The 57,671-nt window shown below is 72.3% G+C and carries 49 protein-coding genes and 1 riboswitch; of the genes, 31 read left to right on the top strand and 18 right to left on the bottom strand.

What is annotated here, in order from left to right; all coding sequences use genetic code 11:
- Window positions 1-767: maltotransferase domain-containing protein (locus tag AB0K92_RS14585; RefSeq protein WP_365922724.1), on the bottom strand; the 767-nt coding region annotated here is incomplete at its 3' end.
- 770 nt (window positions 768-1,537) lie between these two features.
- On the opposite strand from AB0K92_RS14585, the gene AB0K92_RS14590 reads away from it, so the two are divergent.
- Window positions 1,538-1,918, top strand: a complete 381-nt coding sequence (locus AB0K92_RS14590; RefSeq protein WP_365922726.1) for a hypothetical protein — start codon at window positions 1,538-1,540, stop codon at window positions 1,916-1,918.
- The gene (locus AB0K92_RS14595; RefSeq protein WP_365922728.1) at window positions 1,915-4,533 is read left to right on the top strand and encodes a glycosyltransferase family 1 protein; all 2,619 of its coding nucleotides are present in this window, start codon (window positions 1,915-1,917) and stop codon (window positions 4,531-4,533) included. The genes AB0K92_RS14590 and AB0K92_RS14595 overlap by 4 nt, the downstream gene beginning before the upstream one ends.
- Before the next feature lie 34 nt (window positions 4,534-4,567).
- Here AB0K92_RS14595 and AB0K92_RS14600 read toward each other — a convergent pair whose 3' ends face one another.
- The 7 genes from AB0K92_RS14600 to glgX form a co-directional block, all read right to left on the bottom strand.
- Entirely contained in the window at window positions 4,568-5,086 is a 519-nt protein-coding gene (locus tag AB0K92_RS14600; RefSeq protein WP_365922730.1) for a DUF1990 domain-containing protein, read from the bottom strand.
- Window positions 5,087-5,154: 68 nt separating this feature from the next.
- The gene (locus tag AB0K92_RS14605; protein WP_365922732.1) at window positions 5,155-6,798 is read right to left on the bottom strand and encodes a M4 family metallopeptidase; all 1,644 of its coding nucleotides are present in this window, start codon (window positions 6,796-6,798) and stop codon (window positions 5,155-5,157) included.
- Window positions 6,799-7,008: 210 nt separating this feature from the next.
- A complete protein-coding gene (locus tag AB0K92_RS14610) occupies window positions 7,009-9,054 on the bottom strand; it encodes a M4 family metallopeptidase (RefSeq protein WP_365922734.1) in 2,046 nt (681 codons plus the stop codon).
- Between the two features lie 497 nt (window positions 9,055-9,551).
- Complete coding sequence (locus AB0K92_RS14615) at window positions 9,552-11,405, bottom strand: ABC transporter ATP-binding protein (RefSeq protein ID WP_365922736.1); 1,854 nt, start codon at window positions 11,403-11,405, stop codon at window positions 9,552-9,554.
- Window positions 11,402-13,219, bottom strand: a complete 1,818-nt coding sequence (locus AB0K92_RS14620; RefSeq protein WP_365922738.1) for an ABC transporter ATP-binding protein — start codon at window positions 13,217-13,219, stop codon at window positions 11,402-11,404. Before AB0K92_RS14620 ends, AB0K92_RS14615 begins: the two co-directional genes overlap by 4 nt.
- Window positions 13,220-13,294: 75 nt before the next feature.
- On the bottom strand, window positions 13,295-14,695 hold the full coding sequence (locus tag AB0K92_RS14625) for a sulfatase-like hydrolase/transferase (protein ID WP_365922740.1): 1,401 nt from the start codon (window positions 14,693-14,695) through the stop codon (window positions 13,295-13,297).
- A 176-nt stretch (window positions 14,696-14,871) separates the two neighbouring features.
- Complete coding sequence (gene glgX / locus AB0K92_RS14630; protein WP_365922742.1) at window positions 14,872-17,103, bottom strand: glycogen debranching protein GlgX; 2,232 nt, start codon at window positions 17,101-17,103, stop codon at window positions 14,872-14,874.
- A 156-nt stretch (window positions 17,104-17,259) separates the two neighbouring features.
- Here glgX and AB0K92_RS14635 point away from each other — a divergent pair, with 156 nt between their 5' ends.
- From AB0K92_RS14635 to AB0K92_RS14660, 6 genes are all read left to right on the top strand, one after another.
- Complete coding sequence (locus AB0K92_RS14635; protein WP_365922894.1) at window positions 17,260-18,507, top strand: Ig-like domain-containing protein; 1,248 nt, start codon at window positions 17,260-17,262, stop codon at window positions 18,505-18,507.
- Between the two features lie 187 nt (window positions 18,508-18,694).
- On the top strand, window positions 18,695-19,951 hold the full coding sequence (locus tag AB0K92_RS14640) for an Ig-like domain-containing protein (protein ID WP_365922744.1): 1,257 nt from the start codon (window positions 18,695-18,697) through the stop codon (window positions 19,949-19,951).
- Between the two features lie 76 nt (window positions 19,952-20,027).
- Window positions 20,028-20,795 carry an enoyl-CoA hydratase/isomerase family protein gene (locus AB0K92_RS14645; RefSeq protein ID WP_365922746.1) on the top strand — a complete coding sequence of 256 codons (768 nt, stop codon included), beginning with the start codon at window positions 20,028-20,030 and terminating at the stop codon, window positions 20,793-20,795.
- A 277-nt stretch (window positions 20,796-21,072) separates the two neighbouring features.
- The gene (locus AB0K92_RS14650) at window positions 21,073-21,576 is read left to right on the top strand and encodes an ATP-binding protein (protein ID WP_365922748.1); all 504 of its coding nucleotides are present in this window, start codon (window positions 21,073-21,075) and stop codon (window positions 21,574-21,576) included.
- Window positions 21,577-21,663: 87 nt separating this feature from the next.
- Complete coding sequence (locus tag AB0K92_RS14655) at window positions 21,664-22,470, top strand: polysaccharide deacetylase family protein (RefSeq protein WP_365922750.1); 807 nt, start codon at window positions 21,664-21,666, stop codon at window positions 22,468-22,470.
- On the top strand, window positions 22,470-23,648 hold the full coding sequence (locus AB0K92_RS14660; RefSeq protein WP_365922752.1) for a YncE family protein: 1,179 nt from the start codon (window positions 22,470-22,472) through the stop codon (window positions 23,646-23,648). Before AB0K92_RS14655 ends, AB0K92_RS14660 begins: the two co-directional genes overlap by 1 nt.
- A gap of 3 nt (window positions 23,649-23,651) precedes the next feature.
- Here the strand turns inward: AB0K92_RS14660 and AB0K92_RS14665 are convergent, their stop codons facing one another.
- Entirely contained in the window at window positions 23,652-24,293 is a 642-nt protein-coding gene (locus AB0K92_RS14665; protein WP_365922754.1) for a GNAT family N-acetyltransferase, read from the bottom strand.
- A gap of 47 nt (window positions 24,294-24,340) precedes the next feature.
- On the opposite strand from AB0K92_RS14665, the gene AB0K92_RS14670 reads away from it, so the two are divergent.
- Genes AB0K92_RS14670 through AB0K92_RS14680 form a run of 3 tightly spaced genes read left to right on the top strand, consistent with a single transcriptional unit; the run spans window position 24,341 to window position 26,325 of the window.
- Complete coding sequence (locus tag AB0K92_RS14670) at window positions 24,341-25,252, top strand: MerR family transcriptional regulator (protein ID WP_365922756.1); 912 nt, start codon at window positions 24,341-24,343, stop codon at window positions 25,250-25,252.
- A 60-nt stretch (window positions 25,253-25,312) separates the two neighbouring features.
- Window positions 25,313-25,525, top strand: coding sequence for an EF-hand domain-containing protein (locus AB0K92_RS14675; protein WP_043504252.1), 213 nt, complete (start codon window positions 25,313-25,315; stop codon window positions 25,523-25,525).
- Window positions 25,522-26,325: an NAD(P)-binding domain-containing protein gene (locus tag AB0K92_RS14680; protein WP_365922758.1), complete on the top strand. Its 804-nt coding sequence runs from the start codon at window positions 25,522-25,524 to the stop codon at window positions 26,323-26,325. Before AB0K92_RS14675 ends, AB0K92_RS14680 begins: the two co-directional genes overlap by 4 nt.
- A 1-nt stretch (window position 26,326) precedes the next feature.
- Here the strand turns inward: AB0K92_RS14680 and AB0K92_RS14685 are convergent, their stop codons facing one another.
- The 5 genes from AB0K92_RS14685 to gcvT form a co-directional block, all read right to left on the bottom strand.
- A complete protein-coding gene (locus tag AB0K92_RS14685; protein ID WP_365922760.1) occupies window positions 26,327-26,872 on the bottom strand; it encodes an MOSC domain-containing protein in 546 nt (181 codons plus the stop codon).
- An 897-nt stretch (window positions 26,873-27,769) separates the two neighbouring features.
- On the bottom strand, window positions 27,770-29,137 hold the full coding sequence (locus AB0K92_RS14690; RefSeq protein ID WP_166002394.1) for an L-serine ammonia-lyase: 1,368 nt from the start codon (window positions 29,135-29,137) through the stop codon (window positions 27,770-27,772).
- A 65-nt stretch (window positions 29,138-29,202) separates the two neighbouring features.
- Window positions 29,203-30,468 carry a serine hydroxymethyltransferase gene (glyA, locus tag AB0K92_RS14695; protein ID WP_166002395.1) on the bottom strand — a complete coding sequence of 422 codons (1,266 nt, stop codon included), beginning with the start codon at window positions 30,466-30,468 and terminating at the stop codon, window positions 29,203-29,205.
- A 14-nt stretch (window positions 30,469-30,482) separates the two neighbouring features.
- Entirely contained in the window at window positions 30,483-30,860 is a 378-nt protein-coding gene (gene gcvH / locus AB0K92_RS14700) for a glycine cleavage system protein GcvH (protein ID WP_166002396.1), read from the bottom strand.
- Between the two features lie 110 nt (window positions 30,861-30,970).
- Window positions 30,971-32,098 (bottom strand): glycine cleavage system aminomethyltransferase GcvT, encoded by a 1,128-nt coding sequence (gcvT, locus tag AB0K92_RS14705; protein ID WP_365922764.1) that lies wholly within the window; start codon window positions 32,096-32,098, stop codon window positions 30,971-30,973.
- A gap of 173 nt (window positions 32,099-32,271) precedes the next feature.
- A riboswitch (glycine riboswitch) is annotated at window positions 32,272-32,371 on the bottom strand.
- Between the two features lie 178 nt (window positions 32,372-32,549).
- Between gcvT and AB0K92_RS14710 the strand changes: the two genes are divergently transcribed.
- The 11 genes from AB0K92_RS14710 to AB0K92_RS14760 all read left to right on the top strand — a co-directional run bounded on the left by AB0K92_RS14710 (window position 32,550) and on the right by AB0K92_RS14760 (window position 44,517).
- Window positions 32,550-33,221 (top strand): AAA family ATPase, encoded by a 672-nt coding sequence (locus AB0K92_RS14710; RefSeq protein ID WP_365922766.1) that lies wholly within the window; start codon window positions 32,550-32,552, stop codon window positions 33,219-33,221.
- A 95-nt stretch (window positions 33,222-33,316) separates the two neighbouring features.
- Window positions 33,317-34,108, top strand: a complete 792-nt coding sequence (locus AB0K92_RS14715) for an enhanced serine sensitivity protein SseB (protein WP_365922768.1) — start codon at window positions 33,317-33,319, stop codon at window positions 34,106-34,108.
- 216 nt (window positions 34,109-34,324) lie between these two features.
- A complete protein-coding gene (locus AB0K92_RS14720) occupies window positions 34,325-35,101 on the top strand; it encodes an enhanced serine sensitivity protein SseB C-terminal domain-containing protein (RefSeq protein ID WP_166005259.1) in 777 nt (258 codons plus the stop codon).
- Between the two features lie 337 nt (window positions 35,102-35,438).
- Window positions 35,439-36,446: an ABC transporter permease gene (locus AB0K92_RS14725; RefSeq protein ID WP_166002400.1), complete on the top strand. Its 1,008-nt coding sequence runs from the start codon at window positions 35,439-35,441 to the stop codon at window positions 36,444-36,446.
- A gap of 70 nt (window positions 36,447-36,516) precedes the next feature.
- Window positions 36,517-38,316, top strand: a complete 1,800-nt coding sequence (locus AB0K92_RS14730) for an ABC transporter substrate-binding protein (RefSeq protein ID WP_365922770.1) — start codon at window positions 36,517-36,519, stop codon at window positions 38,314-38,316.
- A gap of 107 nt (window positions 38,317-38,423) precedes the next feature.
- Entirely contained in the window at window positions 38,424-39,422 is a 999-nt protein-coding gene (locus tag AB0K92_RS14735) for an ABC transporter permease (RefSeq protein WP_166002402.1), read from the top strand.
- Entirely contained in the window at window positions 39,419-40,519 is a 1,101-nt protein-coding gene (locus AB0K92_RS14740) for an ABC transporter ATP-binding protein (protein ID WP_166002403.1), read from the top strand. The genes AB0K92_RS14735 and AB0K92_RS14740 overlap by 4 nt, the downstream gene beginning before the upstream one ends.
- A complete protein-coding gene (locus AB0K92_RS14745) occupies window positions 40,516-41,763 on the top strand; it encodes a dipeptide ABC transporter ATP-binding protein (RefSeq protein ID WP_365922773.1) in 1,248 nt (415 codons plus the stop codon). The genes AB0K92_RS14740 and AB0K92_RS14745 overlap by 4 nt, the downstream gene beginning before the upstream one ends.
- 64 nt (window positions 41,764-41,827) lie before the next feature.
- Window positions 41,828-42,505 (top strand): trimeric intracellular cation channel family protein, encoded by a 678-nt coding sequence (locus AB0K92_RS14750; RefSeq protein ID WP_166002405.1) that lies wholly within the window; start codon window positions 41,828-41,830, stop codon window positions 42,503-42,505.
- Window positions 42,506-42,530: 25 nt separating this feature from the next.
- Complete coding sequence (locus AB0K92_RS14755; RefSeq protein ID WP_365922776.1) at window positions 42,531-43,373, top strand: thioesterase family protein; 843 nt, start codon at window positions 42,531-42,533, stop codon at window positions 43,371-43,373.
- Between the two features lie 166 nt (window positions 43,374-43,539).
- Window positions 43,540-44,517: a YafY family protein gene (locus AB0K92_RS14760; protein ID WP_365922778.1), complete on the top strand. Its 978-nt coding sequence runs from the start codon at window positions 43,540-43,542 to the stop codon at window positions 44,515-44,517.
- Between the two features lie 11 nt (window positions 44,518-44,528).
- On the opposite strand, the gene AB0K92_RS14765 is transcribed toward AB0K92_RS14760, so the two are convergent.
- Window positions 44,529-45,167 (bottom strand): TetR family transcriptional regulator, encoded by a 639-nt coding sequence (locus tag AB0K92_RS14765; protein WP_365922780.1) that lies wholly within the window; start codon window positions 45,165-45,167, stop codon window positions 44,529-44,531.
- 113 nt (window positions 45,168-45,280) lie between these two features.
- On the opposite strand from AB0K92_RS14765, the gene AB0K92_RS14770 reads away from it, so the two are divergent.
- The 3 genes from AB0K92_RS14770 to AB0K92_RS14780 all read left to right on the top strand — a co-directional run bounded on the left by AB0K92_RS14770 (window position 45,281) and on the right by AB0K92_RS14780 (window position 47,008).
- Window positions 45,281-45,448, top strand: a complete 168-nt coding sequence (locus AB0K92_RS14770; RefSeq protein ID WP_166002409.1) for a hypothetical protein — start codon at window positions 45,281-45,283, stop codon at window positions 45,446-45,448.
- Between the two features lie 32 nt (window positions 45,449-45,480).
- Window positions 45,481-45,747, top strand: a complete 267-nt coding sequence (locus AB0K92_RS14775; RefSeq protein ID WP_365922782.1) for a DUF4190 domain-containing protein — start codon at window positions 45,481-45,483, stop codon at window positions 45,745-45,747.
- 97 nt (window positions 45,748-45,844) lie between these two features.
- A complete protein-coding gene (locus AB0K92_RS14780; RefSeq protein WP_365922784.1) occupies window positions 45,845-47,008 on the top strand; it encodes a cysteine desulfurase family protein in 1,164 nt (387 codons plus the stop codon).
- A 306-nt stretch (window positions 47,009-47,314) separates the two neighbouring features.
- Here the strand turns inward: AB0K92_RS14780 and AB0K92_RS14785 are convergent, their stop codons facing one another.
- The gene (locus AB0K92_RS14785; RefSeq protein WP_365922786.1) at window positions 47,315-47,992 is read right to left on the bottom strand and encodes an N-acetylmuramoyl-L-alanine amidase; all 678 of its coding nucleotides are present in this window, start codon (window positions 47,990-47,992) and stop codon (window positions 47,315-47,317) included.
- A gap of 60 nt (window positions 47,993-48,052) precedes the next feature.
- Between AB0K92_RS14785 and mnmA the strand changes: the two genes are divergently transcribed.
- Window positions 48,053-49,189 (top strand): tRNA 2-thiouridine(34) synthase MnmA, encoded by a 1,137-nt coding sequence (gene mnmA / locus AB0K92_RS14790; protein ID WP_365922788.1) that lies wholly within the window; start codon window positions 48,053-48,055, stop codon window positions 49,187-49,189.
- Between the two features lie 78 nt (window positions 49,190-49,267).
- Here mnmA and AB0K92_RS14795 read toward each other — a convergent pair whose 3' ends face one another.
- Window positions 49,268-50,053, bottom strand: a complete 786-nt coding sequence (locus AB0K92_RS14795; protein ID WP_365922897.1) for an alpha/beta hydrolase — start codon at window positions 50,051-50,053, stop codon at window positions 49,268-49,270.
- 38 nt (window positions 50,054-50,091) lie between these two features.
- Complete coding sequence (locus AB0K92_RS14800; RefSeq protein ID WP_365922790.1) at window positions 50,092-50,415, bottom strand: DUF427 domain-containing protein; 324 nt, start codon at window positions 50,413-50,415, stop codon at window positions 50,092-50,094.
- A 51-nt stretch (window positions 50,416-50,466) separates the two neighbouring features.
- Between AB0K92_RS14800 and AB0K92_RS14805 the strand changes: the two genes are divergently transcribed.
- The 5 genes from AB0K92_RS14805 (at window position 50,467) to AB0K92_RS14825 (ending at window position 57,495) form a co-directional block, all read left to right on the top strand.
- The gene (locus AB0K92_RS14805) at window positions 50,467-51,006 is read left to right on the top strand and encodes a TIGR00730 family Rossman fold protein (protein WP_365922792.1); all 540 of its coding nucleotides are present in this window, start codon (window positions 50,467-50,469) and stop codon (window positions 51,004-51,006) included.
- A gap of 18 nt (window positions 51,007-51,024) precedes the next feature.
- A complete protein-coding gene (locus tag AB0K92_RS14810) occupies window positions 51,025-51,723 on the top strand; it encodes an SDR family oxidoreductase (RefSeq protein ID WP_365922794.1) in 699 nt (232 codons plus the stop codon).
- Between the two features lie 30 nt (window positions 51,724-51,753).
- Window positions 51,754-52,761 carry a methionine synthase gene (locus tag AB0K92_RS14815; protein WP_365922797.1) on the top strand — a complete coding sequence of 336 codons (1,008 nt, stop codon included), beginning with the start codon at window positions 51,754-51,756 and terminating at the stop codon, window positions 52,759-52,761.
- Between the two features lie 15 nt (window positions 52,762-52,776).
- On the top strand, window positions 52,777-54,969 hold the full coding sequence (gene ligA / locus AB0K92_RS14820; protein WP_365922799.1) for an NAD-dependent DNA ligase LigA: 2,193 nt from the start codon (window positions 52,777-52,779) through the stop codon (window positions 54,967-54,969).
- 270 nt (window positions 54,970-55,239) lie between these two features.
- Window positions 55,240-57,495: a bifunctional diguanylate cyclase/phosphodiesterase gene (locus tag AB0K92_RS14825; protein WP_365922801.1), complete on the top strand. Its 2,256-nt coding sequence runs from the start codon at window positions 55,240-55,242 to the stop codon at window positions 57,493-57,495.
- The last annotated feature ends 176 nt before the right edge of the window (window positions 57,496-57,671 follow it).

Consider the following 57,671-nt stretch of genomic DNA (forward strand, 5'->3'; position numbering starts at 1 on the left):
CGGAACGTGCCGTGCGGACGCTCCGGCGTGCCCTCCGAACGGGGAAAGAACTCGTACCACGAGCCGTACAACGCCCGCTCCCGCTCCACCAGCAGCGGCAGCGGATCGGACGCGGTGACCAACTCCCGCAAGGGGTGGCGGGCGAGCGCCGCCTCCACCTCCGGGGTGAGCGCCGCCGCCAGGCGGGCCGCGGCCGGGCGGGACTCGTCGCGCAGGGCGTCGACGGCGGCGAGCACCGGGCCGCGCTCCCCGGCGGGCATTCCCTCGGCAGCCCGTTCGTACAGTCGTGCGCCCTCCTCCAGGACGAGCCCGGTGTCGATCCCGGCCGGGATCTTGATGCGGGCGTGGTGGTGCCAGGTGGTGACCGGGTCGGCCCACGCCTCGACCGTGTAGGTCCAGCGGCCGGGCGCGCCCGCGGTCACGGTGGCGCCCCAGCGGTCGGTGCCGGGGGCGAGTTCGCGCATCGGTGTCCACGGGCCGGGCCGGCCGTCCGGGTCCCGCAGGACGACATTGGCGGCGACCGCGTCATGGCCCTCCCGGAACACGGTGGCCGAGATCTCGAAGCTCTCGCCCGTCACCGCCTTCGCGGGCCGGCGGCCCTGCTGGACCAGGGGACGGACGTCGAGGACCGGTATGCGTCCGACGGCGGTGGCCTCGCCGCCCGCGGAAGGCGGCTCCGCGGTCGTCGGGCTCGTGTCGGCGCGGTGCGCGAGGGGTGTACCGGTACGGGGGGTCGGGGGTGCTGACGAGTGGTGCTTGGCGGGCATCACCGCTCCTGTCCGCGTCAACGTGGGTGGGCGGATTGCTTGTGGGGAGGTGGGTTCTGCGTGAGGTGCCTGTGAGGTGTACCGCAGGAGCCTTCCCACACTGTTCGGGTGGGCAATCCGGCACTTTGTTAACTACTCACGCGTATGTCTGCGCACAAGACCGGCCCCGTCCGGGAGTGGCGGGACCGGTGTCCGGACCGTGGTGCCCGGAACGCGGCGCCCGGCGCGGCCGGTTCGGCGGACCGGGCCCGCGCGCGCTCACCGCACCGGTCACCCGGCTCGCTGCCGCAACCCGCGCGACCTGCGCCGGACCGGTCTTCCGGCACTCGGCGGGGTGCGGTGGCGCGACGCTCGCGACGGGTGCGCAGGAGAAGGACACATGAGTGCCGGGGCGGCCGGCGGCGGCGACCGTGAGGGCCTGTCCCGGACCCACGGGGGAGAAAAGTCTGGCTGGAAACGCCCCGTTGCCGAGGACGACCGGATACGGCACAACGGCGGCACGAAGTCGTCCACGCGGCGACCCGGTCGGGCGCCGCCACCGCCGGAGTACCAGCCCCGCGCCGTCCAGAGCCGTGCCGCGGGCGCGGCTGACGCGCGCCCCGTCTTCTCGGCGACCTGCCCTCGTGCCGTCGGCGCAGCGCATGTTCCCCTTTTCGGCGTCACCGGGGACCTGCCGCTGACGCAGGCCGGGTCACGCGCTTCCGGTATCCGTCCTTCCGCCGGCGCCCGCGTCCGCACGGTTGCCCGAAGCCCCCCAAGGTGGCCCAGGGGTGCGGAACCGGCCATACCGGTCAGGGCGGAGTGAGGGTGACGGTTCGACGGGCCGGGCGCGGCACTCGCGGAGTCGGCCACGGCGCGGCCGGGTAGCCACTACCGTCGACAGAGACAACTCCGTCGAGAAGGACAACACCATCCAGAACGGCAGCACACTGAAGAACGGCCGCACCCACACGTACGGCAGCACCCACACGTACGGCAGCACCCACGAGGACCGCAGCACCCACAAGTACCGCAGCACCCACAAGTACCGCAGCACCCACAAGTACCGCAGCACCCACAAGTACGGCAGCACCCACAAGTACGGCAGCACCCCGAAGAACGGCAACAACGCACACCGCGTCCGTCAGCGCACCGACAAGGTGGAACCGTGAAGGCGATCCGTCGATTCACCGTCCGTCCCGTTCTCCCCGCACCCCTCCGGCCGCTGAGCGACCTGGCGCGCAATCTGCGCTGGTCCTGGCACGCGGAGACGCGCGACCTGTTCCAGTCCGTCGACCCCGACCGCTGGGCCGCCTCGGGCGGCGACCCGGTCCGGCTGCTGGGCAGCGTGCCGCCCGCCCGGCTCGCCGAGCTGGCCGAGGACCGCCGCTTCCTGCGCCGGCTGACCACGGTCGCCGACGAGCTGCACGACTACGTCACCGGCGACCGCTGGTACCAGACCCAGCCCGGCGAACTCCCCGCCGCCATCGCCTATTTCTCCCCCGAGTTCGGCATCACCGCCGCCCTGCCGCAGTACTCCGGCGGCCTCGGCATCCTCGCCGGCGACCACCTCAAGGCGGCCAGCGACCTCGGCGTCCCGCTCATCGGCGTCGGCCTGCTCTACCGCCACGGCTACTTCCGCCAGACCCTCTCCCGCGACGGCTGGCAGCAGGAGCACTACCCCGTCCTCGACCCCAACGAGCTGCCGCTGGCCCTGCTGAAGGAGCCCGACGGCACCCCCGCCCAGGTGACCCTCGCCCTGCCCGGCGGCCGCTCGCTGCGCGCCCGGATCTGGCTCGCCCAGGTCGGCAGGGTGCCGCTGCTGCTGCTCGACTCGGACGTCGAGGAGAACGACCACGGCGAACGCGGCGTCACCGACCGGCTCTACGGCGGCGGCAGCGAACACCGGCTGCTCCAGGAGATGCTGCTCGGCATAGGAGGGGTTCGGGCGGTGCGCACGTACTGCCGGCTCACCGGCCACCCCGCGCCCGAGGTGTTCCACACCAACGAGGGACACGCGGGCTTCCTGGGCCTGGAGCGGATCGCCGAACTGTGCGCGGACGGCCTCGACTTCGACTCGGCGCTGGAGGCCGTGCGGGCCGGCACCGTCTTCACCACGCACACGCCCGTCCCCGCCGGCATCGACCGCTTCGACCGGGAGCTGGTCGCCCGCCACTTCGGCCCCGACGCCGAACTGCCCGCCATCGACGTGCACCGCGTCCTCCAGCTGGGCGGGGAGAGCTACCCCGGCGGCGAGCCCGGCCTGTTCAACATGGCCGTGATGGGCCTGCGGCTGGCCCAGCGCGCCAACGGCGTCTCGCTGCTGCACGGCAGGGTCAGCCGGGAGATGTTCTCCGGGCTGTGGCCGGGGTTCGACCCGGAGGAGGTGCCGATCACCTCCGTCACCAACGGGGTGCACGCCCCCACCTGGGTCGCCCCGGAGGTGCTCCGGCTCGGCGCCCGGCAGATCGGCCCCCAGCGCACCGAGGACGCCCTGACGATCGGCGGCTCGGAGCGCTGGGACGCCGTCGCCGACATCCCCGACCAGGACATCTGGGACCTGCGCCGGTCGCTGCGCGAACAGCTGGTGCAGGAGGTCCGCGAGCGGCTGCGCACGGCGTGGCGGCAGCGCGGCGCCGGCACGGCGGAGCTGGGCTGGATCGACGGGGTGCTCGACCCGGAGGTCCTGACCATCGGCTTCGCCCGCCGCGTGCCGTCGTACAAGCGCCTGACGCTGATGCTGCGCGACCGCGACCGGCTCATGGAACTGCTGCTGCACCCCGAGCGGCCGGTCCAGATCGTCGTCGCCGGCAAGGCGCACCCGGCGGACGACGGCGGCAAGCGCCTCATCCAGGAGCTGGTCCGGTTCGCCGACGACCCGCGCGTGCGCCACCGGATCGTCTTCCTGCCCGACTACGGCATGGCGATGGCGCAGAAGCTCTACCCCGGCTGCGACATCTGGCTGAACAACCCGCTGCGCCCGCTGGAGGCCTGTGGCACGAGCGGCATGAAGGCGGCGCTCAACGGCTGCCTGAACCTGTCGGTGCTGGACGGCTGGTGGGACGAGTGGTTCCAGCCGGACTTCGGCTGGGCCATCCCCACCGCCGACGGCCACGGCACCGACCCCGACCGCCGGGACGACATCGAGGCCGCCGCGCTGTACGACCTGCTGGAGCAGCGGATCACCCCGCGCTTCTACGAGCGCGGCCAGGGCGGGCTGCCGGACCGCTGGATCGAGATGGTCCGCCAGACGCTCACCCTGCTCGGCCCCAAGGTGCTGGCGGGCCGGATGGTGCGGGAGTACGTGGAACGCCTCTACGCCCCCGCGGCCCTCGCCCACCGCTCCATGGACCCGGACGCGGCGCGGGAGCTGGCCGAGTGGAAGGCCCGCGTCCGCGCGGCCTGGCACCGGGTGACGGTCGACCACGTCGAGACCTCCGCCACGGCGGCCACCGCCGAGCTCGGCACCACCCTCACCCTGCGGGTCCGCGTCGGACTCGGCGACCTCGCCCCCGAGGACGTCGAGGTGCAGGCGGTCTCCGGCCGCGTCGACTCCGAGGACCGCATCGCCGACGCCTCCGCCGTCCCCCTCAAGGCGGCCGGCGGACCCGACATGGAGGGCCGCTGGGTCTACGAGGGTCCCCTCTCCCTGGACCGCACCGGCCCCTTCGGCTACACGGTCCGCATCCTCCCCGCCCACCGCCTGCTGGCCTCGGGCGCGGAACTCGGCCTGCTGACGGTCCCGGCGGACGAGGTGCGGGAGGCGGCGGGGGTGCTGATGAGGTAGCCGGAGCAGGGGCGAGGCGGGGCCGCGGCCGGGGTCAGCTCTCCGGGCCCCGGTCGCACAGGGCCCGCAGCGCCTTCCCGCACCGCTTGGCGTAGGCGTGCTGGAAGCCGCGGGTGGCCGGGCCGCCGGCCCTGGCGTACCAGCGGGCCGCGCGGCTGAAGGCGGAGACGGTCAGCCAGACCGTGCCGTCGCCGGTGCGGTTCACGACGAAGGACTCCTCGCCGCACTCGGGGTGGCCGGGCAGGGTGCCGTAGGCCCAGCCGGCGCGGCGGGGCTCGTCGACGGTCCAGACGATCCGGCAGGGCGCCTTGACCAGTCCGGCGAGGATGACGGTGACCGTCACGTCGGGGGCGGCGCGGTCGGCGCTCGCGTCGATGCCGACGCCCATCGCGCGGTGCATCTCCCAGGTGCACACCGCCTCGGCGGCCCGCCGGAAGACCTCGTGGCCCTCGCCGATCCGGGTGCGGACGTCCATGCGGTGGAAGCCGGGCGGGCAGAAACCCGGCTCACGGGTGCCGCCGACGTCCGCGTACGTGAATTCCCCAGGAGACATGTGCCCCAGCGTAGGGCGGCACCCGGCGTCGCCTTCCCGCCGGGTGCCGCCCCTCGGTCGTGCCGGGGTCAGTTGACGTTGACGGCCGCCCAGGCCGCCGCCACCGCCTTGTACTCGGTGCTCGACGCGCCGTACAGCGCCGACGCCGCGTTCAGGGTCGCCGTACGGGCGCCCTTGTAGTTGGTCGTCGAGGTCATGTACGTGGTGAGCGCCTTGTACCAGATCGCCGCGGCCTTGGTCCGGCCGATCCCGGTGACCGCGGTGCCGTTGTAGGTCGGCGAGTTGTAGGCGACGCCGTTGATCGTCTTGGCGCCGCTGCCCTCGCTGAGCAGGTAGAAGAAGTGGTTCGCCGGGCCGGAGGAGTAGTGGACGTCCAGGCCGCCCAGCGAGGACGACCAGTAGTCCGCGGACGCGCCGTCCTTGCTCGGCTTGTCCATGTACCGCAGCGGGGTGCCGTCGCCGTTGATGTCGATCTTCTCGCCGATGAGGTAGTCACCGGGGTCGGCGGGGTTGTTGGCGTAGAACTCGACCGCCGCGCCGAAGATGTCGGACGTGGCCTCGTTCAGGCCGCCGGACTCGCCGGAGTAGTTGAGCCCGGCCGTGTTCGAGGTGACGCCGTGGGTCATCTCGTGGGCCGCCACGTCGAGCGAGGTGAGCGGCTTGGTGTTGCCCTCGCCGTCACCGTACGTCATGCAGAAGCAGCTGTCGGACCAGAAGGCGTTGACGTAGGCGTTGCCGTAGTGGACGCGGGAGTACGCGGCCTTGCCGTCGTTCTTGATGCCGTTGCGGCCGAAGGTGTTCTTGTAGTAGTCCCAGGTCGTCTGCGCGCCGTACGCGGCGTCGACGGCGGCGGTCTGGTCGGTGGAGGAACCGGACGCGGTGCCGGTGCCCCAGACGTCGTCGGCGTCGGTGAACAGGGTGCCGGCCGAGCCGCTGGTGGAGCGGGCCTTGTTGTACGTCTTGTGGCCGCCGCGGGCGGTGTCGTACAGCTGGTACGACGACCCCGACAGGTAGGTGCCGAGGGTGACCGTGCCGTTGTAGAGGCCCTTGCCGGTGCCGGTCTCGATGCCCTGGTACTCGTAGAGCTTCTTTCCGGTGGCGGCGTCGGTGATGACGTGCAGCTCGTTGGGGGTGCCGTCGTCCTGGAAGCCGCCGACGACGGTCTCGTAGGCGAGGACGGGCTTGCCGCCGGCCGCCCAGATCACCTTGCGGGGGGCCTTCGCCGCGTCGGACTTCGTCCCGCCGAGGGCCTTGGCGCGCTTGACGGCCTGGGTCTCGGCGGCGGCCGCGGTCACCTCCGGGGTGAGGTCGGCGACCGCGATTCTCGCCTTGGTCGCCTTGGTGACGCCCTCGGTCTTCCCGGCCGGGCTCTCGTGCACGACGAGGTCGCCGCCGAGGACGGGCAGACCGGCGTAGGTGCGCTCGTAACGGGTGTGCAGGCTGCCGTCGGCGTCCTTGACGACGTCGCGGACGACCAGCTTCTCCTTGGCGCCGAGGCCTATCTCACCGGCGGTCCGCTCGGTGGCCGCGTCGGCCTCGCGGATCAGGGCGGTGCGGGTGGCGGGGGAGAGGGCGAGGGGGGTGGCGGCGCGGGCGGCCGGACCCTCGGCGGGGGTCTGGGCGGTGGCCGGGCCGGTGGTGAGGCCGGTGGTCAGGAGAGCGCCGGCGGCGATGGCGGTGGCCAGCGCGAGAGTGGTGCGCGTGGGGGACACACAAGCTCCTTGGGTGGGGCTGCTGGGACGTCGTGCGGCGGGTGAGGGAAGAGTGACACCCGTGGTGCGTACATGTCAGGAGCCCCAAGTGATGTTGGCCGAAAACCAACTCCCAAGAAAACGTTTCCGAAAGGTAAAGCGGGGCAGCGAAAAGGGGCGCCGCCCCGGGGGAGTTGCCCCGGAGCGGCGCCCCGCGCCGCGCGACCCGGTCTACGGGAAGGTCAGCTTCCAGCTGTTGATGTAGCCGGTGTCCTGCGCCGCCTGGTCCTGCACCCGCAGCTTCCAGGTGCCGTCGGCGGTCTCGGAGGAGGCGTTGACCGTGTACGTGGTCTGCACGTTGTCCGCCGAGTCGGACGAGCTGAAGTTCTTCAGCCGGTACGCCGTCCCGTCGGGCGCCACCAGGTCGATCACCAGGTCACCGCGCCAGGTGTGGATGATGTCCACGCCCACCTGGAGGTTGGACGGCGCGTTGCCGGCCCGCCCGGTCACGTTCACCGACGAGGTCACCGCGGCGCCGTTGTCCGGGATGGACACGTCGGTGGTGTTCTCGAACGACGTGCCGCCGCCGCCCCCGCCCGAGCGGGACCCGACCGCCACACCGGCCCACGCGTCCTGCACCGCCTTGTACTCGGCGCTGGTGGTGCCGTACAGCTCACCGGCGACCGCCAGCGTGCCGGTGCGGGCGCCCGCGTAGTTGGTGGTGGAGGTGAACTTGGTGGTGAGCGCCTTGAACCAGATCTGCTCCGCCTTGGCCCGGCCGATGCCGGTGACCGGCAGCCCGTCCGCGGTGGGTGAGTTGTAGCTGACGCCGTTGATGGTCTTGGCGCCGCTGCCCTCGCTCAGCAGGTAGAAGAAGTGGTTCGCGGGGCCGGAGGAGTAGTGCACGTCGATGGAGCCGATACCGGAGTACCAGTTGTCCTTCGACGAGCCGTCCTTGCTCGGCTGGTCCATGTAGCGCAGCGGCGTGCCGTCGCCGTTGATATTGATCTCCTCGCCGATGAGGTAGTCACCGACGTCGGAGGAGTTGTTCGCGGCGAACTCCACGGCCGCGCCGAGGATGTCGGACGTCGCCTCGTTCAGGCCGCCGGACTCGCCGCTGTAGACGAGCTTCGCGGTCACCGACGTCAGACCGTGCGTCATCTCGTGCGCGGCCACGTCGATCGACGTCAGCGGGTTGGCGTTCCCCGAGCCGTCGCCGTACGTCATGCAGAAGCAGCTGTCCGACCAGAACGCGTTGACGTAGTTGTTGCCGTAGTGGACCCGCGAGTAGGCGCCGACGCCGTCGCCGCGGATGCCGTTGCGGCCGTGCACGTTCTTGTAGTAGTCCCAGGTCAGCGCGGCCCCGTAGTGGGCGTCGGCGGCGGCCGACTCCAGGTTGGACGGGCTGCCGTTGCCCCACACGTCGTCCGGGCCGGAGAACAGCGTGCCGGTGCCGGAGGTGCCGCGGTTGAGGTTGTACGTCTTGTGGCCGCCGCGGGCGCCGTCGGTGAGGTTGTACGCCGAGCCCGACTGGGTGGTGGTCAGCGGGACGGTGCCGCTGTACACGGTGTGGCCGGTCCCGGTGTGGACGGCCTCCCACTCGAACAGCTTCTTCCCGGTCGCGGCGTCGGTGACGACGTGCAGCTCCTGCGGGGTGCCGTCGTGCTGGAGGCCGTCGACGACGGTCTCCCAGGCCAGGGTCGGGGTGCCGTTCGCCGCCCAGATCACCTTGCGCGGGGCGCGGTCCACGTCCGGGTTCTTCGCCTTCTCCGCCTTCGCGGCGGCCAGCGCCTGCCGCTCGGCGCGCTCGGCGGTGATCGCCGGCTTGAGGGTGGCGGGCTTGACGGCGGCCCGGGTGGCCCGCACGACTCCCTCGGTCTCACCGTCCTTCGCCGCCTTCACGACCAGGTCGCCGCCGAGCACGGGCAGACCGTCGTAGGTGCGCTCGTAGCGGGTGTGCGTCGTGCCGTCACGGTCCTGGACGACGTCCCGGACGACCAGCTTCTCCTTGGCGCCGAGGCCGAGTTCGCGGGCCGTCGCCGCCGTGTCCGCCTGGGCCTCGCGTATCAGCTCGGCACGCTGGGCGGGGGTGAGCTTCTTGGGCAGGGCGCCCGGGTCCGCCTGGGCCGACGCCGACGGTGCCTTCTCCGGGGCGGCGGTCGCGGCACCGGACTGCACGGCCGCGGCGACGAGGGCGGCGACGCCGACCAGCGCGACGGCCGCCGCCCGGCGACGGGGGGTGTGGGAGGTGCGTCTGTGAGAGGGACTGCTGCTCAACACTGACTCCTTCTGCGCGGCCGCGGATCACGCGGCCAGGGGAGACCGGACGGCGGGTGGGCCGTCCGGGCGTGCGTGGAGCTGGGCCGCGCCACAGCGGCGAAGGTCTGTGGGGTTGCTGTGAGGTGGCCGTGGGAAGAGTGGCAGCACCGCGCCCTTTCTGTCAGGGGCGCGTCAGGAACTTGGCCGGAAATCGTTCGTTGTCCGGGAGTTCACGTTCGATATACGGACTCGCCAGATCCGGCGCGCGGCTTTCGCGGCGGCCCGCCGCCGGCCCGCGCCTGTCGCGGCAGCCTGCCGCCAGCCCGCGGCGAGGGCCGTGGCGAGGTCCGCCGCCACCGCGGCCCGCGGGATCACCGCCGCCTCGTCCCCGGCGAGCCGGCCCGTGCCGCCCTCCGTGCCGGTCGCGAGGGGACTGTGCCTCTCGCGCGCGGTTCGGCCCGCCGCCGGCCTGCGGCTGTCGCGGCAGCCTGCCGCCGGCCCGCGGCGAGGGCCGTTCAGGCCAGGCTGTCCCGCCAGGCGCGGTGCAGGTCCGCGAACCGGCCCGTGCCCGCGACGAGTTCCGCCGGGCTGCCGTCCTCCACGATCCGGCCCCGCTCCATCACCAGCACCCGGTCCGCGATCTCCACGGTGGACAGCCGGTGCGCGATCACCACCGCCGTACGGCCGTTCAGTACCGTCGCCATCGCTCGCTGCACCGCCCGCTCGCCGGGGATGTCCAGCGAACTGGTCGCCTCGTCGAGGATCAGCACCCCGGGGTCGGCGAGCAGCGCCCGCGCGAACGCCACGAGCTGGCGCTGACCGGCCGAGATACGGCCGCCCCGCTTGCGGACGTCCGTGTCGTAGCCGTCGGGCAGCGCGCTGATGAAGTCGTGCGCGCCGATCGCCTTCGCCGCCCGCTCGATCTCCTCGCGGCTCGCGTCCGGGCGGCCGATGGCGATGTTCTCGGCGACCGTGCCGGAGAACAGGAACGCCTCCTGCGTCACCATCACCACACCGCGCCGCAGCTCCGCCGTGGACAGCTCGCGCAGGTCCACCCCGTCCAGCAGCACCCGGCCCTCCGTCGGGTCGTAGAACCGGGCGACCAGCTTGGCCAGCGTGGACTTGCCCGCGCCGGTGGAACCGACCACCGCGACGGTCTGCCCGGCCGGCAGGGTCAGATCGAAGCGGGGCAGCACCTCGCCGCCCGTGCGGTAGGCGAACCGGACGCCGTCGAAGACGACCTCGCGGCCGGGACGGTCCGCGTCCTTCAGCGGCGGCAGCGGCCTCGGCGCGGACGGCTCGGGCACGGACGGTGTCTGCGCCAGCAGCCCGGCGATCTTCTCCAGGGAGGCCGCCGCCGACTGGTACGAGTTGAGGAACATCCCGAACCGGTCGATCGGGTCGTACATCCGCCGCAGATACAGCACCGCCGCCGCCAGCACGCCCAGCGCCAAGGTGCCCTCCGCCACCCGCCAGGCGCCCCACAGCACGAGCAGCGCGACCGCCGTGTTGCCCACGACCCGCGAGCCGACGACATAGCGGGCCATCTCCAGCAGCGCGTCGCCGTTGGTGCGCTCGTGGCGCCGGTTCAGCTCCCGGAACTCGGCGTCGTTCGCGGCCTCCCGGCGGAACGCGCGCACCGGCCGGATGCCGTTCATCGTCTCCACGAACTTCACGATCACCGCGGCGATGGCGCTCGACCGCCGCAGGAACACCCGCTGCACCCGGCGCCGGTACATCCGCACCAGCCACCACAGCGGCACGAACGACGCCACCGCCAGCCCGCCCAGGCCCAGATCCAGCCACAGCAGCAGCACCGCCGTGTACACACAGGACAGGATCACCATCACCAGCTCCTGGAGGCCGTCCTCCAGCAGCTCGCGCAGCGACTCCACATCGCTCGTGGAGCGGGAGATCAGCCGGCCCGAGGTGTAGCGCTCGTGGAAGTCGATGCTGAGGGCCTGGGCGTGGCGGAAGATCCGGCCGCGCAGGTCCAGCAGCACGTCCTGGCTGACCCGGGCGGAGGCCCGCACGAACCCGTACTGCAGCGCCCCGGCCGCCAGCGCGCACACCAGATAGCCCGCCGCCACCGCGATCAGCGGCCCGCGGTCGTCCGCGCGCAGCGCCGGCACGGCGTGGTCGATGGCGTACGCCACCAGCAGCGGGCCCGCCTGCACCGCCGCCTGCTGGAGCAGCAGCAACAGCGTGGTGAGCGCGACGCGGGCCTTCATCGGGGCGAGCAGGGACCGCAGCAGGGCGGCGGTGGCGCCGGGAGGGGTGGGCAGCACGTCCTGGTCGAAGGGGTCACCGCCGGGCGCGCGCCGTTCCTCCGGCTCGTCCTTGGCCGGGGCCGTGGTGGTGGCCGTCATCGGCCTTCCTCCTCTTCGCCAGACATCAGGTGGGCGTACTCGGCGTGGGAGCGCAGCAGTTCGTGATGCGTGCCCACGGCGGTGATCCGGCCGCCGGAGAGGAGGGCTGCCCGGTCGGCGAGCAGCACCGTGGAGGGGCGGTGCGCCACGATCAGCGCCGTGGTGTCGGCGAGCACCCGGCGCAGCGCGGCCTCCACCGCGGCCTCCGTGTGCACGTCCAGCGCGGACAGCGGGTCGTCCAGGACCAGGAAGTCCGGCCGGCCCACCACCGCGCGGGCCAGCGCGAGCCGCTGCCGCTGCCCGCCGGACAGGCTCAGCCCCTGCTCGCCGACCTGAGTGTCCACGCCCTGCGGCAGCGCGTGCACGAAGTCGGCCTGCGCGACCGCCAGCGCGCGCTCCACCGCGTCCGCGTCCGCGTCCGCGCCGCCGCCCGCGCCCATCCGGACGTTCTCGGCGACGGTGGCCGAGAACAGCGTCGGCTCCTCGAAGGCGACGGCGACCCGTGTCCGCAGCTGCTCGCGGGACATGGCGGTGATGTCCACCCCGTCGAGGGTGATCCGCCCCTGCGTCACCTCGTACAACCGCGGCACCAGCGCGGTCAGCGTCGTCTTCCCGCTCCCGGTCGCCCCCACCAGCGCCATCGACTCCCCCGGCCGGATCCACAGATCGATCCGCTCCAGCACGGGCGGGGACCCGGGCGGCGCGTCCGGATACCGGAAGCCGACGCCGTGGAAGCGCAGCCCCCGCTCGCCGTCACCGCTCACCGCCGCCGCGGTGCCGGACGACTCCGGCTGTGCGTCCATGACCTCGAAGTAGCGCTCCGTGGCCGTCGCGGCCTCCTGGCTGAGGGCGAGGAGGAAGCCGATGGAGTCGACCGGCCAGCGCAGGGCGAGGGCGGTGGAGAGGAAGGCGACGAGGGTGCCGGCGGACAGGTCGCCGTCGGCGACGCGCACCGCGCCGAGCACGAGGGCCGCCCCGATCGCCACCTCGGGCAGCGTCATCATCGCGACCCAGATGCTGGCCAGCAGCCGCGCCTTGTGCAGCTCGGTGCCGCGCAGGGTGCGCGACAGCTCGCGGAAGGCGCGCGCCTGGCTGCGGTGGCGGCCGAACCCCTTGACGATCCGGATGCCGAGCACGCTCTCCTCGACGACCGTGGTCAGATCGCCGACCTGGTCCTGCGCCCGCCGCGCGGCATGGGCGTACCGCTTCTCGAAGACGGCGCAGACCACCATCACCGGCACGGCCGGCCCCAGGAGCACCAGCCCCAGCGTCCAGTCCTGGACCAGCATGATGACCACACCGACGAGGATCGTCACCCCGTTGACCAGCAGGAAGGTCAGCGGGAAGGCGAGGAACATGCGCAGCAGCGCCAGATCGGCGGTCCCCCGGGACAGCAGCTGCCCCGAGGGCCACCGGTCGTGGAACGCCACCGGCAGCCGCTGGAGATGCCGGTACAGATCCGCCCGCATCGCCGCCTCGACCCCGGCCAGCGGCCGGGCCACCAGCCACCGCCGCAGCCCGAACAGCAGCGCTTCGGCGAGCCCGAGCAGCAGCAGGTACAGCGCCCCCAGCCACACCCCCGCCGGGTCCCGCTCGGCGACCGGCCCGTCCACCAGCCACTTCAGGACCAGCGGAATGACCAGCCCGGCACACGAGGCGACGATCGCGACGAGCGCGGCGGCGGACAACCGCGCCCGCACCGGCCGCACGTACGGCCACAGGCGCAGCAGGGTCCGTACGGCGGAGCGCGGGGCGGGCGGTTCGGCGGGCTGGTCGGGACCGGCCTCTTCGGTGGTGGCACGTGTCGTCGGCATCACGTCGAGATTACGGACAGCGACGGACGACGCCCACCGAGTTTTCCGGCCCCGGCGGCTCGGCCGGGAGCGTGCTCAGGCGCGCGGGTAGGGCAGCAGCCCCCGCGCGACCGCCTCCCACGCCCCCTTCAGTTCGGCCAGCAGCTCCGGCCGCTCGGCGGCGAGGTCGGCCTGTTCGCGGACGTCCTCGGCGAGGTGGTAGAGGTGGTCCCGGCCGGCCGCGTCCTGGTAGTACTTGAAGTCCCCGCGCCGCAGCGCCCGGTTCCCCCGCACCCGCCAGAACAGGTCCCGCTCGGGCAGGGCCTCGCCGCGCAGCAGGTATCCGGCCAGGCTGTGGCCGTCCAGCGGATAGGCCGGGTCGGGGCGCGCGCCCCCCAGCTCCAGCAGCGTCGCCGTCCAGTCCGGGGAGTACACGGGCTCGTGGCTGACCTGGCGGCCGTCGATCCGGGCCGGCCAGCGCAGGATGGTCGGCACCCGGATGCCGCCCTCCAGCAGCTGGGACTTCTCCCCGCTCAGCGGCCACTGGTAGGAGAACCGCTCACCGCCGTTGTCGCTGGCGAACACGACGACCGTGTCCCGCTCCTGCCCGGAGCGGCGCAGCGCGGCCAGCACCCGGCCGACCGCCGCGTCCAGGCTCTCCACCAGCTGCGCGTACTTCGCCACCGAGCCGCCGTCGTCGTGCCGCAGCGCCGGCAGCACCTGCCCCGCCCGGATCCGCGCCGCGATCTCGGCTCCGGTCTCCTCGTCGCCCTCCGCGAGCCACGGCCAGTGCGGGGTGGTGAAGTTGAGGTTGAGCAGCCAGGGCCGCTCGTGGTCCCGGCCGACGTACTCGACGGCGCGCTCGGTCAGCACGGTCGTGTAGTAGCGCAGGTCCTGGTAGGTCGCGTCACCCTCGTAGAGGTCGTACTCGCCGAGCTGGCCCAGCTTGGAGAAGTACTCCAGCGCACCGCCGAAGTTGCCGAAGAACTCGTCCCAGCTGGAGCGCGTGGGGCTGTAGTCGGGCAGGAAGCCGCAGTGCCACTTGCCGATCAGCGCGGTGGCGTAGCCCGCCTCCTTCAGCAGGGACGCGAGGGTGGGGTGGTCCGGGTCGAGGCCCTGGGTGCGGTTGCCGATGGGTTCCGCGAGACCGCCCGGCGTACGGCCGGGGAAGCGCCCGGTGTAGAGGCTGAACCGGGTGGGGGAGCAGGTCGCCGAGCCCGCGTAGCCGTCGGTGAAGCGCACGCCCTGCGCGGCGAGCCGGTCCAGGTTCGGCGTCCTGATGTGCGGGGCGCCGTACACCGACAGGTCCGCCCAGCCGAGGTCGTCGGCGAGGATGAACAGGACGTTCGGCCTGCGGTGGCCGCCCGTGGCGGGGCGGGCGCGGAACGGGCGTTCGGCGGGAGCGACGGCCTCGGCGGTGGTGGCCGTCGCCGCGAGCGCGGTCGCGGCACCACCGCCGACGAGGCCGCCGAAGGCGCGGCGGGATATCTGGGGCATGCCCACGGACGCTGTCAGCGGGCGCCGGACAGGGTCAACGATTCACCGCGGGACTTCACGCACCGGCAACACCTTCACGCTCCCGCAACACGCACGTCAGCCGCCGACACACACCGCACGCGATCCGGCCACCGTCACGGCACACCGGCCGGGCCGACCGGCCGCCTCACGCCACCTCAGCCGGCCACCCTCAGCAGCAGCACCGACCGCTCCGGCACCGTGATCACCGTCCCCGCGCGGTGGACCCGGCCCGGTGCCGCCGCCTGTTCCTCCTGTGCCGTGTCGACGACCACCTCGTACCGCTGCGCCCACGGCGGCCCCGGCAGCGTGAACCGCACCGGCCGCTCCCCGGCGTGCAGGACGGCGAGGAAGCTGTCGTCGAGGATCGGCGCGCCCCGCTCGTCGCGGCCCGGGATGTCCCGCCCGGACAGGTACATGCCGAGCGTGGCGGCGGGCGCGTACCAGTCCCGCTCGGTCATCTCGGTGCCCCGCGCGGTGAACCACGCCAGGTCCCTGAGGCCGTCCGCCGAGTGCGCCCGCCCCGAGAAGAACGCCCGGCGGCGCAGCACGGGATGCCGGTGGCGCAGCGCGATCAGCCGCGCGGTGAGGTCGAAGAGCGCCTGCCAGCCGGGCTCCTCCCGCAGCCCCCAGTCCATCCAGCTGGTCTCGTTGTCCTGGCAGTACGCGTTGTTGTTGCCGCCCTGGGTGCGCCCCAGCTCGTCGCCCGCGACCAGCATGGGCACGCCCGTCGACAGCAGCAGGGTGGTGAGCAGGTTGCGCAGCTGGCGCCGGCGCAGCGCGCGCACCGCCTCGTCGTCGGTCTCGCCCTCGGCGCCGCAGTTCCAGGACCGGTTGTCGTTCGAGCCGTCCCGGTTGCCCTCGCCGTTGGCCTCGTTGTGCTTGCGCTCGTACGACACGAGGTCGCGCAGCGTGAAGCCGTCGTGCGCGGTGATGAAGTTGACGGACGCGTACGGCCTGCGCCCGCCCCAGGCGTACAGGTCGCTGGAGCCCGACAGCCGGTAGCCCATCTCGCGTACGTCGGGCAGCGCGTGGCGCCAGAAGTCGCGCACGGCGTCGCGGTACCGGTCGTTCCACTCCGTCCACAGCGGCGGGAACGCGCCCACCTGGTAGCCCCCGGAGCCCACGTCCCACGGTTCGGCGATCAGCTTCACCCGCCGCAGCACCGGGTCCTGCGCGATGACCGCGAGGAACGGGGAGAGCATGTCGACGTCGTGCATGGAGCGGGCCAGCGCCGCCGCCAGGTCGAAGCGGAAGCCGTCGACGCCCATCTCGGTCACCCAGTACCGCAGCGAGTCCGTGATCAGGCGCAGCACGTGCGGCTGGACGACGTGCAGGGTGTTGCCGCAGCCGGTGTAGTCGGCGTACCGGCGGGCGTCCGGCTGCAACCGGTAGTAGCCCCGGTTGTCGATGCCCTTCAGGGACAGCGTGGGGCCCAGCTCGCCGGCCTCCGCGGTGTGGTTGTAGACCACGTCCAGGATGACCTCGATGCCGGCCGCGTGCAGGGCGCGCACCATCCGCTTGAACTCGCCGACCTGCCCGCCGCGGCTGCCGGAGGCGGCGTAGGCGGCGTGGGGGGCGAAGTAGCCGATGGAGTTGTAGCCCCAGTAGTTCTTCAGGCCGCGCCTGAGCAGGTGGTCCTCGTGGGCGAACTGGTGGACGGGCAGCAGCTCGACGGCCGTGACCCCGAGCTTGGTCAGGTGTTCGATCGCCGCCGGGTGGGCGAGCCCGGCGTAGGTGCCGCGCAGCTCCTCGGGGATGTCCGGGTGCAGCTTGGTGAAGCCCTTGACGTGCAGCTCGTAGATCACCGAGTCGGCCCAGGGCGTCTTCGGGCGGCGGTCGTCGGCCCAGTCGTCGTCATCGTGGACGACGACGCCCTTGGGGACGAACGGCGCCGAGTCCCGGTCGTCGCGCACGGTGTCCGCGACGTGCTGCTGCGGCCAGTCCCGCACGTGCCCGTACACCTCGGGCGGCAGCGCGAACTCGCCGTCCACCGCCCGCGCGTACGGGTCGAGCAGCAGTTTCGCCGGGTTCCACCGGCCGCCGGTCCACGGGTCCCAGCGGCCGTGCACCCGGTAGCCGTACCGCTGGCCGGGCAGCACGCCCGGCACGAAGCCGTGCCAGATCCCGTGCGTCAGCTCGGTCAGCCGCACCCGCCGCTCGCCGCCCGCCTCGTCGAACAGGCACAGCTCCACGGCCTCCGCCCCACCCGCCCACAACGCGAAGTTGGTGCCCGCGACCCCGTCCGGCCCGACCCGGAAGCGCGCGCCCAGCGGCGTCGGCGCCCCCGGCCACACGGGTATCGCCGGCGCCTCGCGCGCGGCGCCGTTCACCGCGGAGGCGGGACGCCCTTCCCCGGCACGCGTCTCCTGCTCGGCAGTGCTGGACACCAGTACGCCTCCCACGGCTCATGGAACGACGCGCACAACAAGGCCTGTGGCGTCCCGGCCCGGGGCTCCCCGCCGCGTCGTCCTCCCCACTGTTCTGCCCAGAGCTTGGGTCGCACTCACGTTTCCCCAGGGCGGGCGCCGTCGTTGGACGTGTTTGTGAGGCACGTACAAGGGCGCGCGCGGCGCGCGAGGGCCGCACTGGCCGCCGTAATGACATGGGCAGGACTACTGGCCGGGGCCGCCGGCTGCACCGGGGACTCCACCGGCGGGATCGGCTTGTCCGGGCCCGGCAAACCCCGGCCCCCCGAGGACGTCATCCGGGTCTTCCCGGCCGACGGCAGCAAGAACGTCCGGCCGGACACCGACCTGGCCGTCCGGGTGCCCGTCGGGCGCCTGGAGACGGTGAAGGTGACGAAGTCCCAGGACGCGCAGGAGACCCGGGTGCCGGGCCGGATCTCCGCGGACGGACGGCGGTGGGAACCCCACGACGATCGCCTGGCGCTCGCCGCCAAGTACACGGTCGACGTGGTCGCCGTCGACGGCGACGGCCGCCGCTCCGCCCGGCACACCACCTTCACCACGCACGTCCCCGGGGAACGCTTCATCGGCTACGTCAGCCCCGAGAACCGCGCCACGGTCGGCACCGGGATGATCGTCTCGATGGTGTTCAACCGGGAGATCGAGCACCGCGCGGCCGTCGAACGCGCCATCCGCGTGACCGCGAAACCCGCCGTCGAGATCCGCCCCCACTGGTTCGGCGACGACCGCCTGGACTTCCGCCCGCGCTCCTACTGGAAGCCCGGCACCGAGGTCACCGTCGACCTGCGGCTGCGGGACGTCGAGGGCGCGCCCGGCGTCTACGGCCTGCAGCACAAGACCTTCACCTTCACCGTCGGCCGCAGCCAGGTCTCGCGCGTCGACGCCGCCCGGCACACCATGGAGGTGCGGCGCGACGGCGACCTGGTCGCCACCGTCCCCATCACCGCGGGCGCCCCCAAGACGACCACGTACAACGGCAAGATGGTGGTCACCGAGATGTACGAGGTGACCCGGATGAACGGCGCCACGGTCGGCTTCAAGAAGAAGAACGGCAAGGGCGAGTACGACATCCCGGACGTCCCGCACGCCATGCGGCTCACCGACTCCGGCACCTTCCTGCACGGCAACTACTGGGCGGACCCCAGCGTCTTCGGCCGGGCCAACGTCAGCCACGGCTGTGTCGGCCTGCGCGACGACAAGGGCGGCGGCGCCGACACCCCGGCCGGCTGGTTCTTCGACCGCAGCCTCATCGGGGACGTCATCGAGGTCGTCAACAGCAACGACAGAACGGTCGATCCGGCCAACGGGCTCGGAGGCTGGAACATGAGCTGGAACCAGTGGAAAGCGGGCAGCGCGGTGAGCTGACCGGACAGGGGGGAACGGTTGGGACCGAACAGTGACATTTCCCGGGCGCTCGCCGCGCTGACCTTGTGGTTAATATGCGCCGAGCGCGCGGGACGCGCTGGGGAGCGGGCCCCGGGGAGTCCGCTGAGGGTCCGGTCGCGGGCCCGGTGAGGGTCCCGGCTTCCGGGCCCATGGAGGGGAGAACAAGGTGAACGTGCGACCGATATCGGGGGCGTCGGTTGACGCGCGCGGGGGGCGCGGACGCGGCAGGGGGCCGCTCGCGCTGATAGTCGGAGCGTTGCTGCTGACGGTCACCGCGTGCGGCGGCGGCTCGGAGGCCGGGTCCTCCGGCCCGGGCGAGGGCAAGGGCAAGGGCAAGGACTCGGCCACGGCCGTGAGCGGGCAGTCGGAGGCGGTCGTCTCCATCGCCCCGAAGGACGGCGCGAAGTCCGTCGACACCAGCGGCGCGCTCAAGGTGACCGCCGCGAAGGGCAAGCTCACCGAGGTCGTCGTCAAGGACGCCAAGGGCGGGAAGGTCGACGGGAAGATATCCGGGGACGGCGCCACCTGGACGCCGTCCACCCATCTGGCCGCCGCCACCACGTACTCGGTGCACGCGGTCGCCAAGGACTCCGCGGGGCGCACCGCCGCCGAGGACTCCCGCTTCACCACGCTGACGCCGCAGAACACGTTCATCGGGCACTTCACCCCCGAGGACGGCTCCACGGTCGGCGTCGGAATGCCGTTCTCGCTCCGCTTCACCCGGGGGATCACCAACCCGGAGGACGTCGAGAAGGCCATCAGGATCAAGACCGAGCCGGCCGTCGAGGTCGAGGGCCACTGGTTCGGCAACGACCGCCTCGACTTCCGGCCCGAGAAGTACTGGAAGGCCGGCACCAAGGTCACCGTCGACCTCAACCTGGACGGCGTCGAGGGCCGCGACGGCGTCTACGGCGAGCAGGACAAGACCATCTCCTTCACCATCGGCCGCGAGCAGGTCTCCGTCGTCGACGCGAAGAAGCTGACGATGAAGGTCATGCGGGACGGCAAGGTCCTCAAGACCATCCCCGTCACCACCGGCGCCCCGGGCTACGAGACCTGGAACGGCCAGATGGTCATCAGCGAGAAGCTGACGGTCACCCGGATGAACGGCGAGACGGTCGGCTACGGCGGCGAGTACGACATCAAGGACGTCCCGCACGCCATGCGGCTGTCCACCTCCGGCACCTTCATCCACGGCAACTACTGGGGCGGCGACGCCTTCGGCAACCGCAACGTCAGCCACGGCTGCGTGGGCCTGCGCGACGTGCGCGGCGGCTGGGACAAGGACGCGCCCGCCGCCTGGTTCTTCGACAACTCGATGATCGGCGACGTGGTCGTCGTGAAGAACAGCAACGACCGGATCATCGACCCGGACAACGGCCTCAACGGCTGGAACATGTCGTGGGAGAAGTGGAAGGCGTGACGCGCTGAGCGCGTCCGGGCCCGGTGTGAGCTACGGCACCGGGCCCGTTGTCGTTAGTCCCCGTTAACCTGCCTGCATGACCGTACATCTGGAAGTCGCGGACGGGGTCGGCACGCTGCGCCTGGACCGTCCGCCGATGAACGCGCTGGACGTGGCCACCCAGGACCGCCTCAAGGAACTCGCCGAGGAGGCCACGCGCCGCGACGACGTGCGCGCCGTGGTGATCTACGGCGGGGAGAAGGTGTTCGCGGCCGGCGCGGACATCAAGGAGATGCAGGAGATGGACCACACCGCGATGGTCCTGCGCGCCCGCGCCCTCCAGGACTCCTTCACGGCGGTGGCCCGCATCCCCAAGCCGGTGGTCGCCGCGGTGACCGGGTACGCGCTGGGCGGCGGCTGCGAGCTGGCGCTGTGCGCGGACTACCGGATCGCCGGGGAGAACGCCAAGCTCGGCCAGCCGGAGATCCTGCTCGGCCTGATCCCCGGCGCGGGCGGCACCCAGCGGCTGGCGCGGCTGATCGGCCCCTCCAAGGCCAAGGACCTCATCTTCACCGGCCGTCAGGTCAAGGCCGACGAGGCGCTGGCGCTCGGCCTGGTGGACCGGGTGGTGCCGGCCGCCGAGGTGTACGAGGCGGCTCGTGCCTGGGCGGCGAAGCTGGCCCAGGGGCCGGCGATCGCGCTGCGCGCGGCCAAGGAGTCGATCGACACCGGCCTGGAGACCGACATCGACACCGGCCTGGCCGTGGAGCGCAACTGGTTCGCGGGGCTGTTCGCCACCGAGGACCGGGCGATCGGCATGCGCAGCTTCGTGGAAGAGGGCCCCGGCAAGGCGAAGTTCCGCTGAAGCGTCTGCGCGGCTGAGCCTCGCCGTTGACCCGGTGTCCGGTCCGGGTCCCCCGAAGGGGCGGTTCGCGGACGCCCTGGGGCGACCGTGAGCCGCTCCCGTTGAGGGAACCCGTACGGTGTGCCCGATCGAGCGGTCTTCGCAGGTCGGCGGGGTCGTGTTCGGATTTCCTCTGCCTGTGGCATATGCCGGACGGATGGCCGGGAGCGAAGGTGCACCGGGGGCGTATTCCCGCGGAACGGCCCCGGAGGGCGCGCCGGGCGGCCATGATGGGGGCATGGCGGGGCTGGAGGGCATCGAACAGCCGCAAGGACGCGGCCGTGCCACCGCGGCGCGCTGGTCGCCCGCGGTCGAGGACGAACTGGCGCTCAGGGCACTGGAGTTGTTCGGCAACCCCACCGAGGGCGAGGTCGCGCTGCCGTCCCGCGCGGAGTCCGCGGCGACGGCCCGCCGGCTGGCCCAGGTGGTGGTCCTCCGCCAGTGGGGGCTGACCCCGAAGCTGACCGAGGACGCGGTCCTGCTCGTCTCCGAGCTGGTGGGCAACGCCGTCCGCCACACCGGGGCGCGGATCTTCGGACTCCGGATGCGCCGTCTGCGCGGCCGCATCCGCATCGAGGTCCGCGACCCGTCCCGCGGCCTGCCCTGCCTGATGCCGGTGCAGGAGATGGACGTCAGCGGGCGGGGCCTCTTCCTCGTCGACAAGCTCTCCGACCGCTGGGGCGTCGACCTGCTCCCGCGCGGCAAGACGACCTGGTTCGAGATGCGGGTGGCGGACCGCTGAACCGCGTCGCGCGGGCGGCCGCGGGCACCGCACCGCCAGGTGGGTCAATCGCCCGATTTCGCCCGTGACCCCCCTATAAATGGCCGCGTGACCACGACCGACCGTCGCGCGGCGCTGCGTACCGGCGCGGGCCTCGTCGCCGCGGGTGCCCTGACCGCCGCCTGCACCTCCGGCGGCGCCGTCGCCCACCCCGAGCCCGCCCCCGCGCCCTCCGGGACCACGCCCGCCCCCGCGACCTCCGGGCGCGCCCCCGCGCTCCCCGAACCCGCCTCGCCCCCGCACCGCTTCCCCGGCCGTCCCGGGCAGATCGCACACGGACCGCGCGGTCACCCGCGGGTGGCCCTCACCTTCCACGGCGGCGGCGACCCCGCCACCGCCCACGCGCTCCTCACCCAGGCGGAACGCCACGGCGCCCGGGTCACCGTGCTCGCCGTCGGCAGCTGGCTCGACGCGCACCCGCGGCTGGCCCGCCGCATCCTCGACGGCGGCCACGAGCTCGGCAACCACACCCAGCATCACCTGGACGTCAACGCCCTGCCGGAGGCGCGGGCGCACGCCGAGATCGCCGACTGCGCCCACCGCCTGAAACGGCTCACCGGCTCGATCGGCAGCTGGTTCCGCCCCTCCCGCGCCGCCCGCGCCTCCCCCTTGGTCGAACGCCTCGCCCACCGCGCGGGCTATCCGCACCTGCTGTCGTACGACGTCGACTCGCTCGACTTCACCGGGCCCGGTGCCCCCGCCGTCACCCGCACGGTGCTCGACCAGGTCCGCCCCGGATCGATCGTGAGCCTGCACTTCGGTTACGCGGACACGGTCGCCGCCCTCCCCGCCGTACTGGAAGAACTCGACCGCCGCGGGCTCACCGCGGTGACCGCAACGGAGCTGATCCGCTGATGCCACGCACCCTCGCCACCCGCGCCCTCGTCGCCGGCGCCGCACTCGTCGCCCTCGCCGCCTGCGGCACCGACACCCGCACCGAGACCCACCCGCCCCGCAGCCCACAGGCCGCGGTGCCCGCCCCGCCGAAGAAACCGGAGATCAACGGCCTGCCGGGGATGCCGCCCGTGCTCGACCCGAAGGACGTCTACGCCGCCGACCGCCCCAACAAGCTCTCCCCGGTGGTCAAGGACTTCCCGTCGCGGGTCTACGTCCCCAACACCGAGTCCGACACGGTCTCCGTCATCGACCCGAAGACGTACGAGATCATCGACACCATCCCCGTCGGACGGCAGCCGCAGCACGTCGTGCCGTCCTGGGACATGAAGACGCTGTGGGTCAACAACAACCGCGGCCACACCCTCACCCCGATCGACCCGAGGACCGGCAAGGCGGGCAAGCCCGTCGAGGTGCACGACCCGTACAACCTGTACTTCACCCCCAACGGCAAGTACGCCGTCGTGATGGCCTCCCTCGACCGCGAACTCGTCTTCCGCGACCCGCACACCATGAAGCGGGTCAAGACCGAGCCGGTCACCTGCTACGGCGTCAACCACGCCGACTTCTCGCTGGACGGCCGCTACTTCATCGTCTCCTGCGAGTTCAGCGGCGAACTGCTGAAGGTCGACACCGAGAAGATGGAGGTGGTCGGCCAGCAGAAACTGCCGTTCGAGGGCGCCATGCCGCAGGACGTGAAGATCTCCCCGGACGGCAAGCGGTTCTACATCGCCGACATGATGGCCGACGGCATGTGGGTCCTGGACGGCGACGCCTTCGACCAGCCGAAGCTGCTGCCCACCGGCAAGGGCTGCCACGGCCTGTACGTCAGCCGCGACTCCCGCGAGATGTACGTCTCCAACCGCGGCGAGGGCTCGGTCTCCGTCTTCGACTTCACCCAGAACAAGGTGACCAAGAAGTGGCACCTGCCCGGCGGCGGCAGCCCCGACATGGGCGGCGTCTCCGCCGACGGCAAGGTGCTGTGGCTGTCCGGGCGTTACGACGCCGAGGTGTACGCCATCGACACCCGCACCGGCACCCAGCTCGCCCGCATCCCCGTCGGCAGCGGCCCGCACGGCCTCGCCGTCTACCCGCAGCCGGGCCGCTACTCGCTCGGCCACACCGGCATCTTCCGCTGACCCCTACCGCAGGTGGGCGCGGCGCAGCAGCACCTCCGCGCCCACCTGCCGGTAGCCCGCCGCCTGGAACGCCCGGATGCTGCGGGCGTTGCCCGGCGCGACCTGCGCCCACAGCGGCTCCTCGGCGAGCCGGCGGGCCGCCGACACCAGCGCCCGCCCCAGCCCCCGGTGCCGTACGCCCTCGTCCACCTCCACGGACACCTCCAGCCGCCCGGCGACCCCGCGCCCCATCACCAGCACCGCGCCCTCGGCCGCCCAGGCGCGCACGTCGTCGCGGCGGGCGCGGGCGTAGGCGACGCGCGGATGGCGGGAGTCGACCTCCTCCAGCGCGAGCGACGGCTCACCCGGCAGGGGAGTGGCCACCAGGACCGCGTCGACGGTGTCCGTCGTCCGGCCGGTGCGCTCCAGGAAGGCCGTCAGGAAGCGCGGGTTCAGCGTCGCGGCGAGCGCGTCGCAGTCCAGGGCGGCCAGTGTGCCGTACACCCACCGCGGGTCCTCGTCCGTGAAGACCACCGAGTGCGCGGTGAACGACAGGACACCCGCGTCCCGGTCGCAGGGCTGCGGCACCACGGTCGTCCCGCCGTCCGCCGGAGGGAAGACGCCCCGCGCCGCCGCGTCCAGAATGTCCCCCAGGGTCTGCCCCACGTCGGCTCCTTGAGTCTCCACCCACTGGAAGGCCCAGACTCCCAGACATGAGCGATCACGGCACCGGACTCCTCACCATCGGCGAGCTGGCCCGGGCCACCGGACTGACCGTGCGCACCATCCGCTACTGGTCCGACGAGGGCATCCTGACCCCGGTGACCCGGTCGGCGGGCGGCTACCGGCTCTACGACGCCGCGTCCGCCGCCCGCCTGGACCTGATCCGCACCCTGCGCGAACTCGGCCTCGGCCTGGACGACGTACGCCGGGTGCTGGCCGGGGAGCGGACGGTCGCGGAGGTCGCGGCGGCCCACGTGGCGGCCCTGGACGCGCAGATCAGGTCGCTGAAGGTGATCCGTGCGGTGCTGTCGAGCGTGGCGCGACGTGGTTCCACAGCGGAGGAGACGACCCTGATGAACAGACTGGCACGGCTGTCGGCGGCGGAACGGCAGCGGATCATGCGGGAGTTCGTGGAGGAGGCGCTGCACGGGCTCGACAACGTCGACCCGGACATCCGGGAGCGGATCCGGCAGACCTCCGTCGACCTCACCGACGATCCCACCCCCGAGCAGGTCGACGCCTGGGTGGAACTGGCCGAAATGCTCCAGGACCCCGACTTCCGGGCGCAGATGCGGCGGGCCGTGGAGTTCAACGCGGCCGACCGGGACCCCGACGCGCCGCCCGGCCGGTCCCTGTGGTTCGCCAAGCGCCTGGTGGAGCTGGTGGGGCCGGTCCGGCGCCGCGGGGTCGCTCCCGAGGCGCCCGAGGCGGAGGAGGTGCTGCGGGAACTGTTCGGTGACGCCGACCGCGGCGCCGTCCTCGCCCGCATGACGGCCGGCTTCGACGATCGGGTCGCCCGCTACCGGGAACTGCTGGCCGTCGTCAACCGGCAGCCCGCGCCACCGCACACCGAGGACTTCGCCTGGGTGGTCGCCGCACTGCGCGCGGGCGCGGGCAGCTAATCTGACCTGCGTCAGTGCGACAGCATCACAGAACAGAGCAGGACGAAGAGGGGCGGGCCGGTGGCCGACATAGAGGAAGCACGCAAGCAGTTCGAGCGGATCGACACGGACGGGGACGGCCAGATCACCGCTGCCGAGTTCAAGGCCGCCCTGGCCCAGGGCGGCGACTGGAACGTCACGGAGGCGGTCGCCGAGGCGATCATCGCCAGCCGCGACCTCAACGGCGACAAGCTGCTGTCGTTCGACGAGTTCTGGGCCCACCTGAACAAGTGACGCGTGCCGCACAGGGGCGCCCGTATCCCGCCCGGGATGCGGGCGCCCTCGCTCGTGCCCGGAATAGCGACGGCCGGCGCGGGGTTGTCGCCCCTCGCAACGGCACGTCAGCAACCACGACTTGGGAAGGGCCGGCCATGAAGATCGGCATCATCGGCGCGGGCAACATCGGCGGCAACCTCACCCGGCGGCTCACCGCGCTCGGGCACGACGTCTCGGTGGCCAACTCGCGCGGACCGCACACGCTCACGGCACTCGCCGAGGAGACCGGGGCGACGCCCGTGCGGGTGGAGGAGGCGGCGCGCGGCGCCGAGATCGTCGTCGTCACCATCCCGGTGAAGGCGGTGCCGGACCTGCCGTCCGGCCTGTTCGACGAGGCGGCCGACGGGGTCGCCGTCATCGACACCGGCAACTACTACCCGCGCGAGCGCGACGGGCGGATCGCGGGCATCGAGGACGAGGGGCTGACCGAGAGCCGCTGGACCGAACGCCACCTCGGGCACCCGGTGATCAAGGCGTTCAACGGCACCTACGCCCAGGACATCCTCGACCGCCCGCGCCCGGCCGGCGACCCCGACCGGCTGGCCGTGCCGGTGGCGGGCGACGACGAGGCCGCCAAGCGGAAGGTGCGGGCGCTGATCGACGAACTCGGCTTCGACGCCGTCGACGCGGGCGGCCTCGACGACTCCTGGCGCCAGCAGCCCGGCACGCCGGTCTACGGTCTGCGGGGCGGCGTGGAGGAGGTGCGCAAGGCGCTGGCGGAGGCGTCGCCGCAGCGGGCGCCGGAGTTCCGGGGCTGACTCAGACGACCGACAGGGGCGTGTGCGGTCCGTCCGGCAGCTCGACGCGCACCGCGTCGCCGGGCCGCACCACGCCCCCGGTGAGCACGACGCTCATGACCCCGGACCTGAACCGCGCCGCGCCGTCGGCGTCCCGCCCGACGACCTGCTTCAGCAGGCCCTTGCGGAACCGGTCGATCTGCGCGCACGGGTTGCGCAGCCCGGTCACCTCGACCACGGCCGCGTCCCCGAGGTGCAGCCGGGTGCCCGTCGGCAGGCCGAGCAGGTCGACACCGCGGGTGGTCACGTTCTCCCCGAGCTGCCCGGCGGCGACCTCGAAACCGGCGGCGCGGACCTCGTCGAACAGCTCCTCGTGTATGAGGTGGACCTGCCGCAGATTCGGCTGCGCCGGGTCCTTCGCCATCCGGAACCGGTGCTTCACCGTCGCGCCGGCGTGCACGTCGCCCTCGACGCCGAGCCCAGCGACGAGCGTGACGCTCGCGCGGTTCGGCTTGCTGAAGGAGTAGGTGCCGCTGCTGCTCACCGCGCTGATCGTCATCTCGCTCATGACCGCAGCGTATCCACCGGCCGGGGCCACCACGGACGGGTCTTCCCCTCGTCCCCGACGATGACGACGAGCCGGCCGTCGGCGCTGAAGGCGAGGGCCGTGAGACGGCCGTCGTACGCGTCGACGGGGCGGCCGAGGTATCCGGCCCAGACGGGTCGGTACGTCCCACAGCCGTACGGAACCGTTGTCCGCGGTCACGGTGGCCCCGTCGGTCGCCGCCGGTCCGCCCGGCACCGGCCGCCACCGCTCCGGCCGCGCCGCGGGCGGCGCGTCGTGCGTCTGATGCGGCCCCGGCCGCGGCAGCGCCCCCGTCACCACCGCACCGCCCACCGAGGTGGCCGCCACGACGCACGCCGTGGCGAGGCCGCGGTCCAGGGGCGGGCCCGGGTGCGGCGGCGGGGCGGCGGGGGGAGCAGCGCGAGGGCCGCGGTCAGGCGGGAACGGGGCGCTCCGGGCCGGCTCGGGGCCGCCGCGAGGGCCCGGGCGAGGCGGGTCCACCAGGTGTCCGCGCGCGGCATCCGACCTCCCCGGACGGTCCAGCTCGCCGGGCGCGGGCTCGTGCACCGGTACCGCCTGGGACATCCGGGCCACCAGCAGCGGCGCCGCCAGCCCGGCCACGAACGCCGTCAGCGGCTTGGGCAGCTGCTCCGACGCCGCCATCGCGCGGTCGGCGCGAACCCCGCGAACAGCCGCGGCCCGATCGCGATCAGCCCCATGGGCCGGTCGTCCCGGCTCACCCACGGGCGGCGCCGGCGGCGGTCCGGCCCGGCCGGGCGCAACGACGCGGAGAGGTTCAGCGCTTCGGCGGAGCCGCTGCCGGGCAGCCCCCACAGCGCGGCTTCCAAGCTGTCACGCCACCGACGGTAGCGGACCACTCCAGTGACGCCGAGTGGCGCATCAGCACTCGATGATGTTGACCGCCAGCCCGCCGCGGGCCGTCTCCTTGTACTTCACCGACATGTCCGCACCGGTGTCCTTCATCGTCTTGATGACCTTGTCCAGCGACACCTTGTGGGAGCCGTCGCCGCGCATCGCCATCCGCGCCGCCGTGACGGCCTTCACCGCGGCCATGCCGTTGCGCTCGATGCACGGGATCTGCACCAGGCCGCCGACCGGGTCGCAGGTGAGGCCCAGGTTGTGTTCCATGCCGATCTCGGCGGCGTTCTCCACCTGCTCGGGGGAGCCGCCCAGGACCTCCGCGAGGGCGCCCGCGGCCATGGAGCAGGCCGAGCCCACCTCGCCCTGGCAGCCGACCTCGGCACCGGAGATGGAGGCGTTCTCCTTGAAGAGCATGCCGATGGCGCCGGCGGCGAGCAGGAAGCGGACCACGCCCTCCTCGTCGGCGCCGGGCACGAAGTTGATGTAGTAGTGCAGGACCGCGGGGATGATCCCGGCCGCGCCGTTGGTCGGGGCGGTCACCACGCGCCCGCCGGCCGCGTTCTCCTCGTTGACCGCCATGGCGTAGAGGGTGATCCACTCCATCGCCAGGGCCTGCGGATCGCCCTCGGAGCGCAGCTTGCGCGCGGTCGTCGCCGCCCGGCGCTTGACCCGCAGCCCGCCCGGCAGGATGCCCTCGCGGGACATGCCGCGCTCCACGCACTCGCGCATCACCCGCCAGATCTCCAGCAGGCCCGCGCGGATCTCCTCCTCGGTGCGCCAGGCCCGCTCGTTCTCCAGCATCAGCGCGGAGATCGACAGGCCGGTCTCCTTGGTCAGGCGCAGCAGCTCGTCACCGGTGCGGAAGGGGTACTTCAGCACCGTGTCGTCGAGCTTGATGCGGTCCGCGCCGACCGCGTCCTCGTCGACGACGAAACCGCCGCCCACCGAGTAGTACGTCTTGGTCAGCAGCTCGGCGCCGTCGGCGTCGTACGCCCACAGCGTCATGCCGTTGGCGTGGTACGGCAGCGTCTTGCGGCGGTGCAGGACCAGGTCCGCGTCGAAGTCGAAGGCGATCTCGCGCTCGCCGAGCAGCCGCAGCCGGCGCTCGGCCTTGATCGTCTCCACCCGCTCGTCGGCGGTCTCCACGTCGACCGTGCGCGGCGAGTCGCCCTCCAGGCCGAGCAGCACCGCCTTGGGGGTGCCGTGGCCGTGCCCGGTGGCGCCCAGCGAGCCGTACAGCTCGGTGCGGACGGTGGTGACCGAGTCCAGCAGGCCCTCGTTGCGCAGCCGGCGCGCGAACATGCGGGCCGCGCGCATCGGGCCGACCGTGTGGGAACTGGACGGGCCGATGCCGATCGAGAACAGGTCGAAGACCGAGATGGCCACGTCAGACTCCTCGCAATACGGGTGGTGGCGGGGCACCCGGTGGGGTGCCCCGCACGGGGTGGTGCTTACTTGCCGACGCTCGGGTAGAGCGGGTGCTTGTCCGCCAGGGCGGTGACCCTGGACTTCAGTGCCTCGATGTCGCAGGCGGGCTTGAGCGCCTGCGCGATCACGTCCGCGACCTCGCGGAAGTCCTCGGCCGTGAAACCGCGGGTGGCGAGCGCGGGCGTGCCGATCCGCAGGCCGGACGTCACCATCGGCGGACGCGGGTCGTTGGGGACCGCGTTGCGGTTGACGGTGATGCCGACCTCGTGGAGCCGGTCCTCGGCCTGCTGCCCGTCCAGCTCCGACTCACGCAGGTCGACCAGGACGAGGTGGACGTCGGTGCCGCCGGTGAGGACGTTGATCCCGGCCTCGCGCGCGTCCGGGGCGGTCAGCCGCTCGGCGAGGATCCGCGCGCCTTCCACTGTACGGCGCTGGCGCTCCTTGAACTCCTCCGAGGCGGCGATCTTGAAGGAGACCGCCTTGGCCGCGATCACGTGCTCCAGGGGGCCGCCCTGGAAACCGGGGAAGACGGCGGAGTTCAGCTTCTTCGCGAACTCCTTGCCGCGGGCGAGGATGATGCCGCCGCGCGGGCCGCCCAGCGTCTTGTGCGTGGTGGACGTCACGACGTCGGCGTACGGCACCGGGTTCTCGTGCAGCCCCGCGGCGACCAGGCCGGCGAAGTGCGCCATGTCGACCCACAGGTACGCCTCGACCTCGTCGGCGATCCGGCGGAACTCGGCGAAGTCGAGCCGGCGCGGGTACGCCGACCAGCCCGCGATGATCACCTTGGGGCGGTGCTCCTTGGCGAGCCGCTCGACCTCGGCCATGTCGACCAGGCCGTTGTCGTCCACGTGGTACGCGACCACGTCGAACTGCTTGCCGGAGAAGTTCAGCCGCATCCCGTGGGTGAGGTGACCGCCGTGCGCCAGGTCCAGGCCCAGGATGGTGTCGCCGGGCTGGGCCAGGGCGAACAGCGCGGCCTGGTTGGCGGAGGCGCCCGAGTGCGGCTGCACGTTGGCGTACTCGGCGCCGAACAGCTCCTTGACCCGGTCGATGGCGAGCTGCTCGGTGACGTCGACGTGCTCGCAGCCGCCGTAGTAGCGGCGGCCCGGGTAGCCCTCGGCGTACTTGTTGGTCAGGACCGAGCCCTGGGCCTCCATGACCGCCAGCGGGGCGAAGTTCTCGGAGGCGATCATCTCCAGGGTGGACTGCTGGCGGCGCAGCTCCGCGTCGACGGCGGCCGCGACCTCCGGGTCCAGCTCGTGCAGGGGCGTGTTCAGGACAGTCATCGGTGGCGGGCTCCTCAGCCGGCGGAAAAGGCGGTGTACTCGTCGGCGGAGAGCAGGTCGGACGGCTCCTCCGTGACGCGTACCTTGAACAGCCAGCCGCCCTCGAAGGGGGCGGAGTTCACCAGCGACGGGTCGTTGACGACGTCCTCGTTGACCTCGGTGACCTCGCCGGACACCGGGGAGTACAGGTCGCTGACCGACTTGGTCGACTCCAGCTCGCCGCAGGTCTCGCCCGCGGACACGGTGTCACCGACCTCCGGGAGCTGCACGAAGACGACATCGCCGAGCGCGTTGGCCGCGTGCTCCGTGATGCCGACCGTCGCGACGCCGTCCTCGGCGGCCGACAGCCACTCGTGCTCCTTGCTGTAGCGCAGCTGCTGGGGGTTGCTCATGGCCTGAATTCTCCTGTACGCGGGGGAGTGCTGATGAATGGGGGACTGCCGGAACCGTGCGTGAGCAGCGCGAATGTGCGCGGTGTCACGTACGGGACCGCGCTCGGTGGCTACTTCTGGCGCTTGTAGAAGGGGAGCGCGACGACCTCGTACGGCTCGTGACTGCCCCGGATGTCCACGCCCACGCCCGGCGTGCCCGGAGCGGCGTGCGCGGCGTCCACGTAGGCCATGGCGATCGGCTTGCCCAGCGTCGGGGAGGGCGCGCCGGAGGTGACCTCGCCGATGACCTCGCCGTCCGCGACGACCGCGTACCCGGCGCGCGGGACCCGGCGGCCCTCGGCGACCAGCCCGACGAGGACGCGGGGCGGGTTCTGCCCGGCGCGCGCGGCGGCCTCGGCGAGCGCCTCGCGGCCCACGAAGTCGCCCTCCTTGTCGAACTTGACCACCCGGCCGAGCCCGGCGTCGAACGGGGTCAGCGAGGTCGACAGCTCGTGCCCGTACAGCGGCATGCCCGCCTCCAGGCGCAGGGTGTCCCGGCAGGACAGGCCGCACGGCACCAGACCCGCGCCCTCTCCGGCCTTGGTCAGCGCCTGCCACAGCTCCACGGCGTGCTCCGGCCTCACGAACAGCTCGAAGCCGTCCTCGCCGGTGTAGCCGGTGCGGGCGATCAGCGCGGGGACGCCGGCGACGGTGCCGGGCAGCCCGGCGTAGTACTTCAGGCCGTCGAGGTCGGCGTCGGTGACGCTCGCCAGGATCTGCGGGGACGCCGGGCCCTGGACGGCGATCAGCGCGTACGCGTCCCGGTCGTCGCGCACCTCGGCGTCGAAGCCGGCGGAGCGCTCGGTGAGCGCGTCGAGCACGACCTGGGCGTTGGAGGCGTTGGCCACGACCATGTACTCGGTCTCGGCCAGGCGGTAGACGATCAGGTCGTCGAGGATGCCGCCGTCCTCCCGGCAGATCATGGTGTAGCGGGCGCGGCCCACGCCGACGGAGGCGATGTTGCCGACCAGGGCGTAGTTCAGCAGCGCGGCGGCCTGGGGACCGGTCACGGTGATCTCACCCATGTGGGAGAGGTCGAAGAGGCCGGCCCTGGTGCGCACGGCGTGGTGCTCGTCGCGCTCCGAGCCGTAGCGCAGCGGCATGTCCCAGCCGGCGAAGTCGGTCATCGTCGCGCCCAGCGAGCGATGCACGGCATCGAGCGCGGTGTGACGCTTCTGCGAGGGTTCGGTACTGCTCATCGGTCGGTCGTCTCCCAGGGCATGAACGCATGCGGGCGAGGGCAGGTCCTCCCCATCTGTCATCGGAACCTGAGAGGTTCGCCACGACCGCCAGTGGGACGATCACGGCTTGCACCTTGGGTGGGGCCGGATCTCCTCGCCGAGGACGGGAGCGGCCCGCTTTTCAGATGTGCCTCGCCCGCGCGGTAACGGGGCCTGAGAGATTCAAGGGAGGGACTTGCTCCTTCGGCGCCCCGGCGACACGGTGGCCGGGGACTCTCCCGCGCGGATTCAAACGGCCGGTATGCAGTTGGCGCGCACATCATTGCACGCCGCGCCGGATCGTGGCAGACCACATCTGTAACCGGGCTGTGGCGGTACGAGAACGAAAACACGAGACATCGCGGATTACCTTCTCTTTACACTCGATGGGCATGGGAACACGTGAACCGCCCCAGGGAGGACGATCACGGTGAACAGGACCAGGGCGTACGCGACCACCACCGGCATCGCGATGCCCGGCCGGCCGGGCGTTCCGGTGAAGGAGGCCTGCCCCTCGCTGCCCGCACCCGTCGTCCGCGACCTGCGCGAGCGCGGCGGCCGCAGCCCGCACGCGCTGCTCTTCGGACCCCGGGACCTCGCGGTCGTCACCGGACTGCCCGGCAGCGGCAAGTCGACCCTGATGCGCCGCACGGTGCGCGGCGCCCGGCGCGTCGACTCCCAGGACACCCGCGACCGCTTCGACCGCCGGACGCCGCCCTGGCTGCCGTACGCGGTCTACCGCCCCCTGGTCCGCCTCGCCCACTACGCCGGTCTGCGCCGCGCCCTGCGCACCGGCGAGGGCGTCGTCGTCCACGACTGCGGCACCCAGGCCTGGGTGCGCCGCTGGCTGGCCCGCGAGGCCCGCCGCCGCGGCGGCACCCTCCACCTGCTGCTCCTCGACGTCACCCCCGCACAGGCGCTGGCCGGCCAGCGCGCCCGCGGCCGCGGCGTCTCGCGGTACGCCTTCCTCCGCCACCGCGCCGCCGCCACCCGTCTCCTGCACGCCATCGAACACGGCCGGCTCCCGCGGGGCTGCACCTCCGCCGTCCTCCTCGACCGCGACGCCGCGAACACCCTCCGCCGCATCGGCTTCACGGGCTGAGCAAACGGGGCCGCGCGGGCGGCACGGGGCCCGGACGCACCCGTTAGCCTGGGCGGGCACAGGCAGTGCAGTGTTCTTGAGCAGGCGGTAGGCAGATGGACTTCCCGGCGGGTTTTTCCGCGGACTTCCCGGCGCAGACGCACCCGCAGCCGCACGGCGGCTGGCCCGGCAACGAGTTGGAGGAGGTGCTGTCCGCGTCCCTCGGGGCGGGCCCGTCGGCCGGCGGGCGCATCGTCGAGGTGCTCGGCCGCAGCTTCGTGTGGGTGCCGCTGCCGCAGGGCGGCGGGCCGGACAGCGGCTCGCTCGACCTGCCGGCCATGGAGATCGAGGGCCAGGCCTACGTCCCGGTGTTCAGCTCCGAGGAGCAACTGCGCCAGGTCGCCGGCGCCCACATGGCGTACACGATCGCCCCGGCCGTGGAGTTCGCGCGCGGGCTGCCGCCGCAGGCCGGCATCGCCCTGAACCCCGGCGGTGTGGTCGGCGTCCCGCTGCCGCCGCCCGCCGTCGCCGAGCTGTGCCGGGCCGGCCGCACCCCCCTGGACGGGTCCGCGAGCGGCGGCCGCGTCCGCCTGTTCGAACCGGACTGGCAGGACGACCCGGTCGACTTCCTCTCCGCCGCCTCCGCCGAGTTCGACGGCACCGCGGCCGTGCTCACCGCCCGCCGCTGCCTCGCGGCCATCGAGACCGCCGACCCGGTGATGTTCGTCGGCGTCGAACTCGCCCCGTGGGAGGGCGACGCCCGCGCCCTGCCCCTGGACGCCCTCGGCCGGGCCCTGGCCAGGGTCCCCGTGCGGTGGCCCGTCAACCTGGTCCTCCTCGACGTGGCGGAGGATCCGGTGGGCCGCTGGATGCGCGAGCGGGTCCGCCCCTTCTACACCCGGGGCTGAAGCGCCCCCAGGGACGCGGTGCGGTGCCGGGACGCGGCTGTGCCCCATGCGCCCCCTGGGGCGCGACCGGCCGTGCGCCGGCCGCGGCCGCGATACGGCACCGGCCCGACCCGGCGGGCACCCTTAAGCTAGGGCACGGCTCGAAAAACAGGGCGTTATACGAAGGGGCGTTGAAGAGTGAGCGCTGGCACGGCCGCCGCAGGCCAGGTCGAGCACATGCTGCGCCAGGTCACCCCCGGCCGCTACGACGCCTACGAGGCCCTGCTGCGCGCCCTCGCGACTCCCTCGTCCGGCCAGGTCTGGATGCTGCTGTGGCACGGCCAGGCCGGCAGCCCCGACGCCCAGTACGGCACGATGGAGGTCGACGGCCACGGGTACGCCCCCTGCGTCACCTCCGCCCAGGAGCTGTCCGCCAGCGGCTGGAACCGCAGCTACGAAGTGGTCGACGGCGTCGACGTGGCCCGCACCCTCTACCCCGAGCACTACGGCCTCTGGCTGAACCCGCACGCCCCCGGCGGCGGCGTCGGCATCCCCTGGCTCGATCTGCGCCGGATCGCCACGGGCCTGGACCGCCAGCCCGCCGGGCCGCTGCGGCTCGCCGAGCCGACCATCGAGATCCCCGCGTTCTACGCCCTGCTCACCCAGAACGCCCACCGCACCCCCGCGGTGCGCTCACTGCGCCGCGCCTGGGTGCAGCCCGCGCTCGGCGCCCCGTACCTCGCCATCGGGCTGGACGTGTACGACACCTCCCCGGCCGCCGTCGACTCGGTGCGCGCGATGATGCAGCAGTCCATCGGCGCCGTACCGGACGGCCTGCCGGTGTCGACGGTCGCGATGTCCGACCCGTACGACCCCGTCGCGATGTGGCTGCGCGCCCACGCCCGCCCGTTCTACGACCGCGAGGCGCACGCGGTGCCCGCGCAGCCGCCCGCGCAGGCCCCGGCGGCCGGCTACGGCTACCCGCCGGCACCGCCCGTCCAGGGCCGCTACTGACCGCCCGCGGACGCCGTCCGCATCCCGGTCGGATGCGGGCCCCCGGCATCTCTGCGCGCGTAGACGTAGGGCAGAAAAGGCAGTTATGTCCTGATTGCCCCAACTGGTCCGCGTCCGGCCCGCGTTACACACCGTTCGGATAACGGAACCCGGCAGACAGCATCACGGTTACGCATCCATTCACCGCCAAGTCTGGCAACAGATCGCCAAAGCGTTGAAGACTCCCGCACCAGGGGTGTTCGCCCGGGTGTTCGCCCCTTGTGTACGACGGACTGATCACGCCGCTACAGCGGCAAGTGCGGGCCGGCTACCGCCGGTTGAGAGGGGTCCCTGCCAGATGACGGCACCATTGCACGAGCCGACCGCGGAAGCGGCTCCGAGTGCGGCCGAGGAAGCGGCGCTGGCCGGCGGCGAGGCGAAGGCCGTACAGGGACGTTCCCTGGGGCGCATCGCCTGGGAACGGCTGAAGCGCGACAAACTGGCCCTCGCGGGCGGCATCGTGGTGCTGTTCCTGATCCTGGTCGCCGTGCTCGCGCCGGTGATCACCGGACTCGCCGGACAGGACCCCGAGGCCCACCACGAGGACCTCATCGACCCGCTGTTCGGCACCCCGGTCGGCTCCTTCGGCGGCATCAGCGGCGAGCACTGGCTCGGCGTCGAGCCGGTCAACGGCCGCGACATCTTCGCCCGTATCGTCTACGGCGCCCAGATCTCGCTGCTCGTCGGCTTCCTGTCGGCGATCGTCGCCGTCGTCATCGGCACCGTCCTCGGCATCCTCGCCGGCTTCTTCGGCGGCTGGGTCGACACCGTCATCAGCCGGGTCATGGACGGCCTGCTGGCCTTCCCCCAGCTGCTGTTCATCATCGCGCTCGTCTCGGTGATGCCGAGCGAGATGCTGGGCCTGACCGGCACCGGCGTGCGCCTGTTCGTGATGATCCTGGTCATCGGCTTCTTCGGCTGGCCCTACATCGGACGCGTGGTGCGCGGCCAGACGCTCTCGCTGCGCGAGCGCGAGTACGTCGAGGCGGCCCGCTCGCTGGGTGCCGGGCGGTTCTACATCCTCTTCAAGGAGCTGCTGCCCAACCTGGTCGCGCCGATCATCGTGTACACGACGATGATGATTCCCACCAACATCCTCACCGAGGCGGCGCTCAGCTTCCTGGGCGTCGGCGTCAAGCCGCCGACGCCGTCCTGGGGGCAGATGCTCTCGAACGCGATCGACTACTACGACTCGGACCCCATGTACATGGTGATCCCGGGCGTGGCGATCTTCATCACCGTTCTTGCCTTCAACCTCTTCGGCGACGGCGTCCGCGACGCGCTCGACCCGAAGGGCTCCCGCTGACCTGCCGTACCCCAAGCGACCCGTGGCGCAAGGCACGGGGTCTCTCATCAATTCCGGAGGATCCGAGATCGTGACTACCCAACGCACCTCAGGGCGGCGCAAGCAGGCCATGGCCGCTGCCGCGGTGGTCGCCGCGCTGCTGACCACGGCGGCGTGCGGCGGCGGCGGTGGCAAGGACAGCAACAACGGGTCGAAGAACGGCGCGGCCGGCTTCAACGCGGCGAACAACAAGGTCGCCCAGGCCGACCTGGCGAAGAAGGGCGGCACCCTGAAGTTCGCCGCCCCGCAGGACGCCGACTCGTGGGACACCACCCGCGGCTACTACGGCTTCATGTGGAACTTCGCGCGCTACTACAGCCGCCAGCTCGTCACGAACAAGACGGAGCCGGGCAAGGCCGGCACCGAGCTGACCCCGGACCTCGCCACCGGTCTCGCCAAGATCAGCGACGACGGCAAGACCTACACGTACACCCTGCGTGACGGCATCACCTGGGAGGACGGCAAGCCGATCACCTCCAAGGACATCAAGTACGGCATAGAGCGCGTCTGGGCGCAGGACGTGCTGTCCGGCGGCCCGACGTACCTCAAGGAGGTGCTCGACCCCAAGGGCGAGTACGAGGGCCCGTACAAGGACAAGTCCAAGGACAAGCTCGGCCTGAAGGCCATCGAGACCCCAGACGACAAGACCATCGTCTTCAAGCTGCCCGAGGCCAACTCGGACTTCGAGGAGATGCTGGCGCTCATCTCGGCCTCCCCGGTCCGCCAGGACAAGGACACCAAGTCCAAGTACGGCCTGAAGCCGTTCTCCTCCGGCCCGTACAAGTTCGAGTCGTACAGCCCGGGCAAGGACCTGACGCTGGTCCGCAACCCCGAGTGGAAGCAGTCCTCGGACCCGATCCGCAAGGCCTACCCGGACAAGATCACGGTCAAGTTCTTCTCGAACGCCAACGACCTGGACGCCCGTCTGATCGCCGGTGACTACGACCTGGACCTGGCCCAGACCAGCCTCTCCCCGCAGGGCCGCGCCACCGCCCTGAAGGAGCACAAGGCGAACCTGGACAACCCGGTCTCCGGCTACATCCGGTACGCGGCCCTCGCGCAGAACGTGAAGCCGTTCGACAACATCCACTGCCGCAAGGCGGTGCTCTACGGCGCCGACCACGTCTCGCTGCAGACCGCGCGCGGCGGCCCCGTCGCCGGCGGTGACATCGGCACCAACATGCTGCCTCCGGGCATCCCGGGCGGCGAGGGCCAGAAGTACGACCCGTACGGCATGGCCGGTGAGAACAAGAAGGGCAACGTCGCCAAGGCCAAGGAAGAGCTGAAGGCCTGCGGCAAGCCGAACGGCTTCAAGACCAAGATCGCGGTCCGCAACAACAAGCCCGCCGAGGTCGCCACCGCCGAGTCCCTCCAGGCCTCGCTGAAGAAGGTCGGCATCCAGGTCGAGATCGACCAGTACGACGGCGCCCAGAACTCCAGCGTGGTCGGCAGCCCCTCCAACGTGGAGAAGAAGGGCTACGGCATCATCATCATGGGCTGGGGCGCGGACTTCCCGTCCGTCCAGGGCTTCGGTCTGCCGCTGTGGCACAGCAAGTACATCCTCGAGAGCGCCAACAACAACTACGCGCTGATCGAGGACAAGGAGATCGACGGCCTCTTCGCCGACTACGTGAAGACGCTGGACGAGGCCGAGAAGGTCGAGATCGCCAAGCAGATCAACCACAAGGTGATGGAGGGCGCGTACTACCTGCCCTTCGTCTTCGAGCGGTTCCTGAACTGGCGCTCGGACCGGCTGGCGAACGTGTACACCACCGACGCGTACAGCGGTCAGTACGACTTCGTCAACCTCGGTCTGAAGAACACGAAGTAACCGGCACACCCGCCGTACGGCACGAAAGGCAGGTGAAGGCCGGCGCGGCGTGACCGCGGGCCCCGGAAGACCTCCGGCGGCCCGCGGTCCGCGGCGGGCCGTTAGCTGTGCTCGCTTACCTCATCAGGCGGTTGTTCGCCGCCGCAGTGATGCTCGTGGTCATCGTCGTGGTGGTCTTCAGCATCTTCTTCCTCATCCCCAAGTGGGCGGGCGTCGACGTCGCCCTGAACTTCGTGGGCAAGCAGGCCGACCCCGCCGCCGTCGAGGGCGTGCGGGAGAAGCTGGGCCTCGGTGACCCGATCTACTCCCAGGTCTGGGAGTTCTTCAAGGGCATCTTCGTCGGCCGCACCTACGCCGGCGGCGGTGACATCACGCAGTGCGCCGCGCCGTGCTTCGGCTACTCCTTCCGCAGCGAACAGGCCATCTGGCCCGTGCTGACCGACCGCTTCCCGGTGACCCTGGGCCTGGCGCTCGGAGCGGCCGTACTGTGGCTGATCTTCGGCCTGGCCGCGGGTGTGCTCTCCGCCCTCAAGCGGGGCAGCTTCTGGGACCGCGGCGCGATGATCGTCGCCCTGGCGGGTGTCTCCCTCCCCATCTACTTCACCGGTCTGCTCAGCCTCGCGATCTTCTCCTACGGACTGGGCTGGATCAACGGTGAGTTCGTCCCCCTGGAGGAGAGCTTCACCGGCTGGCTCGGCGGCATGATCCTGCCGTGGGTCACCCTCGCCTTCCTCTACGCGGCGATGTACGCCCGCATCACCCGCGCCACCATGCTGGAGATCCTCGGCGAGGACTACATCCGCACGGCGCGCGCCAAGGGTCTGCGCGAGCAGGTCGTCATCCGCAAGCACGCCATGCGCTCGACGATGACGCCCATCCTCACCATGCTCGGCATGGACCTGGGCGCCCTCATCGGCGGTGCGATCCTGACCGAGACCACGTTCTCGCTGCCCGGCCTCGGCCAGGCCGTGCTGAACGCGATCAAGAACCAGGACCTGCCCGTCATCCTGGGCGTCACCCTGATCACTTCTCTCGCGGTGCTCATCGCCAACCTCGTGGTGGACGTCCTGTACGCCGTGATCGACCCCCGAGTGAGGCTCACATGACCGAACTCAGCAAGACGGGCGCGGCCGTGGGCGAGCCCACCTCGGCCACCGGTCCCGCCCCGACCGCCTTCCTGGAAGTGCGCGACCTGAAGGTGCACTTCCCCACCGACGACGGCCTGGTGAAGTCCGTCGACGGGCTCAGCTTCCAGCTGGAGAAGGGCAAGACCCTCGGCATCGTGGGCGAGTCCGGCTCCGGCAAGTCGGTGACCTCGCTGGGCATCATGGGCCTGCACACGGCCGGCAACTACGGCAAGCGCAAGCCGCGGATCTCCGGCGAGATCTGGCTCAACGGCACCGAGCTGCTGACGGCGGACCCGGACCACGTGCGCCGGATGCGCGGCCGCGAGATGGCGATGATCTTCCAGGACCCGCTGTCCGCGCTGCACCCGTACTACACGATCGGCCAGCAGATCGTGGAGGCGTACCGGATCCACCACGACGTCGACAAGAAGACCGCCAAGCGCCGCGCGGTCGAGATGCTGGACCGGGTGGGCATCCCGCAGCCCGACAAGCGCGTCGACAGCTACCCGCACGAGTTCTCCGGCGGTATGCGCCAGCGCGCGATGATCGCGATGTCGCTGGTCAACAACCCCGAACTGCTCATCGCGGACGAGCCGACCACCGCCCTGGACGTCACCGTCCAGGCGCAGATCCTCGACCTGATCCGGGATCTGCAGAAGGAGTTCGGCTCGGCGGTCATCGTCATCACCCACGACCTGGGCGTCGTCGCCGAGCTGGCCGACGACCTCCTGGTGATGTACGGCGGCCGGTGCGTCGAGCGCGGCCCCGCCGAGAAGGTGTTCTACGAGCCCCGCCACCCCTACACCTGGGGTCTGCTCGGCTCGATGCCGCGCCTCGACCGCGACCAGCAGGAACGGCTGATCCCGGTCAAGGGCTCCCCGCCCTCCCTCATCAACGTCCCGTCCGGCTGCGCCTTCAACCCGCGCTGCCCGTACGCGGACCTGCCGAAGGACAACGTCACCCGCACGGTCCGCCCGGAGCTGACCGAGGTCGGCAGCCGGCACTGGGCCGCCTGCCACATGACGCAGGAGCAGCGGGAGCGTATCTGGACCGAAGAGATTGCGCCGAAGCTGTGAGCGACGAGAAAGCAGTGACGATCCCCGCGCAGAGCGCGTCCGGCGGGGAGGCCGACGGTGACGTGCTGCTCAAGGTCACCGGCCTGCAGAAGCACTTCCCGATCAAGAAGGGGCTGCTGAAGCGGCAGGTCGGCGCGGTCCACGCGGTCGACGGCATCGACTTCGAGGTGCGCCGGGGCGAGACCCTGGGCGTCGTCGGCGAGTCCGGCTGCGGCAAGTCGACGATGGGCCGGCTGATCACCCGGCTGCTGGAGCCGACCGGCGGCACGGTCGAGTTCGAGGGCAAGGACATCACGCACCTCGGGGTGGCGGGCATGCGTCCGCTGCGCCGCGATGTGCAGATGATCTTCCAGGACCCGTACTCGTCGCTGAACCCGCGCCACACCATCGGCACGATCATCGGCGCCCCCTTCCGGCTCCAGGGCGTCGAGCCCGAGGGCGGCATCAAGAAGGAGGTGCAGCGGCTGCTGTCGGTGGTCGGGCTCAACCCCGAGCACTACAACCGCTACCCGCACGAGTTCTCCGGCGGTCAGCGCCAGCGCATCGGCATCGCCCGCGCGCTCGCGCTGAACCCGAAGCTGGTCGTGGCCGACGAGCCGGTCTCCGCGCTGGACGTGTCGATCCAGGCGCAGGTGGTGAACCTGCTGGACGACCTCCAGCAGGAGCTGGGCCTGACGTACGTGATCATCGCGCACGACCTCTCGGTGGTCCGGCACGTCTCGGACCGGATCGCGGTGATGTACCTCGGCAAGATCGTGGAGCTGGCCGACCGTGACCTGCTCTACAAGTCGCCGATGCACCCGTACACCAAGGCGCTGATGTCCGCGGTGCCGATCCCGGACCCGAAGCGCAAGAACGCCAAGAGCGAGCGGATCCTGCTCAAGGGCGACGTGCCGTCGCCGATCTCCCCGCCGAGCGGCTGCCGGTTCCACACCCGGTGCTGGAAGGCGACGGAGATCTGCAAGACGACCGAGCCGCCGCTGCTGGAGCTGCGCCCCGGCCAGCGGGTCGCCTGCCACCACCCGGAGAACTTCGAGGACCAGGCCCCGCAGGACACGGTCCTGCTGAGCGCCGCCAAGGAGGCGGGCGAGCTGGTGCCGGACGCGGTGCTGGAGCAGTCGGCGGAGACGTCGGCGGCGGTGAGGAAGGCTGTCGAGAAGGACGTCGAGAAGGACGTCGAGAAGGCCGTCGGTAAGAACGTCGAGAAGACGTCCGACGACGGGGCCTCCACCGAAGAGAAGTAAATGATCAAGGGGGGTGCGCCTGCGTTTGCCAGGTGCACCCCCCTTGACGCGTCAGAATGTTCGGGTGCTCCAGCAACTGTTCACCCCGTCCGTCCAGCACACCCTGGATCTGGTCGGCATCTTCGTCTTCGCGATCTCCGGCGCGCTGCTGGCCGTCCGCAAGAACTTCGACGTCTTCGGCATCGCCGTCCTCGCCGAGGTCACCGCGCTGGGCGGCGGGCTCTTCCGTGACCTGATCATCGGCGCCGTACCGCCGGCCGCCTTCACGGACCTGGGGTACTTCCTCACCCCGCTGCTCGCCGCGCTGCTCGTCTTCTTCCTCCACCCGCAGGTCGAGCGCATCCAGACCGGGGTGAACGTCTTCGACGCCGCCGGGCTCGGCCTGTTCTGCGTCTCCGGGACGATAAAGGCCTACGAGTACGGTCTCGGCCTGACCGCCTCCGCGACCCTCGGCCTCGCCACCGCGGTCGGCGGCGGTGTGCTGCGCGACGTGCTCGCCAACGAGGTGCCCTCGCTGCTGCGCTGGGACCGGGACCTGTACGCGGTGCCCGCGATGGTGGGCGCCACGATGGTGGCGCTGTGCATCCGCTTCGACGCGCTGACCACGGTGACCTCCGGGGCCGCCGTCGTCACCGCCTTCGCGCTGCGGCTGCTCGCGATGCGCTTCAACTGGCGCGCGCCGCGGGCGTGGAACCGGCGGTCCACGGTCCGGGAAGAGGACCCCTCAAAAGCTACCGCTTAGTAGTTTCCTGTTGTACCGTACCGCCATGGCTCAGGCATCCCAGGCGACGATCGGTGACAGCGAGTTCGACCGCGACACGGCCGTCACCCGCCGCGCGGACGGCGTCTACGACATCGACCTCTCCGCCGGCTGGACCATCATCAGCGCCGTCAACGGCGGCTACCTGCTGGCCGTCCTGGGCCGCGCGCTCGCCGACGCCCTGCCGCACCCGGACCCGTTCACCATCTCCGCGCACTACCTGACCGCCTCCCAGCCGGGCCCCGCGGTCGTGCGCACCGACGTGGTCCGCACCGGCCGCACCCTCTCCACCGGCCAGGCCTCCCTCTTCCAGTACGACGAGCACGGCGACGAGGTCGAGCGGATCCGCGTCCTCGCCTCCTACGGCGACCTGGACACCCTCCCCGACGACGTCCGTACGACGGCGAAGCCGCCCGCGATCCCGCCGATCGAGCAGTGCTTCGGCCCCGACGACGCGCCCGCGCCCGTGCCCGGCAGCTCCGCCATCACCGACCGGCTGATGCTCAAGCTGGACCCCGCCACCCTCGGCTGGGCGCTCGGCGCGCCTTCCGGCAAGGGCGAGATGCGGGCCTGGTTCGGTCTCAAGGACGGGCGCGACGCCGACCCGCTCTCCCTGCTGCTCGCGGTGGACGCGCTGCCGCCCACCGCCTTCGAACTGGGCCTCTCCGGCTGGGTGCCCACGGTCGAACTCACCGTCCACGTCCGCTGCCGCCCGGCTCCGGGACCGCTGCGCGTCTCGATCACCACCCGCAATCTCGCGGGCGGCTTCCTGGAGGAGGACGCGGAGGTCTGGGACAGCGCCGACCGCCTGGTGGCCCAGTCCCGCCAGCTGGCGAGGGTCCGGCTGTAGGGGCCCTTCTGGGGTAAGGACCGTCGAGGACTTGCAGGGCTCTCGGTGACTGCAAGGCCTTCAGGGGCGCGGGGAACTGCGCGACCAGCCCCCCACAACCCGCACCCGCCGACGAACCGCAGAGTCAACCCAGTAGGCGCTCCGGACCCACCCCTAACCTGACCCCGTGAAGTCGGACCGCCTCCTCTCCATCCTCCTCCTGCTGCAGACCCGCGGCCGCGTCACCGCCACCGAACTCGCCGAACGGCTCGAAGTCTCCGTCCGCACCATCTACCGGGACATCGAGTCCCTGTCCGCCGCCGGCGTCCCGGTCTACGCCGAACGCGGCCGCCACGGCGGCATCGGACTGCTCGCCGGCTTCCGCACCGACGTCACCGGACTCACCGCGGACGAGTCCCGCGCCCTGTTCGTCCTCGCCGCACAGGGCGCCCACGCCGCCCTCGGCCTGGACGCCGCCCTCGGCTCCGCCCTGCGCAAGGTGATGGCCGCCCTGCCCGCCCCGCACCGCCCGGCCGCCGACGTCATCTCCCGCCGCGTCCTCGTCGACGCCACCCGCTGGAAGGGCGGCCCGGGCCCCGCCGCCGGCCTCGACGTGCTGCGGGACGCGGTCTTCGCCGACCGCCGGCTGCGGCTGCGCTACCGGCACGGCGGCACCGGTACGCCGCGCACCTACACCGTCGACCCGTACGGCCTGGTCGCCAAGGCGGGCGTCTGGTACCTCGTCGCCGACCGGCGGGGACAGCCGCGGCTGTTCCGCGCCGACCGGGTGCGGTCCGCGCGTGTTCTCGACGACCCGGTCCGGCGCCGCGCGGGCGTCGAACTGGCCGACCTGTGGGAGGAGTTGCGCCGGCGGGTCGAGGAGCGGCCGGGCGGCCTGGAGGTCACCGCCCGGGTCCGCCGCGACCGCCTCGGCCTCTTCCTGCGCATCACCGCGCCCTGGCTCGTCGAGCGACCCGAGGACCCCGAGAACCAGGGGCGATCCGAGGACGGCGACTGGGTCACCGTACGGCTGGCGTTCGGCGTCCTCGGCGAGACCCGCGTGCTGCTCCAGTTCGCCGACCGGGTGGAGGTCGTGTCACCGCCCGAGGTGCGCGCGGAGCTCGCGCGGGCGGCGGCGGCCGTGACCGCGCTGTACGCGGACTGAACCGGCGGCCGTCACGGGGTGGTTCCGTCCCGCCAGTGCGCGCGGCCGAGGCCGATCAGCCGGAGCCGGCGGATGGCGAGCCGGGTGACGCGCCGGCGCTCCTCCTCCGGGGCGTCCAGGGTCTCCAGGAACTGCGAGGCGGTGACGAGCATCTGGTCGACGTAGAGACCGGCGAGCATCAGCAGGTCGTCGTCGCTCCAGCCCTCCGACTCCCGGTCCTTGGCCAGCTCGGTCCTCACCTCCTCGGTGAACCGGGCCAGTTGCTCCCGGATGGCCTCGCGCACGGGCTGCACCCCGCCGTGGCGCTCGCGGGCGATGAACCTCACGTGCGCGGGGTACGCGTCCACATGACGGGTGATCAGTTCGACGGCGTGCGTGGCGCGTTCGTCGTGGTCGTCCACCGCGGACACCGTCGTCCGGATCATCGGGTGCAGGCTGCCCAGCGCCTCCTCGACCAGGGCCACGCCGAGATCCGCCGTGGAGCGGAAGTGCCGGTAGAAGGCGGTCGGGGCGACACCGACGGCGCGGGTGACCTCACGCAGGCCCAGGCTGCTCAGGCTCTGCTCCTCCAGCAGCCGCAACGCCGCGTCCAGGAGCGCCTGCCGGGTCTTCTGCTTCTGGGCCTGCCGGATACCGAGGGTGTGACTCATGCCATGCAGTTAACAACTGTTCTCTATAAGGGGGAAGAGATAAGGCGCGTTAGACTGGGTAGTCAGTGAACAGATGTACTCGCGATCGTTCACCGAGAGAGGGGGGAACCCTCATGCTCTTCCTCGTCGCGGCCCTGCTCCTGCTGGGCGTGGTCCTGGGCACCGTCGCCCACGCGCCGCTCACCTTCTCCGTCGCGATGGGCGCGGTCATCGCCGTCTGGCTCGGCGTCTTCGCCGTCCGCGAGCGCCACGCCCGCCGCCGGGGCACACCGTCCCACTGACCGGATCAACCGACCGTCGGGAGCTGACCGACATGCATCTCACCGCACCGGCAACCCGTCGCACCGGCATCCGCGACACCGACGGCATGGCCGTCGCGTCCTTCGTCCTCGGACTGCTCGGACTGCTCGTCTTCAACATCTTCCTGGGGCCCGTCGCCATCACCCTGGCGAGCATTGCTCTGTGGCGCGGCACGCGGCGCCGCGGCCGCGCCCTGCTCGGCCTGGGGCTCGGCGTCGCCGACCTGGTGGTGCTGCTCGCCTTCGTGCAGGCCGACAACACCGTCTCCTGGAGCTTCTGAGCGAGCCGCCGAGGGAACGGCCGGGCGGGCTCGCGGGCCCGCCCGGCCGACCGGCGCCGAGGGGCGCGGGGGAGCGCGCCGTAGAATCGGGCTCACCATGGCATACCTCGACCACGCCGCGACCACCCCGATGCTCCCGGAGGCGGCAGAGGCACTGACCGCCCACCTGGGCGTCACGGGCAACGCCTCCTCCCTGCACGCGTCCGGCAGACGGGCCCGCCGCGCCGTCGAGGAAGCCCGCGAGACCCTCGCCGAGGCCCTGGGCGCCCGCCCCAGCGAGGTCGTCTTCACCTCCGGCGGCACCGAGGCGGACAACCTCGCCGTCAAGGGCCTGTACTGGTCCCGGCGCGCCGCCGACGACCGCCGCACCCGCGTCCTCGCCAGCCCCGTCGAGCACCACGCGGTCCTCGACGCGGTCCACTGGCTCGGCGAGCACGAGGGCGCCGTGGTCGAGTACCTGCCCGTCGACGCCTACGGCCGGGTCCACCCCGACGCGCTGCGCGAGGCCATCGCCCGCGACCCGGACGACGTCGCCCTCGCCACCGTGATGTGGGCCAACAACGAGATCGGCACCGTCCTGCCGGTGCGCGAACTCGCCGCCGTCGCCGCCGAGTTCGGCGTCCCGCTGCACGCCGACGCGGTCCAGGCGGTCGGCCAGCTCCCGGTCGACTTCGGCACCTCGGGCCTCGCCGCGATGACCGTGTCCGGCCACAAGATCGGCGGCCCGTACGGCATCGGCGCGCTGCTGCTGGGCCGCGAGCACAGCCCCGTGCCGGTGCTGCACGGCGGCGGCCAGGAGCGGCACGTGCGCTCCGGCACCCTCGACGTCCCCGCCATCGCCTCCTTCGCCGTCGCCGCCCGGCACGCCGCCGAGCACCGCGAGCGCTTCGCCCGCGAGATCGGCGCCCTGCGCGACGACCTGGTCACGGCGGTCCGTACGGCCGTCCCGGACGCGATCCTCGGCGGCGACCCCGTCAACCGCCTCCCGGCCAACGCCCACTTCACCTTCCCCGGCTGCGAGGGAGACTCCCTGCTGCTGCTCCTCGACGCGCAGGGCATCGAGTGCTCCACCGGCTCCGCCTGCACCGCCGGCGTCGCCCAGCCCAGCCATGTCCTGCTCGCCACCGGCACCGACCCGGACCTGGCCCGCGGCACCCTGCGCTTCTCGCTCGGCCACACGTCCACCGCGGCGGACGTGGAGGCGGTCGCGAAGGCGATCGGGCCGGCGGTGGAGCGGGCGCGCGCGGCGGGGCTGACGTAGCGCGGCGGGGCTGACGTAGCGCGCCGGGGCTGACGTGGCACGCCGGGGTTGTCGGGGCGCGCAAAAGGACCTACGAGACGGGTTCCCTTCGCCGGTATTGCCCGGATCAGGTGGCTGGGGGTCGCCTTCCGGTCTTGCGACCTTCCGGCCTCTCAGCCCGTCCGTCGACGTCGGCAATGGCGGAGGCGTCAGCGTCTCGCCACAGTCGGCGACTCCGGTCCGGACTCCCTCACTCGTCCCGTAGGCCTGTTCCCAGGATAAGACGCCCAGGCAGGGATGTAACCGGTCGAATGCTGTTTTTTTCGGCTAGGCCGGTCCGGGTGACGCCGCCGCGGACACCGTCTGCCGCACCAGCCTCAGATACCGCTCCCAGTCCCAGTGCGGCCCCGGATCGGTGTGGTCCGTGCCCGGCACCTCCACGTGCCCGATGATGTGCTCCCGGTCCACCGGGATGCCGTACCGCCGGCAGATGCCCGCCGTCAGCCGGGCCGACGCGGCGTACATCGCGTCCGTGAGGTCCTGCGGGCGGTCGACGAAGCCCGCGTGCTCGATGCCGATGCTGCGCTCGTTGTACTCCCGGTTGCCCGCGTGGTACGCCACGTCCAGCTCGCGGATCATCTGCGCGATCCGGCCGTCCTGCCCCACGATGTAGTGCGACGCGGCGCCGTGACCGGGGTCCTGGAAGACCTTCACCGCGCTGTCGAAGCTGCCCTGGGTGACATGGACGATCACCATGTCTATCGCGTAGTCGTCGGGCCGGTCCGCCCACCGGAAGTTGGCCGAGGAGGCCGCCACCCAGCGCGCGCCCCGGTAGTCGACCGCGCCCTCCTCGCGGGGCTTGCGCACGCCCGGCACCTGCCACCACAGCCGCGACAGCTCGTCGCGCGCCAGCACCGCCCCGGTGCCGAGCACGGCCGCCGCGCCGCCCACGATCAGTGAACGGCGCCCGATCCGCCGGCGTGAGCCGTCCCTCGTCTGCTCCATGTCAGCCAGAACGGATACTCGCGGGCCGCGGTTCCCGCGCCCCCGTACCCTGGAGGGGTTATGACTGACACCCCGCAGCGCTCCCGCCCGCTCCGCGTCCTCGCCGCCATGTCCGGCGGTGTCGACTCCGCCGTCGCCGCCGCCCGCGCGGCCGAGGCCGGCCACGACGTGACCGGCGTCCACCTGGCGCTCTCCGCGAACCCGCAGTCGTTCCGTACCGGCGCGCGGGGCTGTTGCACCATCGAGGACTCCCGGGACGCCCGCCGCGCGGCGGACGTCATCGGCATCCCGTTCTACGTCTGGGACCTCGCCGACCGCTTCCGCGAGGACGTCGTCGAGGACTTCGTCGCCGAGTACGAGGCCGGCCGCACCCCCAACCCGTGCCTGCGCTGCAACGAGAAGATCAAGTTCGCCGCGCTCCTCGACAAGGCGCTCGCCCTCGGCTTCGACGCGGTCTGCACCGGCCACTACGCCAAGGTGATCGTCCGCGAGGACGGCACCCGCGAGCTGCACCGCGCCTCCGACATGGCCAAGGACCAGTCGTACGTCCTCGGCGTCCTCGACGACAGGCAGCTCGCGCACGCGATGTTCCCGCTGGGCGACACGGTCACCACGAAGGAGGAGATCCGCGCGGAGGCCGAGCGGCGCGGGCTGGCGGTCGCCAAGAAGCCCGACTCGCACGACATCTGCTTCATCGCCGACGGCGACACCCAGGGGTTCCTGGCGAAGCGGCTGGGCAGGGCCGAGGGCGACATCGTCGACGAGGCCGGCAACAAGCTGGGCACCCACGAGGGCGCGTACGGCTTCACCATCGGCCAGCGCAAGGGCCTGCGGATCGGCACGCCCGCCCCCGACGGCAAGCCGCGCTACGTCCTCGACATCTCGCCCGTGAACAACACCGTCACGGTCGGCCCCGCGGAGGCCCTGGACGTCACCGCCCTCACCGCGATCAAGCCCCGCTGGTGCGGCGCCGCCCCCGCCGGCCCCGGCACCTACACCGCCCAGCTGCGCGCCCACGGCGGCGAGACGCCGGTCACCGCGGAACTCGTCGACGGTGAACTGCGCGTCGAGTTCACCGAGCCGGTCCGCGGCGTCGCCCCCGGCCAGGCGATCGTCCTGTACGACGGCACCCGCGTGGTGGGCTCGGCGACGATCGCGTCGACGGTACGGGCGACGACGGCGGCCGGAGTGGCCTGAGCCGGCCCGCACGGCACGCGCGCGGCTGCGTCCCGCCCGGCGCCCTCGGGTGCCGGGCGTCCTCCGCGCGGTGCCCGGTCACCCGGCCGTGAAGAACTCCGCCAGCACCGGAGCGAGCACCTGCGGGTCCACCATGTGGGTCTGACCCTCCAGCACGCGATACGCGCCCTGGAGTGCCGCCTCCGCGACCGAGCGGGTCGCTTCGCGTGCCCAGGCGGGGCTCTCCGCGCCCGCCACGGCGAGGACGGGCACCGACAGGGCGGCGAGCCGTCTCCGGGGGACGAGCCCGTCGCCCATCACGGCGTCGTCGTGGGCGAGGCTGGGGGCGATCGCCTCCATCTCGGCCCACATGGGGGAGCGCCGCGCGCCCGCGATCATCTCCGGGGCCATGCCGGTCAGGCGCAGGAACAGCTCGACGGCGTCCCCGCGCCGCCCCTCCGCCAGCGCGCGGGTCAGCCGCTCGGTGTAGCGGGCCCGGTCCCGCGCCCCGCCGGCGGCGAAGTCCGCGTACGGCGGCTCGTACACCGCGACCCGCTCCACCGGCAGGCCGCTCGCCGCCGCCTCCAGGGCCAGCGCGCCGCCCGACGACATGCCGTACAGCGACGCCTCGCCGCCCACCGTCTCGATCAGCGCCGCCAGGTCCTCGACCTCGCGGGCCACCGCGTACGGCGCCGTGTCGCCGCTCGCGCCGCGGCCCCGGCGGTCGTACACGACGACGTCGAAGCGCTCGCCGAGGACGGCGGCCAGCGGCGCCATCGTGTGCCCCGTCGACATCGCCCCGCTGATCAGGACGAGCGCGGGGCCCTCACCGGTGCGCTGGTACGCGAGGGGCGTGCCGTCGCGCGAGATGGTCTCCTTGTCCATGCCCATGGAGACTGCCACGGCGTACCGGACTCATCGGGTCACAACACTTCGACGTCGTAGAAACACAGATGCCCCTTGATCGCGGCGACGTCCGGCTTGGGGTCCGGGTAGGACCAGACGAGGTCCGGCGCGTCCGGCAGCGACCAGTAGGACGCCGTGCCCTTGAAGGGGCAGCGGGTGCGGGTGTCGGACGGGGTCAGCAGGTCGAGCCGGACGTCCTCGGCGGGGAGGTAGTAGCGCACCGGGCAGCCGGTCTCGCGCAGCACCAGGGGCCGCTCGCTCTCGGCCAGCACCTGCCCGCCGTGGACCACGCGGACGTGCTGGGTGCCCTGCTCGACGGTGATCGTGTGTCCATGGGCCATACCCGGACAGCGCCCGCGGGACGGCGGATGTTCCCGCGTACGGTGGACGCCATGAACATCTGCGTCTTCCTCTCCGCAGCCGACCTCGACGACCGCTACACGCGCCCCGCGCGGGAGTTCGCGAAGCTGCTCGGCAAGGGCGGGCACACGCTCGTCTGGGGCGGCTCCGACGTCGGCCTGATGAAGGTTGTCGCGGACGGCGTGCAGGAGGCGGGCGGCCGGCTCGTCGGGGTCTCCGTCGACTTCCTGGCCGCGAAGGCGCGCCCTGGCACCGACGAGATGGTGATCGCGCGGGATCTCGCCGAGCGCAAGCGGCTGCTGCTGGAGAGGTCGGACGCCGTGGTGATCATGGTGGGCGGCACCGGCACGCTGGACGAGGCCACCGAGATCCTGGAGCTGAAGAAGCACGGCAGGACCGACAAGCCGGTCGTGCTGCTGAACACCGCGGGCTTCTACGACGGCCTGAAGGAGCAGTTCCGGCGGATGGAGGACGAGGGGTTCCTGCCCCGCCCGCTGACCGACCTGGTGTTCTTCGCCGAGGAGCCGGTCGGTGCGCTGGCGTACCTGGAGGAGAGCCAGGGCGTGGCCTGACCGCGCGGTGATGCGAGCATGGCGGGCATGGCTACACATGTGATCACCGGAGCGGGTTCCGGCATCGGCGCGGCCGTCGCCCGCCGTCTGCACGCGCGCGGGGACGAGCTGGTCCTGCACGCGCGGGACGCCGCCCGCGCCAAGGAGCTGGCCGCCGAGTTCCCCGGCGCGCGCACCCTGGTCGGCGACCTCTCCGACCCCGACAGGCTGAGCTGGGCCTTCTCCCACCAGTCGCTCCCGGACCGGGTGGACTCGCTGCTGCACATCGCGGGCGTCGTCGACCTGGGCCGGGTCGGCGACCTGAGCGTGAAGTCCTGGCGCCACCAGCTCAACGTCAACCTCATCGCCCCGGCCGAGCTGACCCGCCACTTCCTGCCCCAGCTGCGGGCCGCGCGCGGCCATGTCGTCTTCGTCAACTCCGGCGCCGGCCTGAACGCCCACGCCGAGTGGTCCGCGTACGCCGCCTCCAAGCACGGCCTGAAGGCCCTCGCGGACTCCCTGCGCCACGAGGAGCACGCGAACGGCGTGCGGGTCACCACCGTCTACCCGGGCCGCACCGCCAGCCCCATGCAGGCCAAGGTGCACCAGCAGGAGGGCAAGGAGTACGACCCGGCGCGCTGGATCGACCCCGAGTCGGTCGCCACGACCCTCCTGATGTGCCTCGACCTGCCGAGGGACGCCGAGGTCAACGACCTCACGGTGCGACCGGGACGCTGACCGCGCCGGGCGGTTCCGTAGGCTGCTGCGGTGAGCGAAAACAGCCAGTTCAGCTTCGGTGCCGCCACCGGCGTCGGGTCCCTGCCCGGCGGCGACGCCCGGGAGGCCGCCAAAACCGTCACCGGGTCCTTCGAGGACTTCCCCTTCCTGGCCGAACTGCCCGCCCGCGGCCCCGGCGCGGACATGATCGGCCGCACCGCCGGGATGCTCGTCGAGCTGTACGCGCGCGTGGAGCCCAGCGGCTGGCGGATCGGCGACCGGCCCGGACGGGACACCCGGCGGGCCCGCTCCTGGCTCGTCGAGGACCTGGACGCCCTGGAGGAGTTCACCCAGGGGTACGAGGGCCCGCTGAAGGTGCAGGCCGTCGGCCCCTGGACGCTCGCCGCCGCGCTGGAGCTGAGGAACGGCGAGGCCGCCCTCTCCGACCTCGGCGCCTGCCGCGACCTCGCCGCCTCGCTCGCCGAGGGCCTGCGCCTGCACCTGGCCGAGGTCCGCCGCCGCGTCCCCGGCGCCCGCCTCGTCCTCCAGCTCGACGAGCCGTCCCTCACCGCCGTCCTGCGCGGCCGGGTGAGGACCGCCAGCGGCTACCGCACCCACCGCGCCGTGGACCGCCAGCTCGTCGAGGCCACCCTGCGCGAGGTGACCGGCGTGCACGACGGCGGCCCGGTCGTCGTCCACTCCTGCGCCCCGGACGTGCCGTTCGCCCTGCTGCGCCGGGCCGGCGCGGCGGCCGTCTCGTTCGACTTCTCACTGCTCACCGAGCGTGACGACGAGGCGATCGGCGAGGCGGTGGAGGGCGGCACCCGGCTCTTCGCCGGTGTCGTCCCGAGCACGGACGGCCGATTGTCAGACCCTGCCGGTAGCGTCATGGGTGTCAGGACGCTGTGGCGCAGACTGGGGCTGTCACCAGCGCTTCTCGCGGAGGCGGTCACGATCACGCCGACGTGCGGACTCGCGGGTGCTTCCCCTGAGTACGCGCGCCGGGCCCTCGCCCACTGCGTCCGGGCGGCGAGATCCCTCGCGGACAACCCTGAGTAACGGGAGGACAACACGGTGGCCGGCGACAAGCAAGCGGAGAGCACGGTGCCCGCCGAGGCACGGGACAAGCACGCGCAGCTCGCTGAGCAGATCGAGGAGCACCGCTTCCGGTACTACGTGAAGGACGCTCCCGTCATCAGCGACGCGGAGTTCGACCGGCTCCTGCGCTCGCTGGAGGCCCTGGAGGAGGAGTATCCGGAACTGCGCACACCGGACTCGCCGACCCAGAAGGTCGCGGGGGCGTACGAGACGGAGTTCACCTCCGTCGAGCACCGTCAGCGCATGCTGTCGCTGGACAACGCGTTCGACGACGCGGAGCTGGCCGCCTGGGCCGAGCGCGTCCACAAGGACGTCGGCAGCGCCCCGCACCACTTCCTGTGCGAGCTGAAGGTCGACGGCCTGGCCGTCAACCTCACCTACGAGCACGGCCGTCTGACCCGCGCCGCCACCCGCGGCGACGGCCGCACCGGCGAGGACATCACGCCGAACGTGCGGACGATCGCGGAGATCCCCGACCGTCTGACGGGCGACCGCGTCCCGGACCTGGTGGAGATCCGGGGCGAGGTGTACTTCCCGATGGAGAAGTTCGAAGGGCTGAACGCCCGCCTGATCGCGGCCGGCGACAAGCCCTTCGCCAACCCCCGCAACGCCGCCGCGGGTTCACTGCGCCAGAAGGACCCCCGCGTCACCGCCACCCGCCCGCTGCACATGGTGGTGCACGGCATCGGCGCCCTGGAGGGCTACGCGGGCCTCACCCGGCTCTCCGAGGCGTACGACCTGCTGAGGCAGTGGGGCCTGCCCACATCCCGGCACAACAAGGTGGTCGACGACCTCGACGGCGTACGGGAGTTCATCGCCTACTACGGCGAGAACCGCCACTCCGTGGAGCACGAGATCGACGGCGTGGTCGTCAAGCTCGACGAGATCCCGCTCCAGGGCCGGCTGGGCTCCACCTCCCGCGCGCCCCGCTGGGCGATCGCCTACAAGTACGCGCCGGAGGAGGTCAACACCAAGCTCGTCAACATCCGCGTGGGCGTGGGCCGCACCGGCCGCGTCACGCCGTACGCCCAGGTGGAGCCGGTGACGGTCGCGGGCTCGGAGGTGGAGTTCGCCACCCTGCACAACCAGGACGTGGTCAAGGCCAAGGGCGTGCTCATCGGGGACACGGTGGTGCTGCGCAAGGCCGGTGACGTCATCCCGGAGATCCTCGGCCCGGTCGTCGACCTGCGGGACGGCACCGAGCGCGAGTTCGTGATGCCGGCCGAGTGCCCCGAGTGCGGGACGCCGCTGCGGCCGATGAAGGAGGGCGACGTCGACCTGCGCTGCCCGAACTCCCGTACGTGCCCCGCGCAGTTGCGCGAGCGCCTGTTCTATCTCGCGGGCCGCAAGGCGCTGGACATCGAGCACTTCGGCTATGTCGCGGCCGCCGCGCTCACCAAGCCGTTGGAGCCCGAGGAGCCGCCGCTGAAGGACGAGGGCGACCTGTTCGACCTCACCGTCGAGGACCTGCTGCCCATCAAGGCGTACGTCCTCGACCAGGACAGCGGTCTGCCCAAGCGGGACCCGAAGACGGGCGAGGAGAAGGTCGCCACCGTCTTCGCCAACCAGCAGGGCGAGCCCAAGAAGAACGCCCTCGCGATGCTGGAGAACATCGCCGCCGCCAAGGAGCGCCCGCTGGCGCGGATCCTGACCGGTCTGTCGATCCGCCATGTCGGCCCGGTCGCCGCCGAGGCCCTGGCCCGCGAGTTCCGCTCCATCGAACGCATCGAACAGGCGACCGAGGAGGAGCTGGCGGGCACCGAGGGGGTCGGGCCGACCATCGCCGCGTCCCTCAAGGAGTGGTTCGCCGAGGAGTGGCACCAGGAGATCATCCGCAAGTGGCGGGCGGCCGGCGTCCGGATGGAGGACGAGCGCACCGGCGAGGACGAGGGACCGCGCCCGCTGGAAGGACTGACCGTGGTCGTCACCGGCACCCTGCAGGACTTCACCCGCGACGGCGCCAAGGACGCCCTGCAGAACAGGGGCGCCAAGGTGACCGGTTCGGTGTCGAAGAAGACCTCGTTCGTCGTTGTGGGTGACAGCCCCGGCTCGAAATATGACAAGGCGATGCAGCTGAAGGTGCCGGTCCTGAACGAGGACGGCTTCAAAGTCCTGCTGGAACAGGGGCCTGAGGCGGCGTCGGAGGCCGCACTTCCGGTCGAGGAGTAGCGGTTGAAGGCCACCCGATCGGCGCATATCAGATGCATACGGGCGGCCGGGGCGCATTCGGGCAACCGTCGACGACCGCTGCCCGTGGAAGGCTTCCGCGGCCTACTGTTGAGATGTGCGCCTGCCGTGCCCAGCTGCGGTCGGGGCATCCCCCGCTCTTGAGGAGCACCTCTCCAAGGGCGCGGGGACGGTTTCCGCAGCGGCGCCGCTGAAGGTTGTCGGGCATCGGGCCGCGTGGCGTGGGCACCGCCGGCTGTGAGAGGGACGGGAATGGAACCGACCGAGAGCGCCGCCCCGGATGCATGGCTGCGCCGGTTGGCCGGCGTCTGGCGAGGGAGCCGCCGGCCGGACCGGGGCGCGGGCACCCAGGAGCGTGCCGTCAAGGCCGCCGCGGCCGCGGACGGCCCCGGCGCCGCACCCCTGACCGGCGGGCGCGCCACCGGCCTGCCGGGAGGCGACCCCGGGACCGACGGGGAGCGGCACCTGTCCTGGCCCGCGCTGCCGGCCGGCGTCGTCGCCGCCGCCGGGTTCGCGCTCGGCGCCGGCTTCCTGCGGGCCTTCACCGGTCACGACGCGCTCTTCCCGTCCGGCGCGGCCGGCTGGTCGCTGGCCGTGCTGACCGGCATCATCGTCGGCCACCTGGTCATGCTCGGCCGCGCCCGCTGGTGGGGCGGCACCGGCTCCGGCGCCGCCCTCACCCTCGCCGTGCTGCTGCTGTACGGCTGGTTGCCGGCCGGCATGGTCAGCCTCACCGTCGTCGTCCTGGTCGGCATAGCCCGGCGCCACCGCTGGCGGCAGGGCGTCCTGCACGGCGCGGTGGACATCCTCGGCATCGGCGCCGGCGCCCTCGTCCTCGCCGCCTTCGGCCGGGTGCCGTCCGTCGGCAACCCCTGGAACCCGGACACCTGGGACCTCTACACCGCTCCCGAGGTGGTGGTGGTCGCGGCCGCGTATCTGCTGGTCACCCGAATCCTGCTGTGGTACCTGAACGCGCCCCGCGCCGGCGGCCTGCCCACCGTCGCCCGCACCGCGCTGGTCCGCCAGGGTCTGCTCGCGGTGGCGCTGCTCGGCATCGCCCCGCTGGTGTGCGTGGTCGCCGTGTCCAAGCCGATCCTGCTGCCGCTGTTCTCCATCCCGCTCATCGCGCTCGACTCCACCTTGTGGATCGCCCGGGCCCGCGCCGAGGAGCAGCTGCGCGACCCGCTCACCGGGCTGCCCAACCGGCAGTGGCTGCTGGAACGCATCTGGACCGCCCTCGACGACGCCGAGCGCATCGGCGCCCGTGCCGCCCTCGTGCTGATCGACCTCGACCGTTTCCGGTCGGTCAACGACACCCTCGGTCATCCGGCCGGTGACCGGCTGCTGCTGCAGACCGCCGACCGGCTGCGGCTGGCCCTGCCCCGCGGCGCGGAGGCCGCCCGGCTGGGCGGGGACGAGTTCGCCGTCTTACTTCCGGTGGCCGACTCCACCACCTCGGCCACCCGCATCGCCCGCGGCCTGGTGGCCGCCCTCGGCTCCCCGCTCGACCTCGACGGACTCACCCTCGTCCTGGAGGCCAGCGCCGGCGTCGCCGTCTTCCCCGACCACGCGCTCGACGCGGAAGGCCTGCTGCGCCGCGCGGACGTCGCCATGTACCAGGCGAAGCGGGACCGCACCGGCGTCGAGGTCTACGAGTCCAAGCGCGACTCCAACACCCCCGACCGGCTCGGCCTCCTCGCCGACCTGCGCCGGGCGCTGGACGCCCACGAGGTCGAGCTGCACTACCAGCCCAAGGTCCGCTTCGACGGCCAAGTGGCCGGCCTGGAGGCACTGGTCCGCTGGGTGCACCCCGAGCGGGGCAAGGTGCCGCCGGACGAGTTCATAGCGATCGCCGAGTCCTCCGGGCTGATGCCCCACCTCACCGAGTACGTGCTGGAGACGGCGCTCGGCCAGGTCGCCCGGTGGCGCTCCCAGGGCCTGTTCGTCCCGGTCGCCGTCAACGTCTCCCCGCGCGACGTCCACACCCCCGGCTTCGCCGGCTCCGTCGCCGCCCGCCTGGCCCGCCACGGGGTCCCGGCCGGGGCGCTCCAGCTGGAGATCACCGAACACGTCCTCCTGGAGGACCCGCAGCGCGCCGCCGACACCCTCGCCGGGCTCACCGGCCACGGCGTGAAGATGTCCCTCGACGACTTCGGCACCGGCTACTCCTCCCTCGTCCACCTGCGCCGCCTCCCGGTCAGCGAGCTGAAGATCGACCGGTCGTTCGTCGCGCGTCTGGCCGTCGACACCGAGGACGCGGAGATCGTGCGGTGCACGGTCGATCTCGCCCACTCCCTGGGACTGCTGGTCGTCGCCGAGGGCGTCGAGGACGACGAGACCTGGGAGCGGCTGCGGGATCTCGGGTGCGACGCGGTGCAGGGGTGGCTGGTCGCCGCGGCGATGCCGCCCGAGGAGACCACGGCCTGGCTGCGGGCCCGGGGGTCGCGCGGGTGGCAGCGGCCGGCGGCGGCGTTGCCCGCGGTGTTGCCTGCGGCGGCGGAGGAGTAGACCGGGCAGGGGAGTGCCGGGTTCGGCCGGCGGGCGGGTGCGGGTTCGGTGTGGCCGGTCGCGCAGTTCCCCGCGCCCCTTGGGTGGGACCACGTGCCGTCCCTCGGTCCGCGCCGCCGTCCCCGCGCTTCTGAGGTGGGACCGCGTGCCGTCCCTCGGTCTGTGCCGCCGTCTCC

The sequence above is a fragment of the Streptomyces sp. NPDC052687 genome, assembly GCF_040678395.1.
Classification (GTDB): Bacteria; Actinomycetota; Actinomycetes; order Streptomycetales; family Streptomycetaceae; genus Streptomyces.

Excerpts from the sequence above, each read along its gene's own strand:
- gcvH (WP_166002396.1), bottom strand. The coding sequence starts at position 30,860 with ATGAGCAACCCCCAGCAGCTGCGCTACAGCAAGGAGCACGAGTGGCTG.
- glyA (WP_166002395.1), bottom strand. The coding sequence starts at position 30,468 with ATGACTGTCCTGAACACGCCCCTGCACGAGCTGGACCCGGAGGTCGCG.
- AB0K92_RS14805 (WP_365922792.1), top strand. The coding sequence starts at position 50,467 with ATGAACATCTGCGTCTTCCTCTCCGCAGCCGACCTCGACGACCGCTAC.
- AB0K92_RS14785 (WP_365922786.1), bottom strand. The coding sequence starts at position 47,992 with ATGGAGCAGACGAGGGACGGCTCACGCCGGCGGATCGGGCGCCGTTCA.
- AB0K92_RS14615 (WP_365922736.1), bottom strand. The coding sequence starts at position 11,405 with ATGACGGCCACCACCACGGCCCCGGCCAAGGACGAGCCGGAGGAACGG.
- AB0K92_RS14660 (WP_365922752.1), top strand. The coding sequence starts at position 22,470 with ATGCCACGCACCCTCGCCACCCGCGCCCTCGTCGCCGGCGCCGCACTC.
- AB0K92_RS14670 (WP_365922756.1), top strand. The coding sequence starts at position 24,341 with ATGAGCGATCACGGCACCGGACTCCTCACCATCGGCGAGCTGGCCCGG.
- gcvT (WP_365922764.1), bottom strand. The coding sequence starts at position 32,098 with ATGAGCAGTACCGAACCCTCGCAGAAGCGTCACACCGCGCTCGATGCC.
- AB0K92_RS14650 (WP_365922748.1), top strand. The coding sequence starts at position 21,073 with ATGGCGGGGCTGGAGGGCATCGAACAGCCGCAAGGACGCGGCCGTGCC.
- AB0K92_RS14620 (WP_365922738.1), bottom strand. The coding sequence starts at position 13,219 with ATGCCGACGACACGTGCCACCACCGAAGAGGCCGGTCCCGACCAGCCC.
- AB0K92_RS14685 (WP_365922760.1), bottom strand. The coding sequence starts at position 26,872 with ATGAGCGAGATGACGATCAGCGCGGTGAGCAGCAGCGGCACCTACTCC.
- AB0K92_RS14600 (WP_365922730.1), bottom strand. The coding sequence starts at position 5,086 with ATGTCTCCTGGGGAATTCACGTACGCGGACGTCGGCGGCACCCGTGAG.
- AB0K92_RS14780 (WP_365922784.1), top strand. The coding sequence starts at position 45,845 with ATGGCATACCTCGACCACGCCGCGACCACCCCGATGCTCCCGGAGGCG.
- AB0K92_RS14645 (WP_365922746.1), top strand. The coding sequence starts at position 20,028 with ATGACCGTACATCTGGAAGTCGCGGACGGGGTCGGCACGCTGCGCCTG.
- mnmA (WP_365922788.1), top strand. The coding sequence starts at position 48,053 with ATGACTGACACCCCGCAGCGCTCCCGCCCGCTCCGCGTCCTCGCCGCC.
- AB0K92_RS14765 (WP_365922780.1), bottom strand. The coding sequence starts at position 45,167 with ATGAGTCACACCCTCGGTATCCGGCAGGCCCAGAAGCAGAAGACCCGG.
- AB0K92_RS14775 (WP_365922782.1), top strand. The coding sequence starts at position 45,481 with ATGCATCTCACCGCACCGGCAACCCGTCGCACCGGCATCCGCGACACC.
- AB0K92_RS14755 (WP_365922776.1), top strand. The coding sequence starts at position 42,531 with ATGGCTCAGGCATCCCAGGCGACGATCGGTGACAGCGAGTTCGACCGC.
- AB0K92_RS14800 (WP_365922790.1), bottom strand. The coding sequence starts at position 50,415 with ATGGCCCATGGACACACGATCACCGTCGAGCAGGGCACCCAGCACGTC.
- AB0K92_RS14740 (WP_166002403.1), top strand. The coding sequence starts at position 39,419 with ATGACCGAACTCAGCAAGACGGGCGCGGCCGTGGGCGAGCCCACCTCG.
- AB0K92_RS14770 (WP_166002409.1), top strand. The coding sequence starts at position 45,281 with ATGCTCTTCCTCGTCGCGGCCCTGCTCCTGCTGGGCGTGGTCCTGGGC.
- AB0K92_RS14795 (WP_365922897.1), bottom strand. The coding sequence starts at position 50,053 with ATGGACAAGGAGACCATCTCGCGCGACGGCACGCCCCTCGCGTACCAG.
- AB0K92_RS14810 (WP_365922794.1), top strand. The coding sequence starts at position 51,025 with ATGGCGGGCATGGCTACACATGTGATCACCGGAGCGGGTTCCGGCATC.
- AB0K92_RS14825 (WP_365922801.1), top strand. The coding sequence starts at position 55,240 with ATGGAACCGACCGAGAGCGCCGCCCCGGATGCATGGCTGCGCCGGTTG.
- AB0K92_RS14625 (WP_365922740.1), bottom strand. The coding sequence starts at position 14,695 with ATGCCCCAGATATCCCGCCGCGCCTTCGGCGGCCTCGTCGGCGGTGGT.
- AB0K92_RS14725 (WP_166002400.1), top strand. The coding sequence starts at position 35,439 with ATGACGGCACCATTGCACGAGCCGACCGCGGAAGCGGCTCCGAGTGCG.
- AB0K92_RS14715 (WP_365922768.1), top strand. The coding sequence starts at position 33,317 with ATGGACTTCCCGGCGGGTTTTTCCGCGGACTTCCCGGCGCAGACGCAC.
- AB0K92_RS14720 (WP_166005259.1), top strand. The coding sequence starts at position 34,325 with ATGCTGCGCCAGGTCACCCCCGGCCGCTACGACGCCTACGAGGCCCTG.